The sequence below is a fragment of the Microcoleus sp. T3_B1 genome, assembly GCF_036700445.1.
In the GTDB taxonomy this organism is placed as follows: Bacteria; Cyanobacteriota; Cyanobacteriia; order Cyanobacteriales; family Microcoleaceae; genus Microcoleus.
Window position 1 is genome coordinate 55,985 of record NZ_JAUBOX010000017.1, and the last position, 57,671, is coordinate 113,655.

The 57,671-nt window shown below is 46.0% G+C and carries 41 protein-coding genes and 2 pseudogenes (1 of these 43 cut by a window edge); 18 read left to right on the forward strand and 25 right to left on the reverse strand.

The annotated features are described in order from the left end of the window. The 9 genes and pseudogenes from QT990_RS11950 to QT990_RS11990 all read left to right on the forward strand — a co-directional run. Window positions 1-209, forward strand: a pseudogene (locus tag QT990_RS11950) (ABC transporter ATP-binding protein); its annotated part reaches 826 nt to the left of the window's first position; the annotation flags it as partial. Between the two features lie 1,894 nt (window positions 210-2,103). Next, window positions 2,104-2,904, forward strand: coding sequence for an ABC transporter permease (locus QT990_RS11955; RefSeq protein WP_333142566.1), 801 nt, complete (start codon window positions 2,104-2,106; stop codon window positions 2,902-2,904). Between the two features lie 174 nt (window positions 2,905-3,078). Continuing rightward, the gene (locus QT990_RS11960; protein WP_333142565.1) at window positions 3,079-3,981 is read left to right on the forward strand and encodes an Rpn family recombination-promoting nuclease/putative transposase; all 903 of its coding nucleotides are present in this window, start codon (window positions 3,079-3,081) and stop codon (window positions 3,979-3,981) included. Between the two features lie 44 nt (window positions 3,982-4,025). After that, window positions 4,026-6,134 carry a Gldg family protein gene (locus tag QT990_RS11965; protein ID WP_333409910.1) on the forward strand — a complete coding sequence of 703 codons (2,109 nt, stop codon included), beginning with the start codon at window positions 4,026-4,028 and terminating at the stop codon, window positions 6,132-6,134. Window positions 6,135-6,181: 47 nt separating this feature from the next. After that, window positions 6,182-6,997, forward strand: a complete 816-nt coding sequence (locus tag QT990_RS11970) for a DUF4340 domain-containing protein (protein ID WP_333409909.1) — start codon at window positions 6,182-6,184, stop codon at window positions 6,995-6,997. A 274-nt stretch (window positions 6,998-7,271) separates the two neighbouring features. Further along, window positions 7,272-8,402 (forward strand): ABC transporter ATP-binding protein, encoded by a 1,131-nt coding sequence (locus QT990_RS11975; RefSeq protein WP_333142562.1) that lies wholly within the window; start codon window positions 7,272-7,274, stop codon window positions 8,400-8,402. A 186-nt stretch (window positions 8,403-8,588) separates the two neighbouring features. Next, window positions 8,589-9,719, forward strand: a complete 1,131-nt coding sequence (locus tag QT990_RS11980; protein WP_333142561.1) for a spermidine/putrescine ABC transporter substrate-binding protein — start codon at window positions 8,589-8,591, stop codon at window positions 9,717-9,719. Window positions 9,720-9,950: 231 nt separating this feature from the next. Next, window positions 9,951-10,862: an ABC transporter permease gene (locus QT990_RS11985; protein ID WP_333142560.1), complete on the forward strand. Its 912-nt coding sequence runs from the start codon at window positions 9,951-9,953 to the stop codon at window positions 10,860-10,862. Between the two features lie 118 nt (window positions 10,863-10,980). Beyond that, a complete protein-coding gene (locus QT990_RS11990) occupies window positions 10,981-11,826 on the forward strand; it encodes an ABC transporter permease (RefSeq protein ID WP_333142559.1) in 846 nt (281 codons plus the stop codon). A gap of 142 nt (window positions 11,827-11,968) precedes the next feature. Here the strand turns inward: QT990_RS11990 and QT990_RS11995 are convergent, their stop codons facing one another. Continuing rightward, window positions 11,969-12,787: a fatty acid desaturase gene (locus tag QT990_RS11995; RefSeq protein WP_333465279.1), complete on the reverse strand. Its 819-nt coding sequence runs from the start codon at window positions 12,785-12,787 to the stop codon at window positions 11,969-11,971. 357 nt (window positions 12,788-13,144) lie between these two features. Then, complete coding sequence (locus QT990_RS12000) at window positions 13,145-13,957, reverse strand: acyl-CoA desaturase (protein WP_333142557.1); 813 nt, start codon at window positions 13,955-13,957, stop codon at window positions 13,145-13,147. 80 nt (window positions 13,958-14,037) lie between these two features. Between QT990_RS12000 and QT990_RS12005 the strand changes: the two genes are divergently transcribed. Beyond that, window positions 14,038-15,285, forward strand: a complete 1,248-nt coding sequence (locus QT990_RS12005) for a methionine gamma-lyase family protein (RefSeq protein WP_333142556.1) — start codon at window positions 14,038-14,040, stop codon at window positions 15,283-15,285. On the opposite strand, the gene QT990_RS12010 is transcribed toward QT990_RS12005, so the two are convergent. The 6 genes from QT990_RS12010 to QT990_RS12035 form a co-directional block, all read right to left on the reverse strand. Next, the gene (locus tag QT990_RS12010) at window positions 15,275-16,012 is read right to left on the reverse strand and encodes a DevA family ABC transporter ATP-binding protein (RefSeq protein WP_333142555.1); all 738 of its coding nucleotides are present in this window, start codon (window positions 16,010-16,012) and stop codon (window positions 15,275-15,277) included. The genes QT990_RS12005 and QT990_RS12010 overlap by 11 nt on opposite strands. A gap of 223 nt (window positions 16,013-16,235) precedes the next feature. Beyond that, on the reverse strand, window positions 16,236-17,390 hold the full coding sequence (gene devC, locus QT990_RS12015; protein WP_333142553.1) for an ABC transporter permease DevC: 1,155 nt from the start codon (window positions 17,388-17,390) through the stop codon (window positions 16,236-16,238). Window positions 17,391-17,431: 41 nt separating this feature from the next. Continuing rightward, window positions 17,432-17,767 carry a DUF2834 domain-containing protein gene (locus QT990_RS12020; protein ID WP_333142552.1) on the reverse strand — a complete coding sequence of 112 codons (336 nt, stop codon included), beginning with the start codon at window positions 17,765-17,767 and terminating at the stop codon, window positions 17,432-17,434. A 46-nt stretch (window positions 17,768-17,813) separates the two neighbouring features. Then, the gene (locus tag QT990_RS12025; RefSeq protein WP_333142551.1) at window positions 17,814-18,446 is read right to left on the reverse strand and encodes a Vat family streptogramin A O-acetyltransferase; all 633 of its coding nucleotides are present in this window, start codon (window positions 18,444-18,446) and stop codon (window positions 17,814-17,816) included. Between the two features lie 34 nt (window positions 18,447-18,480). Next, window positions 18,481-19,986, reverse strand: coding sequence for an efflux RND transporter periplasmic adaptor subunit (locus tag QT990_RS12030; RefSeq protein ID WP_333142550.1), 1,506 nt, complete (start codon window positions 19,984-19,986; stop codon window positions 18,481-18,483). Window positions 19,987-19,995: 9 nt separating this feature from the next. Beyond that, entirely contained in the window at window positions 19,996-20,577 is a 582-nt protein-coding gene (locus tag QT990_RS12035) for a TetR/AcrR family transcriptional regulator (protein WP_333142549.1), read from the reverse strand. A 322-nt stretch (window positions 20,578-20,899) separates the two neighbouring features. On the opposite strand from QT990_RS12035, the gene QT990_RS12040 reads away from it, so the two are divergent. The 4 genes from QT990_RS12040 (at window position 20,900) to QT990_RS12055 (ending at window position 22,745) form a co-directional block, all read left to right on the forward strand. Then, window positions 20,900-21,361 (forward strand): GNAT family N-acetyltransferase, encoded by a 462-nt coding sequence (locus tag QT990_RS12040; protein ID WP_333142548.1) that lies wholly within the window; start codon window positions 20,900-20,902, stop codon window positions 21,359-21,361. 49 nt (window positions 21,362-21,410) lie between these two features. After that, window positions 21,411-21,782 carry a DUF2237 domain-containing protein gene (locus QT990_RS12045; RefSeq protein WP_333109180.1) on the forward strand — a complete coding sequence of 124 codons (372 nt, stop codon included), beginning with the start codon at window positions 21,411-21,413 and terminating at the stop codon, window positions 21,780-21,782. Between the two features lie 220 nt (window positions 21,783-22,002). Then, the gene (locus QT990_RS12050; RefSeq protein ID WP_333109179.1) at window positions 22,003-22,422 is read left to right on the forward strand and encodes a XisH family protein; all 420 of its coding nucleotides are present in this window, start codon (window positions 22,003-22,005) and stop codon (window positions 22,420-22,422) included. Continuing rightward, entirely contained in the window at window positions 22,410-22,745 is a 336-nt protein-coding gene (locus tag QT990_RS12055; protein WP_333142547.1) for a XisI protein, read from the forward strand. The genes QT990_RS12050 and QT990_RS12055 overlap by 13 nt, the downstream gene beginning before the upstream one ends. A gap of 69 nt (window positions 22,746-22,814) precedes the next feature. Here the strand turns inward: QT990_RS12055 and QT990_RS12060 are convergent, their stop codons facing one another. From QT990_RS12060 to QT990_RS12075, 4 genes are all read right to left on the reverse strand, one after another. Further along, the gene (locus QT990_RS12060; protein WP_333142546.1) at window positions 22,815-23,957 is read right to left on the reverse strand and encodes a leucine-rich repeat protein; all 1,143 of its coding nucleotides are present in this window, start codon (window positions 23,955-23,957) and stop codon (window positions 22,815-22,817) included. A gap of 48 nt (window positions 23,958-24,005) precedes the next feature. Further along, complete coding sequence (locus tag QT990_RS12065) at window positions 24,006-25,928, reverse strand: leucine-rich repeat domain-containing protein (RefSeq protein ID WP_333142545.1); 1,923 nt, start codon at window positions 25,926-25,928, stop codon at window positions 24,006-24,008. 188 nt (window positions 25,929-26,116) lie between these two features. After that, on the reverse strand, window positions 26,117-27,151 hold the full coding sequence (locus tag QT990_RS12070) for a M28 family peptidase (protein WP_333465280.1): 1,035 nt from the start codon (window positions 27,149-27,151) through the stop codon (window positions 26,117-26,119). Window positions 27,152-27,249: 98 nt separating this feature from the next. Beyond that, window positions 27,250-28,452: a Coenzyme F420 hydrogenase/dehydrogenase, beta subunit C-terminal domain gene (locus QT990_RS12075; protein WP_333142543.1), complete on the reverse strand. Its 1,203-nt coding sequence runs from the start codon at window positions 28,450-28,452 to the stop codon at window positions 27,250-27,252. Window positions 28,453-28,979: 527 nt separating this feature from the next. On the opposite strand from QT990_RS12075, the gene QT990_RS12080 reads away from it, so the two are divergent. After that, window positions 28,980-29,531, forward strand: coding sequence for a hypothetical protein (locus QT990_RS12080; protein ID WP_333465281.1), 552 nt, complete (start codon window positions 28,980-28,982; stop codon window positions 29,529-29,531). Window positions 29,532-30,355: 824 nt separating this feature from the next. Here the strand turns inward: QT990_RS12080 and QT990_RS12085 are convergent. The 11 genes from QT990_RS12085 to psbZ form a co-directional block, all read right to left on the reverse strand. Continuing rightward, window positions 30,356-31,822: a DEAD/DEAH box helicase gene (locus QT990_RS12085; RefSeq protein ID WP_333109100.1), complete on the reverse strand. Its 1,467-nt coding sequence runs from the start codon at window positions 31,820-31,822 to the stop codon at window positions 30,356-30,358. Window positions 31,823-32,994: 1,172 nt separating this feature from the next. Then, window positions 32,995-34,317, reverse strand: a complete 1,323-nt coding sequence (gene rimO / locus QT990_RS12090; protein WP_333145557.1) for a 30S ribosomal protein S12 methylthiotransferase RimO — start codon at window positions 34,315-34,317, stop codon at window positions 32,995-32,997. Window positions 34,318-34,588: 271 nt separating this feature from the next. Beyond that, a complete protein-coding gene (locus QT990_RS12095) occupies window positions 34,589-35,212 on the reverse strand; it encodes a Uma2 family endonuclease (RefSeq protein ID WP_333145554.1) in 624 nt (207 codons plus the stop codon). 240 nt (window positions 35,213-35,452) lie between these two features. Next, a complete protein-coding gene (locus tag QT990_RS12100; protein WP_333145549.1) occupies window positions 35,453-36,091 on the reverse strand; it encodes a Uma2 family endonuclease in 639 nt (212 codons plus the stop codon). Between the two features lie 346 nt (window positions 36,092-36,437). Beyond that, window positions 36,438-37,463 carry a D-alanine--D-alanine ligase gene (locus QT990_RS12105; protein ID WP_333145545.1) on the reverse strand — a complete coding sequence of 342 codons (1,026 nt, stop codon included), beginning with the start codon at window positions 37,461-37,463 and terminating at the stop codon, window positions 36,438-36,440. A 2-nt stretch (window positions 37,464-37,465) separates the two neighbouring features. Beyond that, complete coding sequence (locus QT990_RS12110) at window positions 37,466-38,860, reverse strand: ATP-grasp domain-containing protein (protein ID WP_333145542.1); 1,395 nt, start codon at window positions 38,858-38,860, stop codon at window positions 37,466-37,468. A 368-nt stretch (window positions 38,861-39,228) separates the two neighbouring features. Then, window positions 39,229-40,032, reverse strand: coding sequence for a class I SAM-dependent methyltransferase (locus QT990_RS12115; protein ID WP_333145539.1), 804 nt, complete (start codon window positions 40,030-40,032; stop codon window positions 39,229-39,231). Between the two features lie 2 nt (window positions 40,033-40,034). Continuing rightward, window positions 40,035-41,273, reverse strand: a complete 1,239-nt coding sequence (locus QT990_RS12120) for a sedoheptulose 7-phosphate cyclase (protein WP_333145536.1) — start codon at window positions 41,271-41,273, stop codon at window positions 40,035-40,037. 675 nt (window positions 41,274-41,948) lie between these two features. After that, on the reverse strand, window positions 41,949-42,110 hold the full coding sequence (locus tag QT990_RS12125) for a hypothetical protein (RefSeq protein WP_333145533.1): 162 nt from the start codon (window positions 42,108-42,110) through the stop codon (window positions 41,949-41,951). A gap of 225 nt (window positions 42,111-42,335) precedes the next feature. Further along, on the reverse strand, window positions 42,336-42,929 hold the full coding sequence (gene ribH, locus QT990_RS12130; RefSeq protein ID WP_333145530.1) for a 6,7-dimethyl-8-ribityllumazine synthase: 594 nt from the start codon (window positions 42,927-42,929) through the stop codon (window positions 42,336-42,338). Between the two features lie 220 nt (window positions 42,930-43,149). Beyond that, window positions 43,150-43,341 (reverse strand): photosystem II reaction center protein PsbZ, encoded by a 192-nt coding sequence (gene psbZ, locus QT990_RS12135; RefSeq protein WP_190735314.1) that lies wholly within the window; start codon window positions 43,339-43,341, stop codon window positions 43,150-43,152. A 325-nt stretch (window positions 43,342-43,666) separates the two neighbouring features. On the opposite strand from psbZ, the gene QT990_RS12140 reads away from it, so the two are divergent. The 3 genes and pseudogenes from QT990_RS12140 (at window position 43,667) to QT990_RS12150 (ending at window position 49,376) form a co-directional block, all read left to right on the forward strand. Then, window positions 43,667-46,585, forward strand: coding sequence for a CBS domain-containing protein (locus QT990_RS12140; RefSeq protein WP_333145524.1), 2,919 nt, complete (start codon window positions 43,667-43,669; stop codon window positions 46,583-46,585). A 309-nt stretch (window positions 46,586-46,894) separates the two neighbouring features. Beyond that, on the forward strand, window positions 46,895-47,176 hold the full coding sequence (locus QT990_RS12145) for a DUF2127 domain-containing protein (RefSeq protein ID WP_333145561.1): 282 nt from the start codon (window positions 46,895-46,897) through the stop codon (window positions 47,174-47,176). An 834-nt stretch (window positions 47,177-48,010) separates the two neighbouring features. After that, window positions 48,011-49,376: pseudogene (locus QT990_RS12150) on the forward strand (IS4 family transposase). 189 nt (window positions 49,377-49,565) lie between these two features. On the opposite strand, the gene QT990_RS12155 reads toward QT990_RS12150, so the two are convergent. Next, window positions 49,566-52,841, reverse strand: coding sequence for a DUF4347 domain-containing protein (locus tag QT990_RS12155; RefSeq protein WP_333145522.1), 3,276 nt, complete (start codon window positions 52,839-52,841; stop codon window positions 49,566-49,568). A 1,044-nt stretch (window positions 52,842-53,885) separates the two neighbouring features. Further along, the gene (locus tag QT990_RS12160; protein ID WP_333305230.1) at window positions 53,886-57,542 is read right to left on the reverse strand and encodes a DUF4347 domain-containing protein; all 3,657 of its coding nucleotides are present in this window, start codon (window positions 57,540-57,542) and stop codon (window positions 53,886-53,888) included. Between the last annotated feature and the right edge of the window lie 129 nt (window positions 57,543-57,671).

The following is a 57,671-nucleotide window of genomic DNA, read 5'->3' on the forward strand; positions in this document are numbered from 1 at the left end:
AACCGGAAAGAGAACCCGGACGAGAAATTGCTACAGCTATCGTCGCCTCTGGATTTGGACTGTGCGAAATGCGCCGGTCTCGCGCTACTCTCGAAGATGTCTTTTTAAGGCTGACAGCGGCTGAAAAGAAACCCGAAGAAAATCTGGTTCACAGCGAACCGGAGGTCGATCGAAATCTGCAAGAAGCGGCAGAAATTCAAGACTCGATCGCCGATTCTCATCAATCGGAATCACAACCGACGATCATCCCGGACAATCTGCCCGTTTCAAATAAACCAGAGTCTCTCTATGATTCTCATTCAGCATCGGAACCAGTTGCAGAAACTGAAGAGTTGCTTGATGATTCTCATTCAGCATCGGAACCGGTTGCAGAAACCGTAGAGCCGATAGAACTTTCTCCACCAGAATTAGAATCAGTTGCAGAAACCGTAGATTTGAGTGAACATCCTCAACCCGAATTAGAACCAGTTGCAGAAACCGTAGATTTGAGTGAACATCCTCAACCCGAATTAGAACCAGTTGCAGAAACCGCAGAGTTGATTGAACATCCTCAACCAGAATCAGAACCAGTTGCAGAAACCGTAGATTTGAGTGAAGCGAAGCATCTCAGTTTGGGTGTCACAGGAACCCGAGGATCTTACTCGCTACAGATATCTAAACAAGCAAGCAGGATGCTCACTTTTGTAAAAAATGTTTTTTATAAAAGTGAGAGACTCCCGATAGAACCTTCTCCACCAGAACCGATTGTCGAAAATGTAGAAGTTTCAGAAACCGTAGAGTCGCTCGACTATTCTCAACCAGAATCAGAACCAGTTGTCGAAAGGCAAGAGTCGAGCGAGCATCATGAACCAGAACCGATTGTCGAAAATCTAGAAGTTTCAGAAACCTTAGAGTCGATCGAGCATCATCAACCAGAATCCGAACCAGTTGTCGAAACAGTAGAGTCGATCGAGCATCCTCAACCAGAACCGATAGTCGAAAATCTGCTCATTCCAGAAACACCAGAGTCGATCGAGCATTCTCAACCAGAACCAGAACCAGTTGTCGAAACACCAGAGTCGATCGAACATCATCAACCAGAAGCGATTGTCGAAAATCTAGAAGTTTCACAAACAGTAGAGTCGATCGAGCATAATGAACCAGAACCGATTGTCCAAAGGCAAGAGTCGATCGACTATTCTCAACCCGAATCCGAACCAATTACAGAAACACCGGAGGAAATAAGCGATTTAGAATCTGAAATGCAACCAGTGGCAGATTTTCTGGAAACTGTAGAAAGGCAAGAGTCGATCGAACATCCTCAACCAGAACCGGTTGTCGAAAATCTACTCATTCTAGAAACAATACAGTCGATCGAGCATTCTCAACCAGAACCGATTGTCGAAAATCTGCTGATTGTCGAAACAATAGAGTCGCTAGAACATCCTCAACCAGAACCGATTGTCGAAAATCAGCTCATTATAGAAACAGTAGAGTCGATCGAGCATTCTCCACCAGAACCGATTGTCGAAAATCTACTTATTGTAGAAACAGTAGAGTCGATCGAACTTTCTCAGCCAGCACCCGAACCGATTTTAGATGCGCCAAAGTCGATCGAGCATTCTCCACCAGAACCGATTGTCGAAAATCTACTTATTGTAGAAACAGTAGAGTCGAGCCAACCTTCTCAACCCGAACCCGAACCGATTTTAGATGCGCCAAAGTCGATCGAGTATTCTCCACCAGAACCGATTGTCGAAAATCTACTTATTGTAGAAACAGTAGAGTCGAGCCAACCTTCTCAACCAGAACCGATTGTCGAAAATCTACTTATTGTAGAAACAGTAGAGTCGATCGAACTTTCTCAGCCAGAACCCGAACCGATTTTAGATGCGCCAAAGTCGATCGAACGTTCTCAACCAGAATCCCAACCTGTTGTAAAAAATCGGCCAATTAAAAAAAAGCCACAACCGAGTAGCGATTCTCGGCCCGAACAGTCGCCTATGACCAAAAAGCGACAAATAGAAAGAAAAAAACAGGATAGCGACGACAGCCAAACACCACCTGCAGGGGACTCAGAATGAACCACTTACCAATGCCCAATTACCCATTCCCAATTCCTAAATGTTAGTAATGATTAGTAATATTGTCGCAATTTACCGCAAAGAACTACAAAGCTATTTTGCATCGCCATTAGCCTATGCCATCGCAGCAGTCTTTTGGCTAATCACCGGCTACTTTTTAATAGCCATCCTCCTAGCCCCCGACGGGTTAATTCCCCAAATCGGCCAGCGAGACCAAATGGGAATTACCGAACCTCCCATCGACGTTGCTTACGAATTCCTGCAACTCTTTCTGCGAATAATGGGTTCCCTTTCCTTGTTCGTACTACCTGCACTCTCAATGGGACTTTACGCAGAAGAACGCAAACGGGGCACCTTAGAACTATTAGCCACATCGCCCTTAACAAACTGGGCAGTTGCTACCGGCAAACTCCTGGGAGTTTTAACATTTTATACCACAATGTTGCTGCCCCTGCTGTTCTGCGAGGCGATCGTCCTCAGTTCCTCAACCCCACCCGTACTCCCCGGAGTTCTTCTGCTAGGACACGCCGGCTTAATCTTACTAGCAGCAGGAGTATTATCCCTCGGAATGTTTATTTCCTCCCTCACCGACAGCACAATTTTATCAGCCATCCTCACCTTCGCTCTAGTATTATTTCTCTGGGTGATCGATGCAGCCGCCGTCGCTATCGGTGGCGCCTTCGGAACAGCATTAGGACATTTGTCGCTCCTAACAAATTATACCAATCTTGTCAAGGGAGTTTTCGATACCAGCAGTTTAATTATGTTTGCCAGTTACATCATTTTAGGAGTATTTCTGACCGCCCAATCTATCGATGCCTTGCGATATCAGCGTTCTTAAAAACATCAGGGAAGGCTTCGGGGAATAAAGAGGAAAGATGGGGAAAGTAGGAGATTTGGAGAATTGCACATTAAAGGACACACCACCAATGCCCAATGCCCTGTTTGCCCAATGCCCCATTCCCCATTCCCCATCCCCAATTAATGTTAGTTATTCCACTAATTTCTTGAAATAATGAGATTTATCAATCCCAAAATCGACTTTGCGTTCAAAAAAATATTCGGTTCCAGCGACAGCAAAGACATCCTGATTAATTTTTTAAACGCCATCCTTTATGAAGCACAGCCGATTATCGAAGACTTAGAAATAATCGACTCCCAACCAGAACCTCAAACTCTCCCAACCCAAGACACCCACCTAGATGTCAAAGCCACAATTAACGGCGGCAGAATCGCCCTAGTTGAAATTCAACTGATCAACGTGCCTTCCTTTGGGAACAGAGTTTTGTACAACGCTGCCAAAAGCTACAGCCAGCAATTAACAGGAAAAGAACGCTACGAAAGACTAAAAACAGTAATTTCCTTGAAAATTGCCGACTTTGAAATGTTTGAAAATCAGCCAGAATTTTTGTCACGGTTTGTTTTTCAAGAAAAAGAGCAACAGTTTGAGTGTCCAGATACTGCAATAGAATTAGTATTTATCGAACTGCCAAAATTTACCAAGGAATTAGCAGAATTAGCAACAACAGCAGAGCAATGGATTTACTTTCTCGAAAAAGCCAGCACTCTGGAGACAGTACCAGAAACACTCAGTGCAGTTCCCGAAATTCAGAAAGCTTTTAAAATTGCCAGCGAGGAAAATTTCAATCAGGAAGAATTAAATGAATTGCAGAAGCAAGAACTGTGGATTCAAGACCAGCAGATTGCCATAGATGTAGCAAGAGAACAGGTTACAAAAACCGCTCAACTCTCGTTAATATTGCGTCAGCTAGTGAAGCGCTTAGGCACAATACAACCGGAAACTGAAAACAGCATCCGTCAATTAGGCGTAGAGCAATTAGAAGAACTAGGAGATGCCGTGATCGATTTCAACAAGCCGTCAGATTTAACAGCATGGTTGCAGGCTAATGCGATATAGAATAACATCCTCGACCCGGAAATTTTTCCCTCAATATTTACGTTATGAAAATTAGCAAAACAAATTGGAAATACGTTTTTTTGCTGGGCCCCCTCCTCATCGCAGCGGGGGTAACAGCAGCACTTGTATCCGGAGTATGGGAACCATTGACAGTCGGTTTAGTTATTGCCGGAGCAGTGACGATCGCACTTTGGCTGCTATATTTGAGTTACGAACAAAGCTTTTGGGGGCAGCGTTCCACTCAAGCCAGCACCAACGCCCTGATTGCTACCCTGGCCGTCTTTGTGATTCTCGGAGTAATTAACTTCATAGCCGTTCGCTATCCCGTCCGCATCGACTTAACCGAAAGCCAACAATTTACCCTTGCCCCGCAGACTCAACAAATACTGCGAAACCTGCAACAAACAGTCAAAGTTTGGGTATTTGACCCCATCCAAAACCCCCAAATTAAAGAATTGCTGCAAAGCTACAAACGCGAGGGAGGCGAAAAGTTCCAATTCGAGTTTGTTGACCCGCAGACGCAACCGGGAAAAGCGCGGGAATTTAGCATTACCAGCATCGGAGAAGTTTACCTGCAATCCGGGGACAAAAAACAAGTTCTGCAAAAAGGTGGCACTGCTTTTGGTAGCGACCCAAATCAAGGTCTTTCAGAGATAAAACTTACCAATGGCTTAGAAGAAATCCTGAGCACTCGCGTTGCTACAGTTTACTTTTTGCAAGGCAAAGGAGCCCGCCCGCTACAGGAAGGTCAAGGCGGAATTCAGCAAGCTGAAAAAGCTTTGAAAGATAAATACTACAACGCCCAAACGCTGAATTTGACCGAACGCAAAGAAGTGCCAGAAGATGCAGATGCTTTAATCGTTCCCGGGCCGGACAAACCGTTTTCCGATACAGAAATTAAAGCACTAAAAGCTTATCTCGATCGCGGCGGCAGTTTATTGTTAATGGTAGACCCGGCAATTGATACGGGATTGGACAAATTGCTGCAAGAATGGGGCGTCAAACTAGACAGCCGTTTGGCCATCGATGCTTCGGGCACTGGTCAAAGATTTGGCCTGGGCCCCACGGTTCCTACAGTCAGGCGCTACGGCGAACATCCGATTACTCAAAGTTTTGGCAACGGTATTTCATTTTATCCGTTTGCGCGTGCTTTGGAAACCTCGCCAGTAGAAGGGATAGAGGAAAAACCGCTGATTTGGACGAGTCAGGAAAGTTGGGCCGAAAGCGATTTGACGACTAAGAAATTGGAGTTTGATCAAAAGACCGATCGACAAGGACCGCTATTATTAGGTGTAGCTTTAGTTCGATCGTCCACTGACAGCACTCCCTTAAAGCCCTCCCCTTCACCAACACCAACTTCGCCCTCGCCTTCACCCCAAGCATCGCCGACAACTTCCCCATCGCCGACAACATCGCCATCACCGATAGATTCACCATCGCCGATAGATTCACCATCGCCAACAACTTCACCCTCACCGACAGATTCACCATCGCCAACAACTTCACCCTCACCGACAGATTCACCATCGCCAACAACTTCACCCTCACCGACAACTTCACCATCACCGACAACTTCGCCATCGCCGACAACTTCCCCATCACCGACAACTTCACCATCACCGACAACTTCGCCATCACCGACAGATTCACCATCACCGACAACATCACCGTCGCCGACAACTTCACCAACAGCTTCCCCAATCAGCTATTCGGTGATTGTCTCGCAAGAAGCTACGCCGCCAGCATTACCCACGACTTCGCCAACACCCACAGCATCTCCCACAGCATCTCCCACAGCATCTCCAGAAAGTTCGCCAACACCCACAACCTCTCCCACAGCATCTCCCAGCCCAACGGCAACTCCTTCTGCGCCTTCAACTCCTAGAAAAACATCGCGAATGGTAGTAATTGGCACATCTCAATTTGTGACTAACGGTTGGTTTGACCAACAACTCAATAGCGACGTGTTTCTCAATTCAGTCAGTTGGTTGAGTAAACCAGACCAGCAAAGCTTTTCTATCAGTCCGAAAAAAGCTACCAACCGCCGCATTAACATGACGGCCATCCAAGTAGGATTGCTGGTTTTAGCTTGGCTAATGTGGCCTTTACTCGGACTGGGAATTGGTGGCGCTATTTGGTGGAAGAGAAGATAAGTTAGTTGACAGTTGACAGTTGTCAGTTGACAGTTGACAGTTGACAGTTGACAGTTGTCAGTTGTCAGTTGACAGTTTGCAGTTGTCAGTTGACTGTTGTCAGTTGTCAGTTGTCAGTTGTTATTAATAACAAACTCCCCAATTCCCAATGCCCAATTCCCAATGCCCAATTCCCAATGCCCAATTCCCAATGCCCAATTCCCAATGCCCAATTCTCAGTTATTATGAAATTGCAGAAAAATACATTAGTATTGATAGCCGTCGCGCTTAGCATGACTGGGTTGGTTGCTTTGTTCGAGATGCAAGTGTCTCCGAAACAGGAAGCCGCTAAGGAAGAAAAACAGAAAATTTTTGCTTTTAAGTCCGATCGCGTACAATTCTTTACAGTCAAAACTCCCGAAAAAATATTGACTTTTGAGCGAGTTTATGCTACAAAAGGAGGCAAGTCTAGTTGGGAAATGAAATTGCCCGTGCAAGCACACGCAAGTCAGGCATCGGTGGATTTTTTGCTAGACAGGCTGGCAACAGGAAAGAGCGATCGCACGATTAATATTACTGCAGCTCAACTGCCCGAATTCGGTCTCGACCAACCCCAAGCTACAGTCACAGTAAAACTGGACAACCAGGAAACTCACCGCCTAGTTTTAGGCAAAACAGACTTTAGCGGCCGCTTCTTGTACGCTCAAGCCAATCCGCCGGAAGCGCCCCCTCAAAATTCCGCCCAAAATTTGCCCGTGCTGCTAGTGCCTTTTGACTTTAAAAATGCCGTCCAGCGACCTTTGTCAGAGTGGAAAAAAGCAGAAGCACCCAAAACAGAGAAACCGCAAAAACCCTCTCCCACGCCAAGTCCTGAGAATAAATAGATAGATGACCCATCGCTCTGAGATGTTGCACCCTTCTCAATAAGGCTTTTATGAACAGGCTTTTCGGCCTGTTCCACAAAGAGTAAATTTTTTTGTGGAACAGGCCGAAAAGCCTGTTGCTGACGCCTGTTGCTGACAATGGTGCGCTCTGGGATAGAATTTAAAGAACAAATCCCAAAACCTGTTACATCCAACATTCCTCACCTAAAATACAGAAAAGTCTAAACTTAAACTGTATTTAAGTAGCGTGCATTACCCCCAGGAAAGGGCGAATATGTTTCAGACAGCACTCAACCAAGGTACGACAGCAACGGATACAGCGCTTGACGTTGAACTCCGCAAGGTCTTTAAGGTATTTAACGGCGAAACCGCAGTCCGTGGAGTTGACCTCAACATCCGCCAAGGAGAATTTTTTAGCATCCTCGGGCCTAGCGGCTGCGGCAAGACTACGACGCTGCGCTTAATCGCTGGGTTCGAGACTCCCTCGGCGGGCGAATTGATGATTCGCGGCCAGTCGATGACCAACACTCCAGCTTACCGCCGTCCGGTAAATACTGTGTTTCAAAGCTATGCTTTGTTCGGACACATGAATGTCTGGGACAATATCGCTTTTGGATTGCGGATCAAAAAGCTGGGGAAAGCAGAAATTGAAGAACGGGTACGGGAAGTTTTGCAATTGGTGAAAATGGAATCTTTCGCCAACAGGTTTCCCGGTCAAATGTCGGGCGGCCAGCAGCAGCGGGTGGCTTTGGCGAGAGCTCTGGTAAATCGACCGGCGGTTTTGCTGCTAGATGAGCCCCTGGGTGCTCTGGATTTGAAGTTGCGGAAGCAGATGCAGTTGGAACTGTCGAATTTACATCAAGAATTGGGTTTGACTTTTGTGATGGTGACTCACGACCAAGAAGAGGCGATGAGTCTGTCTGACCGGATTGCGGTGATGCACGAGGGCAGGATTGAGCAAATTGGCTCTCCTGAAGAAATTTATGAGTGTCCCCAGACGGCTTTTGTGGCGGATTTTATTGGCGATACGAATTTGTTTGCGGGTACGGTAGAATCGATAGACCGATCGACTATCACAGTTCGCACATCAGCCAATCTGAAAATTATCGTTCAGCAGTCGGATATGTGGAGTGGTGTCACAGGCGACTCTGTTGTGGTCAGCGTCCGGCCGGAAAAAGTATATTTGAATCTCTACCAGCCGGAAGTGTCGGTCAACTGTTTTGAAGGGCGGCTCAAAAATACTATGTACATGGGCACGCACGTTCATTACGTGGTTGAGTTGTCGTCGGGCGATAAAATTACTGTGCGCCAGCCAAATACCGGCGGCTCTTTCCCAGATCCGCACACGCCGATTTACGCTTACTGGGGAACTACTGATTGTCTGGCTTTGACCGATCGGAATTAATCAGTTGGCAGTTGGTAGTTGGTATTAGTCATTAGTCATTAGTCATTAGTCATTGGTTATTTGTTGGTGGTGGGTTCTCCTAACAAATAACATAGGACAATTCCCAATTCCCAATTACCAATTCCCTAATCTTCAATCTTCAATCTCCAAATCTAAAATCTAAAATCTAAAATCTAAAATCGAACTGTGCCTCCGACTAACTTACCAATTTCCAGGATTTTCCCGGCTAATTCTACACGCCGTCAGTTCCTAAAAAATTCGGCGGCGACAATTTCCGGGTTAGCTGTTTCGAGTTGCGGCTGGCGACTTGCAGACGTACAATCTGCTCCTCCCGTCAAAGGTGATGCCGACCAACTTTTCATCTATACTTGGGCAGGCTATACCGATAACGCTTTGCTCGATCGCTTTGCCGAAAAAACAGGCATTCGCGTGGTTGCAGACGTATTTGACTCCAATGAGGCGATGCTGGCTAGGGTTCAAGCTGGCGGTGGCCGCGCCTACAGCATCATTTACCCGTCTGACTACATGGTGATTCAGATGACGGAACTGGGGCTGTTGAGCCAATTAGACCACTCGATTTTGGGCGGACTCGATCGACTAAAAAAACAGTTCCAAAACCCTGTTTATGACCCAGGAAACCGCTACAGCGTCCCTTTGAGTTGGGGAACCACAGGCTTAATTTACAACAGCGAACAGCTCAAAGAAGCTCCTGAAGATTGGGAGTATTTGTGGCAGCACAAACAGGAGTTAGCAAGGCGAATGACGCTGGCAAATGATGTTCGAGAAGTGATGGGCGCTGCGTTGCGGATGTTGGGCTATTCTCTCAATTCTACGAACCAAGAGCAAGTGAAACAAGCTTACGAAAAGTTGGTGGAACTCAAACCGGCGATCGCATCTTTTACCACTGATGCTTGGCGGCCGCAAATGCTGACGGGGGATTTGAAGGTAGCTATGTGTTATTCTTCTGATGCTAATGAGGTAATCCCAGATAATGACAAATTGCGCTATGTTGTGCCAAAAAGCGGTTCTTCTCTGTGGACTGACACTTTAGTAATTCCTAAAGGTGCTCCCAATCCCGAAGCAGCTTATAAGTGGATTAACTTTATGCTGCAAGCGGATGTCGCTGCTTCTTTAGTAGAACGGCTCAGTTTCTCAACTCCTTCGGAAGATGCTTTTAGTTTGCTGACGCCGGAAGTCCGCGAAAATGAAATTCTTTTCCCTTCGGAGGCAACTTTGAAAAATTGCGAAGGTGTTGCTCCGGTAGGAAAATTTATAGACGTGTACGATCGCTATTGGACTAAATTAACCAGCGGCTAATCTTATTTTTGCCATAAATTTCATGTGGATTTCGATTTACCGTGGGGTGGGGGCGGGTTTATGAGATTGTTTATTTTAGGCATAGATTGTTGGTGAAACCCGCCCCTACATTACATTTCGATTTACCGTGGGGTGGGGGCGGGTTTAGAAGATTGTTTATTTTACGCATAGATTGTTGTTGGTGAAACCCGCCCCTACAAATCAAAACTCAAAACTCAACACTATTTATTTATGGCTGTTTCAACTAGAACTCCCCCTCCTATTCCTCCCAATTCTTCTTTGAAGGCTGAAACTGTTTCCCCGTGGTCGGCGTGGGCTGGGCCACTGGCATTGCTAGGCCCTTCTGGCTTGTTGCTGCTTTTATTATTAGTCATACCAACTTTGGTGATTTTTCAGCTTAGTTTGGTGCCGAATATTAAACCTGGAGATTTGGTGAATCCTTCGGGAATCGGCAATTACCTGCGAGTGTTTGAGCCGCTGAATTTGCAGGTGATTGGTCGATCGCTCTTTTTCGCAACGGGGACTACTATTCTGTGTTTGCTGCTGGGATTTCCTGTGGCTTACTGGATCGCCCTCAATGTGTCGAAAAAGTGGCGGAATTTAACTTTGTTAGGCTTTGTGTTGCCGCTGTGGACTTCTTCGCTGTTGCGATCGTATGCTTGGATTACAATTCTGCGTCCTACGGGCGTTCTCAACTCGCTGCTGGCACTTGTAGGCATTCCTCCTCTAGAATTGCTTAATCAAAGTTCCGCAGTTTTAATCGGCATGGCTTACAGCTATTTACCTTATATTGTGACAATTCTCTACGCTTCTTTGGAAAAGTTAGACCGCAGGTTGCTAGAAGCATCTCAGGATTTGGGCGCGAATCCAGTGGAAACTTTCTGGAAAGTGACAGTACCTCAGACGATGCCGGGAATTGCTGCGGGTTCTTTGCTAGTATTTATTAGCAGTTTGGGCGATTTTGTCGATCCAGAGTTGCTCGGTGGAGCTTCGAGCATGACGGCGGCTCGTTTAATTTACAATCAGTTTTTGGGGGCGACTCAAAATTGGGGTCTGGGTTCGGCTCTGAGTATGGTATTAATCTTTGCAGTGAGTATCGGAATTGCCCTTTTGCTCAAATATGGCGATCGTAATACAATTTAGGATGTTGAAGGAAGAAGGAAGAAGGAAGAAGGAAGAAGGAAGAAGGAAGAAGGAAGAAGGAAGAAAACAATCCTAATCTCTTACAAATTACCAATTACCGATTACCGATTACCGAGAAATGGAAAATACCCCCGAAAATCCACAGGAGGAAATACAACCCGATATGTACTTAAAACCTAAATTTAAGATTTCTTGGCAGGTGATATTTGCCGTTGTGATGTTTTTTTATATGTACCTGCCCATCCTGGTACTCACCTTTTACAGCTTTAACAAATCGCGTTTTAGCGCAGGTTGGGAAGGATTTACTTTAGATTGGTACGTTAAATTATTTAGCGATACGCGGATTTTAGTTGCCCTGAGAAACAGTTTAACAGTGGCTGTTTGTGCAGTTGCAATCTCGGCTGTACTAGGCACTTTGATGGCAGTTGGTTTAGCCCGCTACCGCTTTCCTGGCAAGAATTTATATCAGGGAGTTTCCTACTTGCCGATTATTATTCCAGATATTGCGACCGCAGTTGCTACTCTGGTATTTTTAGCGGCGCTGGCTATTCCTCTGAGTTTGTGGACAATTGTCGCCGCTCACGTTGTGTTTTGTCTGGCTTACATCGCTCTAGCTGTTTCTACTAGATTGGCAGATTTAAACCCGTATTTAGAAGAGGCTGCCTTGGATTTAGGTGCAACGCCTGTTGAAGCTTTTATTCAGGTTTTGCTCCCTCAATTAATACCCGGAATTGTTTCGGGTTGTCTGCTGTCTTTTGTCCTCAGCATGGACGATTTTTTGATTGCGAGTTTTACCGCAGGTAGCGGGACTACAACTCTGCCGATGGAAATTTTTAGCCGGATTCGGACTGGGGTAAAACCTGATATTAATGCTCTCAGCGTGCTGTTGATAGTAGGTTCGGGAGGATTGGCATTTTTAGCGGAATATTTGCGCGGTCGGGGCGAGCAAAAACGGGTTCATTAGTCATTAGTCATTAGTCATTAGTCATTGGTGATTGGTTATTAGTCATCAAAAAACCCGGTTTCTTAAAGAAACCGGGTTTTTGAAGCGGTAAGGTGCGAAGTACAAACCCTATAGAGGTTCTGCGTCAAGGACTGAATTGCTGCTATTTTGCTGCTGGTAATTTCACCTTAGTAGCCAAACCTAGTGCTTCCAAAACTTGAATTGTCATCCAAGTGAAGTCAATTTCCCACTTTTCCATCCCGTGACGCGCAGAGTATTGATAAGCATGGTGGTTGTTGTGCCAGCCTTCGCCGTAAGTCAGGACAGCCACCCACCAACAGTTAGTAGAACTATCGTTTGTTTCGTAGGTGCGGTAGCCAAATTTGTGAGTGGCGCTGTTAACAAACCAGGTGCAGTGATACACCAAAACTAAGCGTACAAAAATTACCCACACTACAAACGGCCAGCCTGCTGCTAAGTAAAGCAAGACGCCAAAGACGATTTGCATCGGGAGAAAGTAGTTTTGCAAAAATTGGTAAAATGGATCGCTCGAAATGTCTTTTGTGCAGCGGGCAATTTCAGCGTGAGCTGGACCTTTATATAGCATCCAGCCGATGTGACTCCACCAAAAACCCTTTTGGGCATTGTGAGGGTCGAGCGCATTTTGGTCAGAGTTGGTGTGGTGCAATCGGTGCAGCCCAACCCAATCAATTATTCCTCCTTGACAGGCAAGGGCTCCGCAAAATGCTAGAAAATATTCTACGAATTTTGGTGTCTGAAAACTGCGGTGGGTGAGCATACGATGCCATCCGAGAGTTATTCCCAAACCGCCAGTTATCCAGTGCATGAATACTGTTACACCAACTGCTGTCCAATTGAAGTTACTGGGTAGCAGTGCGAACAAAGCACCGATATGAAGTCCTGCTAAACTAATAACGTGCTTCCAATTGTATTGGAGTTTTTCTTGCGTTGCAATTGTCATTCTCTTTTTGATTTCTGATGAGATGCCGAGCTAGATTCACGCATAATAGTTGGGATTGAGCAGTGAACTTTTTTGCTGCACTCTTGCCCAAACTAATAAAGAATCAATGATAGATTTGGGATTAGGATTGAAAAAGATTTACGGTTGTATTTTGAAAATAAAAAATTTGGCTGCCAAACAAAATTTTTTGTTCCCGATTATATTATAACTGATTCTGGTTTTGGTTGGGTCGATCGCACCAGGGGAGTCGATCTCTGTTCAACCCAACCTCTACCATCGCAAAAACAGGATGAGGCATTGGTCACCAGCCATTAGTCCAGAACTGATGACCTACAACCAATGACTAATTGCCGATGGCTATTTTTCGGCTAATTTCACTTTGGTTGCCAAACCCAGCGATTGCAGCAATTGAATTGTCATCCAGGTGAAGTCGATTTCCCACCATTGGAGACCGTGGCGAGCCGAGTATTGAAAGGCGTGGTGGTTGTTGTGCCAGCCTTCGCCGTAGGTAAGCAGAGCCACCCACCAGCAGTTGGTCGATCGATCGCCCGACTCGTAGGTGCGGTAGCCGAATTTGTGGGTAGCGCTGTTAACCAGCCAAGTGCAGTGGAACACCACCACGATCCGCAGAAACACACCCCAAACCACGAAAGACCAGCCGCCTAATAAATAAAGCAACACACCGAAGACAACTTGGATGGGGATAAAATATGCTTGGAGAAACTTGTATACTGGGTCGTCGCCGATGTCTTTAGTAAAGCGGGGGATTTCCACTCTGATCGGGAGATCCGAGAGCATCCAGCCCATGTGGCTCCACCAGAAGCCTTGATTGGAATCGTGGGGATCTGTTTCGGTGTCGGAATGTATGTGGTGTAACCGGTGCATTCCTACCCAGTCGATCGGACCACCTTCACAGGAAAGGGTACCGCAAATAACTAGAAAATACTCTAGCCATTTCGGTGTTTGAAAACTACGGTGGGTGACGAGGCGGTGAAATCCGAGAGTAATTCCTAAACCACCTGTTACCCAATGCAGGAATACTGCTAGCCCGACAGCAGACCAGCTAAAATTACCCGGCAGCAAAGCAAATAAAGCACCGATGTGCAGAAAGGCCATAAAGCCTACGACAGGCCAATCAGGAGAAGTTTTTTTGGAAGTTGCAATCGTCATGAATATATTATGTTTACAAACTAGGGGCCGCATCTACGCCATAATGGACAGCGCGCACGCAAAGGGTGAGCGAGGTATAGATGAATAGCGTTTCACGGCTACAGGAAGCAGAACAGGCACTCTTTCAGATTTTTTCTGGTATTGACACTACAGTCAAGCAAAATCTTCAACGAGTCTTAAAAGCTTTTCGCAGCCACCGGGTTGGAGTCCACCATTTTGCAGGGGTTACGGGTTACGGCCACGATGATTTGGGTCGGGAGACTTTGGACGGGTTATTTGCCGAAGTGGTAGGGGCCCAGGCCGCGGCTGTCCGGGTACAGTTTGTTTCGGGTACTCACGCGATCGCCTGTGCTCTTTTTGGCATCCTGCGTCCTGGTGACGAAATGTTGGCAGTGGCTGGTTCTCCCTACGATACTTTAGAAGAAGTGATCGGCTTGCGGGGGCAAGGTCAAGGTTCACTTGTTGAGTTTGGCATTAGTTACCGTGAGTTGCCTCTAACTCGCGAAGGAAGTTTGGATTGGCAGGCATTGAGCTCTACTATTTCAGCAAAGACTCGCCTGGTTTTTATCCAGCGCTCTTGCGGCTATTCTTGGCGGTCGAGTTTGTCTATTTCTGAGATTGAAAAAATCGTCGCCATAGTCAAACATCAGAATCCTAGCACAATTTGCTTTGTTGATAATTGTTACGGGGAGTTTGTTGATGATTGCGAACCTACTGCTGTGGGTGCGGATCTGATGGCTGGTTCTTTAATCAAAAATCCGGGGGGTACGATCGTCCCTGCTGGAGGTTACGTCGCTGGGAGGGCTGATTTAGTGGAGGCGGCAACTTGTCGCTTGACGGCGCCGGGAATCGGCAGCAGTGGCGGCGCAACTTTTGATTTGAATCGGTTGCTGTTTCAGGGTTTGTTTATGGCTCCCGGTTTTGTGGGGGAGGCGATGAAGGGAAATCATTTGACGGCTTATGTTTTTTATAAGTTGGGTTATCGAGTGAATCCTATGCCTTTGGCTAGAAGACGAGATGTGATTCAGGCGATCGAATTCGGTTCTGCTGATAAGTTAATTGCTTTTTGTCGGGCTGTTCAGCAAAATTCCCCCGTCGGTTCCTATTTAGATCCGGTGCCTGCTCCGATGCACGGGTATGAAAGTCAGTTAGTGATGGCTGGGGGTACTTTTATTGATGGGAGTACGTCGGAATTTTCGGCTGACGGGCCTCTGCGGGAGCCTTACGTGGCTTTTTGTCAGGGGGGGACTAATTGGACTCATGTATCTATCGCCTTGGAGGATGCGATCGAGGCTGTGGGCCCAGCAAATAAAGTGACTAATCACTAATTACCAGACTCGGATTTGTTGCCAAACGACCGTCTTCCATGTAGATAATTCGATCGGCAATATCGAGAATGCGGTTATCGTGCGTTACTAGCAAAATCGTGCAGCCTTGTTCTTTTGCTAGTTTTTGCATAATTTCTACGACATCTCGCCCGGATTTTTTGTCTAAAGCGGCGGTTGGTTCGTCCGCTAAAACTATTTTAGGGCGGCTAACTAACGCGCGGGCGATCGCAACTCTTTGTTTTTGCCCTCCCGACAAATTTTCGGGGTAATAATTAGCCCGCTCTCCCAAACCAACTGCTTCTAACATTGCTATTGACAAAGCATCCATATTCTGATTTAGCATTTCTTTGTGCAGTTCCAAAGACATTCGCACGTTTTGCTTGGCTGTCAAGAATGTCATCAAGTTATGTGCTTGAAAAATATAGCCAATTTGCTTTCTGAGTTTAGTTAACTGAGTTTTGCTAGCTCCGTGTATTTCTTGCCCAAGAATTTTGAGACTGCCTTCTTGAGCAGAACGCAGCCCGCCTAACATTGTCAATAAAGTTGTTTTGCCGGAACCAGAGGGTCCCGTCATAATGACTATTTCTCCGGGGTTAATGTCGAGATTTATGTCAAATAAGGCTTGTTTTTTGAGAGAGCCTTGACCGAAGTAATGGTTGAGGTTTTGGACTGAAATTACTGGTTCGGTTGCGGTAGTTGGGTTAGCGGGAAAATTTAGGGTTTGCATGGTGATTTTCGGGAGTTTTTTTTGACATGACATATTGCACTATTATCAAGAAGCTTTTTATGGGCGGGCTAGAAGCCCACCCCACAAGAAAATATCAGTTGTGTGGAACAGGCATCTTGCCTGTTCTTAAAAATATCAGTTGTGTGGAACAGGCATCTTGCCTGTTCTTAAAAATATCAGTTTGACCGACCGATGCAGGCAGATTGACGCTGATGAACGCAGATTAGAATATGTCTGCGGGGTCGGCTGATTGGAGTTTGCGGAGGGCGAGGGCGCCGGAACCAGTACACATCACGATCGTCAAACTTAACACTACAACCGCTCGATTTGTGGTCATAGAAATTGGCAGTAAAGTGGCAGATTGTGCTAGCGAATACAGTCCGTTGGCTAAAACAAGTCCCGGCATAAAACCTAATACAGCTAATAGCAGAGCTTCCTGAATTAAAACTCCGACTAAATAGCGATCGCTATATCCCATTGCTTTTAAAGTCGCATATTCCGCTAGGTGATCGGAAACGTCAGAGTAAAGAATTTGGTAAACAATAATCAGACCAACAACGAATCCGATAATTGTACCGAATCCGAAAATAAAGCCGATCGGAGTAGCATTTGCCCAATAAGCTTTTTCAATTTCTGCAAATTCTGCTAGGGTTAAAACTTTGACATCATCGGGCAATATAGCTTTGAGCATTGACTGGGTTTTTTTGACATCGGCATCGGGTTGTAGGTTGATTAAGCCGACATCAACTTGATCGGGTGTGCGATCGGGAAATAAGTTCATGAAGGTAGAATCGCTGGCAATGACATTGCCGTCAGCCACGAAGGAAGTACCGAGAGTAAAGACTCCTCCTACTTGAATATTGCGTTTATTGAGTTCTGTTTCGAGGGTAGATTGTTTGTGAAAAATATTGGCAATCTCGCCGTATTCAGGTCGAGAAGATTGGTCAAACAACACATGATTAAACATTTGAATTTGAGGTAATTTTTGATTGACATCAGGCAAATTAAATGTTATGTTGCCGGGGTCGATTCCAAAAATTAAAATCGATCGAGTAGTGCGGGTTGTGGGATTTCGCCACTGTCCCATACCAATATATAAGGAAGTAACGGATTTTACTCCTTCTACTCCTTGTGCTTGGTAAAGTCGCTCTCGGTTAAAATCTTTTACCGCAGCAAAAGTTTCAAATTGAGGATTGATTAAAACTAAATCTGTCTGTAAACTTAGGTGCGGCTTAACGGCAGAATCGAATAGTGCATCTTGAAATCCCAGTTGCACAAAAATCAGAATATCTGCAAAGGCAATTCCTGCTATAGCAACAGCGAGGCGGGTTTTTTCTCTAGTTACTTGCAACCACGCAAGGGGTGTTTTGCGAAACATAAGTTTTGGGAATTGGGAAATGGGAATTGTGAATTGGGAATTTATTGTTGGTTATTTAAAGCTGTTTCTTCAAGTTTGCGTTGCCGCATTAGAAGAAATAAAGGCAAACCCAGGGAAACACCAACCAGTAAGTTAGTGGCAATATAAATCCCCAAGTTTTTCATTTTCAGACGCGAACCTTCGCTAAATACAAAAAACCAAAAAACCACGGAAGAGACGATTACATCCATGCCAAAAAAGCCGGAAATTTGATTTGCAAACAATTGTCCGAAGAAAGCGTTAATATTCAACCCTTTTTCTAAGAGAAACGGGACAAACTGGGAATACGGTAAAGCAGTGCCCAGAATACAGAGAACTAAGTATGCAATTTGAAGCATTGGGAAACCTCCAGTTTGTTAATTGTAAATCGCTATATTTGCGAGTTTACTCAGCATTACTGAGCGCTTTAATATCAGATTGCATAATTAAGTTAATGTTGCGAGAAATCTTGTCAATTTCCCAATCCCACCACCGAATTTCTAATAGTTGTGCAACTTCAGCATCGCTGAAACGCTGTTTGATTGAACGTGCGGGGTTTCCACCGACAATGGTGTAAGCGGGAACATCTTTTACTACAACTGCTTTGGCGGCAACGATTGCACCGTCGCCGATTTTGACTCCCGGCATAATCACCGACTCATAGCCGATCCAAACGTCATTACCGATCGCAGTATCGCCTTTACTTGGCAGTTCGATTAATAGATTCATGGCTGTTTCCCAACCATTCCCAAAGACGGGAAAAGGATAGGTAGAAATGCCGTCTAATTTGTGATTTGCACCGCTCATAATGAATTTGACGTTAGTGGCGATCGCACAAAATTTACCAATAATTAATTTGTCACTTCCGTAATTGTAAAGTACATTTTTTTCAAAGTTTTCTGGCTCGATTGGATCGTCATAATATGAGTAATCGCCGACGATAATATTGGGGGATTTTATGAAGTTTTTGATAAAGCAAACCCTGCGCTGGTCTGCCATCGGATAAGGTCGGTTCGGATCGGGGCCAAATTCTACCATAACTTTCAATCCTCCAAGGTTTTTAGTAAAGACTTTAGTTTTGTTTAATTGCTACTTGTACCTGCAAATTGGTCAATCCCGCAACTTGTTTGCTAGCTTCAGGATTCAGGTGAATTTTTACTTCCACTACTCGGCTGTCCAAGTTTTCTCCCGGTTGGTTACTAAACACATTTTGTTTACTTACTTTTAACGCAATCTCTTTGACAGTTCCCTGCAACTCTCCTGAGAATGCTTGGCTAATAACCGCTGCTTTTTGTCCTAGCTTAATTTTGCTGATGTCGGTTTGATAAATTTCTGCAACGACTACCATTTGGTCAGTTTTTCCTAAGTCTGTAATGCCGTCATCGCTGATTTTTTCCCCAGCACGAGTATGAATTTTCAGGATTTTTCCAGCATTGGGCGCGCGGATGGAAGCTTGATTTAACTCGGTTTGGGCGCGCTTCACTTGGGCGATCGCACTTTCGATCTCAGCTTCGGCTGCTTGCACGTCCACGGGGCGGACTTCGGCTATTTTGTCAAGAGTTGCTTGAGCTTCTTCTAGTTGTTCGATGCCAGTTTCTTGAAGGCGCTTGAGTGTTGCTTGAGCTTCGTTAAGCTGCTGGATTGATGTACTGTTAATTCGAGTTAGGTTTGCTTCTGCTTCGTTAAGTTGCTGTTTGGCTGTATTGTTAATTCGATCCAGGTTTGCTTCTGCTTCTTCAAGTTGCTGCTTTGCCGTATTATTGATTCGGCTGAGATTAGCTTGTGCTTCTTTAATTTGCTGGCGACTTGTTTCTAATGCCAGCCGCTTAGTATCTCTTACGGATTGAGAAATTGCACCTTCACCCGCGAGTTGCTGATGTCGGGAATCTTCAGTTTTAGCATTATTAAACTCGGCTTGCAATTTGTCGATCGCTGCTATTTGTGCTGTTTTTTCTCCTTGCCATTGTGCCGCTATGCGGCTAATTGTTGCCTGTTGTGCTTTCCTCTCCCCTTGCCACTGAGCCGTGATTCGGCTGATAGTTGCCTGCTGTGCGATTCTGTCGCCTTGCCATTGTGCTTGCAGGCGATCGACTGTTGCTTGTTGTGCAGTTTTGTTGCCTTGCAGTTCCGCTTCTAGCTTGCCAATTGTGGCAGATTGTGCTGCAAGTTCTCCCGACTTTGCACCAGCTTTTACTTGTGCTAAACGGGCTTGAGCAACTTTGACTTTTTCTTGAGTTTCATCTAAAACAGATTGCAGCCGATCGCGCGCATCCAAAATCGCGATTAGTTGTCCTGCTTTGACTCGATCGCCCTCTTTGACTAAAAGCTGGGAAATGCGATCGCCATCTAAAGTTTGCGATACTCCCAAGCGAACCACTTCTCCTTGCGGTTCCAATCTTCCTAATGCCGTTATTTTCCTCGGTGGTGGTATTTCTGCTGGCAAAGGTTCCGTATTTTTAGCCAACGGTGCAAACTGAGAAATCCCGTAAAAAGCTGTACCGCTGGTAATGATGCTGGCAGCAATTGCCATTCCGATTACTAATCTATTTTTAGGTTCTATCCAAGATTGAAAATTCATACTTGTCCTCTACTTGCAGCTATTTTTGTCTAAATAAGCGAGCAACATCTCTTTTAATAAAGTCCATTGTTCTGCAACAGATATTCTTTCACCTTGATAAAACCTTCTTACCAGCAAACCGTCACCATAACAGATAATAAATCTAGCGATTGCTGGATCGGAGATACCTAAGTAGCAACTGAGTGCCTCTTCGTAACGCTTTCCCGATTCCTGAAGTGCTTGATTGCTCTCAATCTCTTGACGAGTTTTTTGTTGGCAAAACTCAAATATCATTAACAGACTTTTCAGGATGTAATCTTCATTTTTGCTGAAGTAATCCATCAGTTTTTCAAGTTTTTCTGCTAAAGTTGGCGGATTTCCCAGTTCGGAAATTGCTTCTTCTTTTGTATCTTCATAGCTCAAGTATTCAATTAACTGCTCGAACAAACTTTCTTTACTCGGGAAGTAGTGATAAAGGGTTCCTGTAGAAACTCCGATTTCTGACCCAATTTCCCGCATAGTTACTGATGAGTAACCTTTTTCGGCAAATATGTCAAAGCATTTGTTTAGTAGTTCTTTACGGTATCGATCGCGGTCAACTATTTTTGGCATGGGTGAATAGATTTTAGATTTTAGATTACCTAAAGTCTAAAATTTATTGGTTCGATAATCCTATATCGAACGGTCGATATAGTATAAGCGACTACACAATTGATTTTTTGCTGTCGGTGAACGGGTCGATATTTATATCGAACAATCGTTATATTTACTACAACACAGAGTAAGAGAGTTTGTCAAGGGGTGGGAGAGAAATTTTTTGCCGATCGCCCTGCAAGAAATGAGACAAAATGGTAGAAGCCAACATCCCTCCGTGTTGCGAAGCGGTTAAAAATCCCAAATTAATATAAAAGAAGCGATCGCAGTGAGAAAATTTATGAGAGTACGAACCTACGAAATCGGTGATACCCAACAAATTGTAAAACTGTTTTACGACACCGTACACGAAGTAAACATCCGCGATTACACACAAGCACAAGTAGATGCTTGGGCGCCAGCAGATATGGATATCGAACGTTGGACTAAAAGTTTAAGCATTAAATTTACTTTCGTAGCAGAAGAGGGTGAGAAAATTGCAGGTTTTGGGGAATTAGAAGCAAGCGGCCATATCGATCGCTTTTACTGTCATCAAGATTTTCAAAGACAAGGAGTTGGCAGGCTAATTTTAAAACAAATTGAGTCAAAAGCCAAAGACTTAGGAATTAACAAGTTATTTACCGAAGCCAGCATTACAGCTCGACCTTTTTTTGAAACCCAGGGATTTATTGTGATTACAAAACAAGAAGTAGAACGCAGAGGACAAAAATTCATCAACTTTGCGATGGAAAAAAATATATAAACAACGATTTGTGTAAAATTAGATCGAAGAGTTTTACTCAGGAGTTGCGATGGTGACGGAAGCTACAAATGTGCTGGGCGGAAAGTTAGAGAATTGCTGCACTTCGCCAATGACAGGATATTATCGGGACGGCAAATGCAATACAGGTGGTGGCGACTTTGGGGCTCACACTGTTTGTGCTCAACTGACAGAAGAGTTTTTGCAATTCACTAAGTCGAATGGAAATGATTTGAGCACTCCGGTTCCCGAATTTAATTTCCCCGGTTTGAAGCCTGGGGATTGCTGGTGTTTGTGCGCTTCTCGGTGGAAGGAAGCAATGGATGCAGGAGTTGCGCCGCCTGTGGTTTTGGCCGCCACTCACGCCTTGACTTTGGAATACGTTTCTTTGGATGAATTGAAGCAGCACGCTGCTGATTTGTAGGAGGATGTTGGTGTGCGATCCTCTTCGTTGGCGTAGCCCCCGTAGGGGCGGGCTTTCCTTCGGATCGCAACGCTTTCGCTAACGGGCGATCGCGCTCTTATACAAACTGTAGGGTGCGTCAGTTGGCGTTATTTTTTCAATACTTCAGGCGTTTTTCACTGACCCACCCTACAAGTTGACTCCAATCAGTTAAAATAGGTTTAGAGGTGAGGTATAACCAGTGTCAGCTAAGGATCTATTTCATAATGCTGTGAAGCGAGGTCTTGAAAAATCTGAGTGGGTGGTTACTCACGATCCTCTCAGGCTAGAATTTGCAGAGAATGAGAGAGTCGAAATCGATTTGGGAGCTGAACGACTCATCGGTGCGGAAAAATCAGGAAAAAAAATTGCAGTAGAAGTCAAGAGTTTTTTAAGCGCTTCAGCTCTCTCTGATTTTCATACTGCGTTGGGACAATTTTTAAATTACCGTTTAGTCTTAGAAAAGCTCGAACCAGATCGCACTTTATATTTGGCAGTTCCCATCGCGACTTACGAATCTTTTTTCAGTCGGGAGTTACCTCAAGCGTCGGTTCGACAACACCAAGTCAAGCTTATTGTGTATAACCCTGTTCAGGAGGCAATAGTCAAATGGATCGACTAGAGCATTACCGTCAGTGCATTCAAAAACTCCTCATTGAAGATAGCAAGATAGCACCAATTAACGGAGAAATTGAGGTAGAAACAATTTTTGATAAAGAAAAAGATCGCTATCTAGCCGTCGATTTAGGATGGGACGGACACCGCCGCGTGTATAACTGTGTGTTTCATTTGGATATTAAAAATGGCAAAATCTGGATTCAGCGAAATCAAACTGACAGGCAGATTGCTGAGGAATTGGTAGAAATGGGAGTACCCAAAGAGGATATTGTGCTAGGACTTCAGCCAACTTATGCACGGGAACATACAGGCTTTGGAGTTGCATAGTAATATAAAAGGCGCCTTCAATCGTAACGTAAGTATTTAAGTGCGATCGGGTGTAATTCTACTAAATTTTTATGGTTCAGTTTGTGGTTCCCACTGACAGATAGACTCTGGCTTGAGTGGGCAAGTTTTCGGAGCGATCGGATTTCCGCTGAGGTAGAGTTCAGTCAGTTTAGTGAAAGATGCTAGCGGTTCGATGTCGCCAATTTGATTGTTTTCGAGTGAGAGCAAAGTCAGCTTAGTCAAGGATGCTAGCGGTTTGATATCAACGATTTGATTGTTGTTGAGCCAGAGAATCTCCAGTTTAGTCAAGAATTCTACCGGTTTGAGATCAGCGATCTCATTCTTGTTAAGTGATAGCCCTTCCAGGTTAGTCAAGGATGCTAGCGGTTTGATATCAACGATTTGATTCGAGCTGAGGTTAATCCCTTCCAGGTTAGTCAAGGATGCTAGTGATTTGATGTCACTAATCTGATTGCTGCTGAGGTCGATAAAAGTCAGTTTCATCAAAGATGCTAGCGGTTTGATGTCACTAATTTTATTGCCAGCGAGATCGATCCCAGCCAGGTTAGTCAAAGATGCTAGTGGCTTGATGTCGTCAATCTGATTGCTGCGGAGGAAAAGCCCTTTCAGGTTAGTCAAGGATGCTAGCGGTTTGATGTCATCGATCTGATTTTCGATGAGGACGATTTCAGTCAGGTTAGTCAAGGATGCTAGCGGTTTGATGTCGCGGATCTGATTGTTCCCGATGTTGAGCACTTTCAGGTTAACCAAGGATGCTAGCGGTTTGATGTCAACGATCTGATTGCTGCTGAGGTTGAGCAAAGTCAGGTTAGTCAAGGATGCTAGCGGTTTGATGTCGCTGATAGAACAGTTGATGAGCCGGAGAACGTTCAGGTTAGTTAAGGATGCTAGCGGTTTGAGGTCGCTGATTCCTTGCTTCGTAAAGCTAATTCCTGTGATACTAGAAAGTTGGCGATCGCCCTCATCGCACTCAGTAGTTCCTGCTATTTTTAACAGCATATCAACAGTATGTTTAGCTTCTGGACTCAAAGAATCTTTTTCGCGACACCATTGAGCAAATGTTTTGTTTCCCGATCGCGTTTCTGCTGCCTTCGCAGACAGTCCATTTCCAGATAATGCTAGAAGCACACAACAAGTAAGTGCGATCGACTTTGGTAACTTCATGTGTTTGTGTGCAACTATAAGTGTCATAATCTTGTACCTCTAATTTCCCCAACAGTAAAGTTTGAGCATTTAATTTCAGGGTTCCCACTTACAGATAGACTCTGGCTTTAGTGGGCAAGTTTTGGGAGCGATCGGATTTCCGCTGAGGCCGAGCCAAGTCAGTTTAGTCAAGGATTCTAGCGGTTTGATGTCGCTGATTTGATTGTTATTGAGCCAGAGCCAAGTCAGGTGAGTCAAAGATTCTAGCGGTTTGATGTCGCTGATTTGATTGTTGTCGAGCGTGAGTACATTCAGCTTAGTCAAGGATTCTAGCGGTTTGATGTCACTGATTTGATTGTTGTTGAGTTCGAGCCCATTCAGGTTAGTCAAGGATTGCAAGAGTTTGATGTCGCTGATTTGATTGTTGTTGAGTTCGAGCGAAGTCAGTTTAGTCAAGGATTGCAAAAGTTTGATGTCGCTGATTTGATTGTTGTTGAGACGGAGCCGAGTCAGGTTAGTCAAGGATTCTAGCGGTTTGATGTCGCTGATTTGATTGTTGTTGAGTTCGAGCGAAGTCAGTTTAGTCAAGGATTCTAGCGGTTTGATGTCGCTGATTTGATTGTTGTTAAGTTCGAGCGAAGTCAGTTTAGTCAAGGATTCTAGCGGTTTGATGTCGCTGATTTGATTGTTGCCGAGGAAGAGCCAAGTCAGGTTAGTCAAGGATTCTAGCGGTTTGATGTCGCTGATTTGATTGTTATTGAGCCAGAGCCGAGTCAGGTTAGTCAAGGATTCTAGCGGTTTGATGTCGTTGATTTGATGGCCGCGGAGCCAGAGCGAAGTCAGGTTAGTCAAGGATTCTAGCGGTTTGATGTCGCTGATTTGATTGTAGTCGAGGTCGAGTTGCGTGAGACTCGAAAGTTTCTGATTAGCCACATCGCACTCAGTAGTCCCTGCTTTCTGCAACAGCACCTCAACAGTATGTTTAGCTTCAGGAGTCAAATCAGCTTTTTGGCGACACCAATCAGCAAATGTTCGTCCACTATTTTTCGGTTGCGTCTCGGAGGCCTTCGCGGAAAGTCTATGTCCCCAGTCACAAATAGAGTCTGGCTTCATAGGGCAAGTTTTGGGAGGGATCGGATTTCCCCTGAGTTTGAGCGCAGTCAGTTTAGTCAAGGATTCTAGGGGTTTGATGTCGCTGATTTGATTGTCGCTGAGGTTGAGCACAGTCAGGTTGGTCAAAGATTCTAGCGGTTTAATGTCGCTGATTCGATTCAAGCTGAGGTCGAGTTCAGTCAGTTTAGTCAAGGATTCTAGCGGTTTGATGTCGCTGATTCGATTGTAGTCGAGACGGATTTCAGTCAGTTTAGTCAAGGATTCTAGCGGTTTGATGTCGTTGATTTGATTGAATCCGAGGTGGAGCGAAGTCAGTTTAGTCAAGGATTCTAGCGGTTTGATGTCGCTGATTTGATTGTTGAAGAGGTAGAGCAGACTCAGGTTAGTCAAAGGTTGCAAGGGTTGGATGTCGTTGATTTGATTGAATCCGAGGTGGAGCCAAGTCAGGTTAGTCAAAGATTCTAGCGGTTTGATGTCGCTGATTTGATTGTTGAAGAGGTCGAGTCCAGTCAAGTTAGTCAAGGATTCTAGCGGTTTGATGTCGCTGATTTGATTGTCGCCGAGGAGAAGCGCAGTCAGGTTAGTCAAGGATTCCAAGGGTTGGATGTCGCTGATTTGATTGTTTCTGAGATCGAGTCCCGCGAGACTCGAAAGTTTCTGATTAGCCGGATCGCACTCGGTAGCCCCTGCTTTCTTCAACAGCACCTCAACTGTATATTTAGCTTCACGGCTCAAAGAAGCTTTTTGGCGACACCAATCGGCAAATGTTCGTACACTGTTTCCCGGTTGCGTCTGTGCGGCCAACTCCGAAGGTCTATTTCCACATGATGCTAGGGCGATCGCACAACAAGTAACTGCGATCGCCTTTGGTAAATTCATGTGTTTCTGTGCAAATATAAGTGTCATAATCTTGTAACTCTAATTTTCTGAACTGTATACAACAAAGACACGGCAATACCGTGTCCCTGCAAAAAATCTATTAAAAACTCTCTGAATTACCTCACTCAGGCAACTTATACTAATTAGTAGCTGCGTCTTTTTGCATGATATTCTGTGCCGAGCGAGGATATTTCCCCGCTGGGCACCCTACGCAACTAATTAATATCAACTCCCACCAAATCAGCCACAACTTTTTCCAATCCAGCTATCACCTTCGTCGTCCGTTCCCAGTCAACCTTATCGGGTGTATCTTGCGCCGTGTGATAGTAAGGATAGCGATAGGGAGCAGTATCTGTAACCATCAGCCCTGGATAACCATGTTGCCAAAAAGACCATTGATCAGACCAACCAACACCAGGAATGCCACCCGGAATTGCTGCACCTTCCGAGGGAAAATCAGCATGGCGGCGGAAAGATGCGATCGCCTCTCTAACCAGTTTACTTGAGGATGTATTGCCAATAAATCCGATAAAATTTCCCGACGTAGGATAAAAAAGGTTTAATGGTGCTGGATATTTCTGACTGTTTTTGGCATCTGAGTAATAACCAATTGTTTCTAAACTGAGCATCGAAACAATTTTTTCATTACGCTCTCTGCATCTTTTGGCATAAACCAAACTCCCCATATCAGCAGTCCAGAAAAAAGGCGGTTCCTCATTCACAAACTCAACAAAACGCACAGTCTTTTCCGGCTTTTTACCTGCAAACATTCTCGCTAAAGCCAGAACTCCCGCCGCCCCAGTTGCGTTATCATTTGCCCCTGGACTCCCCACCACAGAATCATAATGTGCCCCAATTACAACGATTTCATCTGCCTTTTTTCCCCCTGGAATCTCCACTTCTATGTTATAATAAAAATTATCATCAATTTTATATTCTTGTCGTTCAACTTTATAGCCAGCCTTTTGAAATGATGCTTCGAGAAAGTCAGCGGCTTCTCCAAGTTTTTGATATTGTATAAAGTTGCGCTCTCCGATTTCACCAGCGAGCTTTTCCACATCGCGCTGTAAAGCATCTCGGAGCGAGATTTCCTGTGCTGTTAAAGGGGGAATTGTCCCGCTGTAGCTTTTCCCTGGCATTGCAATCATACTCAACCATATCCCACTAATTAGAGTAATTAAGATCGTACTAAGGATAGCCAGTCTAGTTAACGTTCCGCGATTCCATAATTCGATCTTTCCCAATTGCATTTGTTTTCTATCCTTGGCTATGCTTGAGTAGTAGGGTGCGTCAGTTAGCGTTATTTTTTCAATAATCCAACAGCTTTTGACTGACGCACCCTACAAGTTTACACATCGGGCAACTTATACTGCGCGACAATCCGCTTAGCATATTCCGGCACATGAGCCTCTAATTTCTCAGGATAATTCCGCTTCACGTACAGATAATTACGAGTGAAATGAGAATCAATTGAAAAACGGGCATATTCCAAACCCTTCGGCCCAATTCTCTCAATAAACACGCCCATTAACTTCGCCGCCCACATCGGCAAAGTCACTCCTTTTTCATAAGCTGGAATACTTTGCTGAACCGCCTCTTTTCGGTTTCCCTTAGACATCACCGGCTGAGTGTTAAGCTGATCCGTTACCAAATCTAACATCTCTTGCCCCGTGTCATTTCGCACCACAATCCACTGCCAGCCAAAAGGTGCGCCCATGTAGCCCACCACTAAATCTGCTAAAGAATTCACATAATCAAAACAGCTCAAACAAGAAGGAGCAAAAACATCCTTCAATTCCTTAGTATTCAAGCCAAAAAACGGCACTTTCTCTTCCGAACCATCTTCGTGTTTGAAGTGAACGTTAAAGTCTTGCATAAACTCGTAAGAAACCACAGTTTCCGGAGAACGGCTAGTCGTATCTAGGAATTTCTGCAAGCCCGCGCGGCTGACATTATCCACGCAGGGAGTCCCCAAAACGTAGAGCTTTTCTAAACCGAGTTTTTTCTCGACTGTTCGCAAAGCTTGAATTTGACAGCCGACGCCAATTACTAACAGCCGCTTCATCCCCGATTTTTCGATTTGTTCTAATACTGAAAGATTGGGAGAGAGAGTGGGTTTGTTGACTTTTGCTGCGAGAATCTCTTCACGATTCCTAGCAATTATCGGCATCGGTTGAAAGCGGTCTTCTTTAGTATTTTGGACGCAAACAACGCCTTCTACAATTCCTTTTTCGAGCATTTCAATGGCAATTGTGCTGACGATCCCCGTCCACTGAGCACCCTCGATCGGCTCTTTTTTCCGAGCCGCCATCATGTTTTGACTGACTCCAAAATACCAATCGTCGGGATTGTCGAGATTGCGCGATCGCCCGTGAATCTCTTCTTCTAATTCCGCGATGTGCTGTGTTAAGAAAGCACAAGATTCCTTGACATAATGGATGTAATATGTATCGCACAAACCGCACTCGCTGCAAAGTTCTTTAGCGGGGCGGCGGCTACCCGGTTTGAGGGCCTTGGATTTTTGGTGTTTAGTAGAATCTGTTGCGGTCATCTAAATTACTTATTTTATGCAGATATGGCTTTTGTTAGGATATCACAGCAATTTCGGTTGTTACCTCCTTTATTCTTTAGACCTCTTGCAAAAATCCTTTCATCAATTGATGGGACGGGCAAGATGCCCGTCCCACAAGAGTTATTTCTTCTTGTGGGGCGGGCATCTTGCCCGTCCTAATTATTTTTGCAAGAGGTCTTTTCTGTCATTCCTCGCAGGCGGACGCAAGCTTGTGCGGGAGCAAATTCGGTTCGCCCGAAATTGGCGGTTTTCAAAGCTTAAAAAATATTAGTCAGGACTTACCTAGGTTGCGCTAAAAACCCGGTTTCTTCCTGAATACCTCACTGTTAAACCTAAGATTTATGGTAAAAACCGGGTTTCTTTGTGTAGTTTGGGTAAAAAAATTCGGTTTCAGAGCATCGCCGTGCGTCTAGGAGTGTTTGTGTAAGTCCTATTAGTATCAATCCGGATCTAGCGGGCGATCGCGCGAATACATTGCCAAATAAAGCTATAAAAAAATGGTAAAAATGTTTGTGACAACAGCCGTCGTTGGCATCATGATGAATCTCGCAATTTCGAGCTTAGGATTTGCTGCTTTAGTTCGTCCTGTCCCCGCTACGAATCAAACTGTTGCGACTCTAGAAAGAATGCTCAGCGCGACACAAAAGCCGGCGGCGCTGAACTATTCGCGCCTGGGGATTGGCGAGGTTCGGTTGGGGATGTCTGTAGAAGAGGCAAAACGTAAGTTGGGAAAACCACAGCGCGACGAAACTAAACCTGCTGGGCCTGGGATCGGCGGCAAGATTCGCACGCTAAGCTACTCAGGATTGACGGTAGCAGCATGGAAGGGCAAAGTTTATTTAATTTCTACTACCAATCCCAAGTTTCTGACAATTGATGGTGTGAAGCTAGGAGATAACAGCCAAAAAGTCGTTAAAACTTACGGTTACGGGTCGCAATCCGTGCAGGGTGGAGTGACTCGGTTGACTTACAGCAATGACCAAAAGGCTTCTAATTTGATTGTGGAAATTAAGGGCGATCGCGTGCAAAAAATTATTGTGAGCACGCAGCTAAACTGAAATATTAAATAACAGTGCAAAAGTCCCGGTTCACAAGTTTGTAGTAAGGACTTTATTCCTTATTTATGAGGATTTTTAGCCTTTCTGTGAGTTGACTGGAGGGCTTTTTCCTCATGTACGCGCGTGCGTAGCTATCCCGTAGGGAATCGCCCGCGTCTCCTTAATCCTCTTTATCATCATCCGACAATTGTGTAATTTCCTCAGCAATTAGTGTCTGAAAATCCTCTCCGCAGTGAACGTTGAGATGGATTGCAGAGAGGAAGGAACTCTGCTAGAATTTCCGCTTTTTGTCGATCGCTCAAATCAGGTAACTGAAGTTGATCGATTAATATCAAATCCGCCCTTCATCGGAATTATTCATCTCTCTGTTCTCTTCCTCTGCGTTCTCTGCGTACTCTGCGGTTTAATCATTCCAATCCAACCGGAATTGATATAAAGTAATAACATTTTGACACTCAGTGCCCAATTCTTCAATTAACGTACTCAGCCTAGAATTAGTTACAGAAATTGTCCGATCGCTAACTTCCATCTTTACTTAGGATCGCGAATTAAATAACTTACAATTTTAATTGTTATTGTGGGATGGGCGTCCCGCCCGTCCAAAAAGGACGGGCGGGACGCCCATCCCACAAACTTGTGGAAGTTATTTAATTCTCATTCCTTATCCAATTCTCAGTCCGCTAGGAGTGGACGAAAGTTTGTTCGCGGTTTCAACCGGCGAGGGAGCTCGGATTTGGGATCGCACCCATAAAAAAAAGTAGAGGTGCGATCGATCGCATCTCTACAGTAATTCTAAATAAGGTGCACCGAGTGCACCCTACCAATTAGCGGTTCTGGGGAACAGGAGCACTCGGTGCTCCAGAAAAAGTCGCCTCACCAGTCTTAGCCCGCTTTTTGATCAAGATAGGCTTGACGCTGTTTTCTCCACCAATCGGGGGATCTTCTTGTTGAGCGTAATCAGCGCCCATCCAAGCAGGACGGCTTTGATCGAAAGCCATTTGCAAAGCAGCAGCGGCGATCGCGTGGGAGTCGTACTCCTCGGATAACTGAGACACCAGAGGCAAGAAAGATGCCATCCGTTCGCCAGCCAAAGCTTCGCGAACTTTACCCTGCATCTTTTCCAACTGACGAGCTTCAATTTGCGCCCGTGTCGGAATGTTTCGCACCGTCAAGCTCGATCGCACGTGGCGTTCAATCAAGCGCAGTTTGCGGCGATCGACCGGTTGAATCAGCGTAATCGCCGTTCCTTCGCGACCAGCCCGGCCCGTGCGTCCGATCCGGTGAACGTAGCTTTCCACACTGTCGGGCAAATCGTAGTTAATAACGTGAGTCAAGTGATCCACGTCCAAACCCCGTGCCGCAATATCAGTCGCCACTACCCAGCGCACCTGACATTGGCGGAACCGATGCAGCAAGCGTTCCCGCTGTGCCTGATTCAAATTACCGTGATACTCATCAACGCTGTGACCTGCTGCTTGCAGTTGGCTGGTGAGTTCTGCAGCCGACTGCCGAGTCCGCACAAATATCAGTGCAGATTCCGGGTCTTCCATTTCTAGGATTGGCTGTAGAGCTCTTGCCTTCGACCAGCCACGGGGAATCATGTACACGCCTTGGCTGATGCGCTTTGGCGTTGCTTTTGGCTGTTCTACGGTGACGTTGACTGGGTTACGCAAATGCCGCGCCACCAGTTTCCGAATGGAAGGTTCCATCGTCGCCGAGAAAAATGCCGTTTGACGTTCTTGTGGTGCTGCATCCAAGATTTTTTCCACATCTTGAATAAAGCCCATGCTCAGCATTTCGTCAGCTTCATCCAAAACCAGCCATTTTACCTTGTCTAGTTTCAGGCTGCCGCGGCTGAGCATATCCAATATGCGTCCGGGTGTACCGACAACGACGTGAACGCCGCGCTTCAAACGCTGCATTTGACGATCGATCGATTGACCGCCGTACACTGTCAGAACTTGCAGAGAGCGACCCACTTTTACCGGGCCGTCGCTGCTGATGCCGCTCAAATCGCGGATGGCTTCAGTTACTTGCATCGCCAATTCGCGAGTCGGCGTCAGCACCAGTGCTTGCACCGCAGTTACATCTAAATCAATCCGCTCCAAGATGGGCAACGAGAATGCTGCCGTTTTGCCTGTCCCTGTTTGGGCTTGACCCACAACGTCGCGACCTGCTAACAGGTGCGGAATTGCTTGTACTTGGATGGGAGTAGGTTCTGTAAAGCCTAGTGTTTCCAGATGGAGAACGAGTTCTTCCGAAAGACCTAAGCCTTCAAACAATAAATTCATTAATGCTCCTAATAACGAGTCTTAGCCTTCTAAGTTGCCCAACTCGGATGCGGATTTCTGCTCGGCGGCAGGAACTCATAAGAGTTCTTTATGGTGCTGCGCCTGCGCGCACCTTCTTAAATAGCAATCGAGTATAGGGCAGCTCCGTCGATGGTGACTAAATTTACCAATTCGACAGCCGTCTTTGATTTTGTGACATCACCGATACCAACCGCCAGCGGTCGGCTTATGGGCTTCCAACATTCTTAAAATAGGACATTGGACTTCCTTTGAGGTACTTGCAAGCTTTCCCTCTTAGGCATTTTATAGTGAGGATCATGCCAGCCCCACTTCACTACAACATAGTAGTAATAGGTTTGTTGGTTCAGGCGCTATCCCGCAATCCGTCGCCTGCGGGATTGAGCAGGGGATGCAGCGACCGTTACCGCCTATCCATCTCAACACTCTTTCGGGATACCGTTGTGGTGTAGGGCGGACGGCGAAGCAATCTCAAATTCTCCCCGCTTATTTCTGGCTTGTTACTATCATAACTCTTTACATTCAGAAACAAAACATTAAATTCGTTAAAATTTTCCGATCGTTCTGTAGAGATAACCGCACCCCGAGGGGGAGCGTCGATTGCCAGATAGGGGCTAAAAAAGTTTAGAACCCTTTGCTACCTATCTTTGCACAATATTGTACAAACCGTTACTTTTGCTGCACAATCCGCTAATCATTTTTGGCTGGTGTCTGGTTTTTGTTCGCCACACCGTCTCAGGCGACAGTTCCAGCAACACTTACACTTGACCCCGCCTAGCACCGGATACAGTGCCACGTGAACTCATGAGGGTCGATCCCACAATTTTAGACAAAAGATCGAGCTCCCAGATCAGTCTGTGCAGTCAATCTAAAATCTAAAATCTAAAATCTAAAATCGACTTGACCCCGCCCAGCACCGGATACAGTGCCACGTCAACTCATGAGGGTCGATCCCACAATTTTAGACAAAAGATCGAGCTCCCAGATCAGTCTGTGCAGTCAATCTAAAATCTAAAATCTAAAATCTAAAATCGACTTGACCCCGCCTAGCACCGGATACAGTGCCACGTGAACTCATGAGGGTCGATCCCACAATTTTAGACAAAAGATCGAGCTCCCAGATCAGTCTGTGCAGTCAATCTAAAATCTAAAATCTAAAATCTAAAATCGACTTGACCGTAGAGGTCGTAGACATCTGCACCAGTAATTTTCACAGATACGATCGATCCCAGTCGCGCTTCTCCTGTCACATAGACGAGTCCATCTACTTCTGGGGAAAACCGAGCGGATCTACCAATCAACTCACCTGTCTCTGGTTGTTCTTGTTCTATCAGGACATCAACTACCTGACCGACAGATTCTTGATTCTTCTTCAATGATATAGGTTGTTGTGCCGCCATTACCGCATTGCGCCGCATTTCCATTATTTCTGCTGGTATTTGCTGGGGCAAGCTGAAGGCTGGGGTTCCTTCTTCTGGCGAAAATACAAAAACTCCTACGTGATCGAATTCGTGGCGCTTGACAAATTCCAGCAAGTGTGCTGCGTGTTCCTCGGTTTCGCCGGGAAAGCCGACAATAAAAGTTGTCCGCATCACGGCGCCGGGAAGTGCTGCTTTGAGTCGATCGACTATGGCATCATTGATCCCAGCTTGAAAAGGCCGATTCATCGCCCGCAGAATTTCCGGGTGCGAGTGTTGCAGGGGTAAATCCAAATACGGCAAAACGTTGGGCGTTTCGCGGATTGCCTCGACAACTTGCGGAGTCAAACCTGTAGGATAGGCGTAGTGCATCCGAATCCAAGGCACATCTACTTCACCCAAAGCGCGCAGTAGTTCGGCTAGTTTCGGTTCGCCATAAATATCTTTGCCGTAGTTGGTGGTAATTTGAGAAATTAAGATAATTTCCTTTACCCCTTCCGAGGCTAATTGCTTAGCTTCCGCGACGATAGATTCGATCGTCCGCGATCGTTGATTTCCGCGCAAGTGCGGGATAATGCAAAATGCACAGCGGTAGTCGCAGCCTTCTGCTATACGCAGATACGCGACACCTTCCGATGTCGTGCGGTAGCGCGGAGTAGTTTCGTCAGCGATGTAAGTAGGTTCTGAAGAGACGAGGGAAACTCGATCGCCCTTTTCCACCTGCTGCATAACATTGACGATTTTATGATAGTCGCCAGTGCCGACAATTGCGACTGCTTCCGGCAATTCATCCAGCAATTCCTGCTGAAAATGCTGTGCCATGCAGCCGGTGATGACTACTTTTTTATTAGCTTCTGCCAATTCTACCAAGGTGCGGACTGACTCTTCTCGCGCCGCTTGGATAAAACTACAAGTATTGACTACAACATAATCAGCTAATTCTTCATTAGAATCGACTTGATAGCCCGCTTGAGCCAGCAAGCCGATCATGTGTTCGGTATCGATGCGATTTTTTTCGCAGCCGAGGTGAGTAAATGCGATCGTTGGCTTCGTTGCCATGCAGTAATAGTTAGTGTTGCGCTATTTTTGAGAACGTTTTATGGTATCACACAATTAAAAAAATTGCAATGTGTATGTGGAATATCTGGACTGTTGTGGTGTCCGCAGGTGTTGTGTGATATTTGTGCGATCGTGAACGAGGTGAGGATTTTTACGGTTTGTGCGATCGTACTTTCCCGCTTTTTCGCTGCCAGATTTTGACCCAATTGTCAGGTTTTGGTGTCGTCGGAAGGCTTCGACAATCTTACGCCCTTTGCATAATTTCGACTTGCTAGTTCGGCAAGCCAGCCAGAAAAATCTTCTCTGCTGTTAAGTTCAATTCTGAAAAAGCCAACGACTCAATCCTTTCGCTTCCCCTAAACTGTTTTACCTGATACTCCCCATCTACTAGCTGGTAAATCGAGAGAGTGGGTTGTTTGGGATTGCCGATAAACTTGCGACCGCCTAAACCAAGATAGTCTACAATCCAGTATTCGGGAATGCCCATTTCTTCATAGTCGGAAGCTTTGAAAAAATAATCATCCCGCCAGTTCGTACTGACCACCTCTACAGCTAGTCGCACCGAAGAGCCCATCGTGATGACTGATTCTTTTTTCCAGCGCGGTTCGCTTGCAAGTGCGGTTCGGTCTAGGACAATTACATCTGGCTGGTAGCCAGATTCGTTACGCGCAAGCTTGAGCAAGCAATCACTAGGGATAGAGTAAGGCAATTGCAGTCGCCTGATTTCAAAATTGATTTCACCGGAAATGAAACCTGTAACGTCGGAATGGTCGCCAGTTCCTAAAGGCATTTCAACAATTACTCCATTGTGTAGTTCGTACTTATGGACAGAGTTCTCTGGATACCAAGCAACGAACTCATCAAACGTGATTGTTTTCGATATGGTTTGGATCATGTTGCGGTTTCCTCTGTCTGGTGATTAGTATGCGGAAAGCTCAAATATTACACAAGGATTACAGGCAACGTTGCCTCTAATCCTTGACAAATTAAACTGTAGCTGATATAATTTAGATAGCCCGTCCTTACAAAACAGCACTTGGTACAAAACTTGGTACAAAACGCCGATTTGTCACAAAATTGGTGTCCTTTTGTACCCATTTGATATCCTTTTGATACCCGATCGCCCCCACTCCTTCTAGCTCGGCTCGGTTAAGGGCAGACCGCCTCGAAAAATCAACTCGGCAGTCAACCTCAACTCTGGGAAAGCCAGCGATTCAACTCGGTCATCTCCCCGAAACTGGCTGATTTGATACTCGCCGTCAACCAACTGGCAAACCGAGAGCGTGGGTTGCTTGGGAGTGCCGATGAACTTGCGGCCGCCCAAACCAAGGTAGTCCACAATCCAGTATTCGGGGATGCCCATTTCTTCGTAGTCAGCGAATTTGAGATGGTAATCGTCCCGCCAGTTGGTACTGACGACCTCTACAGCCAGTCGCACCGAAGACCCCATCGTGATGATGGATTCCGTATCCCAGCGCGGTTCTCTCTGGCGCAGAGCTGCTTCGTCTAGGACAACTGCGTCTGGCAGGTAGCCCGCCTCGTTGCGGACGGGTTTGAGCAGGCAGTCGCCGGGGATAAAGCAAGGCAATTTCAGTCGCCTGATTTCTGCGCTGATTTCGTCCCTGGTTAAACCTATAACGCGGGAATGGCGGCCGGTTCCTAAAGGCATTTCAACAATTACTCCATTATGTAGTTCGTACTTATGGACAGAGTTCTCTGGATACCAAGCAACGAACTCATCAAACGTGATTGTTTTGGATATGGTTTGGATCATGTTGTGGTTTCCTCTGTCTGGTGATTAGTATGCGGAAAGCTAAAAGATGGCACAAGGATTGTCGGCACTTTACCGACAATCCTTGACATAGGAAGTGAAGTTTGGTATAATTTTGCGTCCATAATATCAAAATACCGATCGCGCCGATCGACTGAATCTAAAAGTATCCACAGAAGTTCTTGATACGATCATTATTTCACAAATTTTGTGATGTTTTAGCTAAGCTGTTCTGCCTTTAAATTGTATGTCAAAAAAATTTAAAGTCTTGTGGGGTGGGCGTCCCGCCCGCCCTGAATATACAGTTTAAATGCGCGACAGCTTACTCCGATCGCAAACTCAGCCTGAGTCATCTCTGCAAGGCATTTTGCAACATACTTTCAAAAAAAGTATCCAGAGAAGTTCCTGATGCTTTCGTCATTGCAGAAAGCACACTTTTCTGAGCAAAAGAACAGTATAGCCCCGCTTCCAAAAACCAAGGTTTTCCCTGCGGATCGATGCGAAAATCAAAGAGACTATAATCGCGACAACCCAAAGCGATGTGGCATTTTCTGGCCATATCCCAAACTCTCTCCGTAATCGGATCGCTGGTGTCAACTATCCACGACTTGGTACTATCCTTAGAAGTCAAGATCAAGTTGCCATCGTCATTTTGTTTCAGCTTATCGGCATAACTCCGAATCGGCATTGTGTCAGCATTTAGAGCATACTCTTCTAGTGGTAAACAGACTAATTCGCCTGCTTTGATGATAATTCCACAGCGAACTTCTCTACCCAATTCAATGAATTTTTCAACGAGCACTTCCTCGGAATGAGTCAATGCTGTCTGCAAAGCTGCATCATAGTCAGCAGCATCTTGAACGAAGGTTACTCCAATGGAATTATCGCCATTTAGTGGTTTGAGGACGGCTGGGAAATCAATCAAGGTTCGATCGCCCGCGCGGACAACTTCTCCCAACGGTACACTTACCCCAGCGGCCGCTACTACTGCCTTAGTCTTGGCTTTATCAGCCACCAGCGCCATCAACTCTGCCGGATTACCCACATAAGGAATACTCAGCATATCGAACAAGCTGCGGTATTGAGTCATGCCGGGGATGCAAAACATCTGCGGTACCATTACGTCAATCTTTAGCTGTGTCAGCACCTCTACAGCGCCCGCTAGAGACATGGGATTAGCGGCTGCGATCGCACCTCGATCGAGAGAGGTGGGAAAACGCCATTGGCCATCGGGAGAAATATAGGCAATATGAAATTCATAGAGTGCTGAATTAGCAGCATTTTTCAGACAATCTTCTGCATAAAGCCGCGATAAATTACAGTAAAAATCGCTAACTGCCGAGCCGACTAAATGCAAAACCCGTACTACTGACATCCTCAATCTCCCCCTATTTCCACAAGTTTGCCAATATTAAAATCAATCCGAATCCACTCTTTCGGGTTCTGTAAATTTCCCCATAACAACAAGGGAATTTGCCAATGATGCACCATCAAAAAGGGCAGTGGATCGTCCCACTCGAAGATGGCATCTTTGCCTTGGGCGATAATTTGTAACCGCTCAGAAACTAGCTTTGGCGACCACAAATGAGTCACCAATCGCCAAATTTCATGGTAAATCCAGTAAGTCGGGCGACTTGATGCCAAAGGCTGCACAGTCTGTGGTAAAGGGTCGAGTTCCAAATAAGCTTTTGCCACATCAGGATGGTTGTAAAACATCGTGATGGCTGAATGGGTGCGCGGGTTGCATTCGATCGCGTAAATCTCTCCATCATCCGCCGCCTGAATGAAATCAAAGGAAACTTGTCCCGTCAGATTTAGACTCTTGGCAAACTGACGAATCCAATTTTCGATATCCGGGCGATCGACATTCTGGTAATTCACCTGAAACGCCGACGATTCACAGCAACAATGCAACTGAAGATGACCATCACGAATTGTACTGTGAGTGCAGAATTCTTGCCCGGGAATATACTCTTGCATAATCCAAGGTTTACTCTCGGAAATTGGTAATGAGTTGACAAATGTGGCAGTTTTTGCAGGGTTTTCGCAGGGTAATTTAGTTAAGTTTAACCTGCGGACAGAATCGTAGGGAATACTTTTGATAATATATGGACGCTGTGCGTCACTAAAATCAAAATCGATTACTTGCTGGGGATTAGTAATGCGATAAGACTTCGGAACTCGCAGCCCCAATGCTTCCGAGGCTTTTGCAAACTGATATTTATCATCCAAACGTTGCAGAGTTTCGACATCTACGTGCATTACCGTACAGTGGGGAGAAAGTACCCTTTTGACTTCGGCATCGTAGTAACTGGCGACTGGACTACAGACTGGAACGTAAACATTAACTTTCTCTTGTTGGACAATTTTCAAGAGTGCTTGGGGGTATTCCTCTGTCTGCGGATTTGGTACTGTGTAAAAGCGATCGACTGCCCAAGAGTAACGATGACCTGTCAGCCAGTATTTCTCGGTTTCTACCAAAATTACCCGATGACCGGCCTTATGGAACGATCGGGCTAGCTGCAATGCTTTGGTCATCTTGCCGCCGCTAATCAAAATCGTTTGGGGAGAGTCCGCGATCGATCGAGACTGAAACGGTTTGATGATGATGGATCTCAGTAGGGCGATCGCAGTTAAAGCAATATTCAGGGGCAGTACCAATAGCAGCAAAATTAAGGTTGCTATAGTTTTAACGGCTGTCTGGAAGCGCCTATTCCCAGTGTTTGTTTCCTGTTCAGATGGCATCGCTGCCACAGAAACTGTTTCGAGCATAATTTCCTAGTAAGTAGACACTCTAATTAGCGGTGGTTTTTGAATGATTAAACCGCAGATGACGCTGTTGGCGCCGAGTCTCCAGAAGAGACAGATCAATCATGCGGATGAGGCGCGGATTTGATATTACGCACGGGTGGTTAGGATCGTCAATTAAATAATTTCCCTTTTTTCTTGTGGGATGGGCGTCCCGCCCGCCCAGAAAGGACGGGCGTCCCGCCCATCCCACAACAGTCATGAAAAGTGGATTTTATTTAATTCTCATCCCTTAGAAACCGGGTTTTTTGACGATCGGACTTCGTTACAGCCCGCCCAATAGGGCAAAAAACCCGGTTTATGCAGGTTTTGATGCGTCTAGGACTGTTCTACTAAACGCGCCGAATTAAGGTCAATCCATCTCTCAGCGGCACTAACACCTGCTCTACGCGCGGATCGTCAACTAGAGCCTGGTTAAATTTGGCGATCGCAACTCCGTTATCAGTAGCAGTACCCGACACATAGGGCTGTCCCTGCATCAGAGTATTGTCTGCACAGATCAAGCCATTGGGAGCCAACAGCCCAGTGGTGAGCAATAAATCGAGATAATCTGTGTATCCAGCTTTATCAGCATCGATAAACACCAAATCGAAGACTTCCCCGTCTTGGGCCAATTGTTTCATGGTTTCTAGAGCCGGTGCCACCTTCACTGAGATTTTGTGACCGGCAGTAGATTCGTGAAAACACTTCTGGGCAAATTCAGCTACATAAGCATCTACTTCGCAGGCTACCACCACTCCATCCACCGGCAGTGCTTCCGCCATCGCTAGTGCTGAGTACCCGGTAAACATCCCTATTTCCAGTACGCGCTGTGCTTTGGTGAGATGGACGAGAAACTTCAGCATTTGGCCTTCCACATGGCCCGAAAGCATTTCCTGTTCCAAGTGGCGCACTGTCTCGCCGTCAGAGAATCGCTTACTCCAATCTTCTGATTGGGTGCGCTTTACTAACGCGGCTAAGGCGGGAGATTCCGGCGTGGTACAAAGGTTCAGGTACGGATCGAGACCATTTGCTAGTTCGTAGGCTTGTTGTAATTGGGCCTTGAAAGCTCGATCGAGATTATCGATTTTTTCTACTTGCGAGGCGAGACTTTCGAGTAAAGAGGCTAAAATCCCGACTGGGGTAACGGGTCTCATCTTTATACCCCGGCTGTGGAACGAGTTCCAACTTTCTGCAATACCACATACATATCCTCGCCATCGCCATGACGCGGGTAGCCCTGACAGATTTCTCGATGCACGGCTAGGGTTTCATCCAACTCAGTTCGAGTCAAATCGTTCATGAAAAAGCAGTCACCAATGGGGCATGGAGCCGCAGCGCGTTGAAGGCCGTCGCGGGTACGACTGATCGATGTTGTCGCTTTCCAGAGCAGTTCTGATGTCAGATAAGGGCTGTCTATCGCTAGTCCGAGGCGGCTCATTAATCTTAAGATGCGATCGCGGTCGGCGATCGAAATGTAGCCCCGCTGCCCAGCAATAGTCGCCGAAAAAGCCATATCGATGGCGACACTGTGGCCGTGGAACATCGGAATTTCCGGTGTTAGTTCCAGCGTCGGACTCCAGGTGTGACCATAGGCAATCACCCGATCCAAATCTAGCTCGTGGAGGTTTGGTACTTCTAATGCCAGCATTGACTGAATCGCGTTGTAGGTTAAGCGATGGGCCACTTCGCGCAGTTCAGATGTGCCGTCTAAATAACCAAAATGGCTATGCAGTAATGCTTCGCCGTAGTTTTCTAACAACTCGAAGATTTCTTTGTTGCCTACTACGGCGATCTTAATTAACTCTGCCATGCCGTTTCGTATTTGGTCGATCGGCAGAGTTTTCAGAAAGGAGAAATCTAAAATTACTTTCTGCGAAGCGTGGTAAGCACCGAGGCGGTTTTTCAGCTTACCGTGGTTCACAGCTACTTTGATCGCCACACTGGCATCAATTAGCCCAATTAAGGTTGTCGGTACGCGAATGTAGTTAGTTCGACGGCGATAGGATGAGCAGGCAAAACCAGTTACGTCAGTAGTCAATCCACCACCGACCACCAAAACAGGCTCCTTCCGCACGAGTCCGAAATCCACGAAGGCATCTATGATGCTTTCAACAGTTGTTAACGTCTTATCAGGTTCCTTGATATTCACTGGAAAGACTGTTAAATCTATCTCGTGATACTTGAAATAATGCTGCATCTGTGCACCATAAAGACCATAGACTGTTTCGTCTACAACCATTAAACAGCGACCAAATTGGCGGTAACTCTCCGCAATCTCTGGATTTTCAAGCTTGAAAGCACCATCTACATATAGCAAGCTGAAATCAATTTTTTCGTACCCTTCAATATGAAAAGCACGATCGGTAGATGTAAACGTAGCTTGAATGTCACCCATAAGATTTTTGCACTTTCATGTTGATTAGTAACTGTAAGTATCTGGGCGAGCTTCAAAAGTATCAATCCTTTTGCTGGCAAACTTCCTAGGCATTAACTTGACAAATTGTCATTTAATATGAACTTAACAATCCACCTAAAAATTTACTTTCAGAGTTGTTTGTTAAGAGTAGGTTAAATACTGCTTTTCGAGTATTTATACTTAAAGCCTTTAGAGGATTGATTTGAGACCGCCTCAATGCTTACACAAAATTCAACATAACGAATTTCTCATCTTTATGCAACCATATTCAGTAAAAATCGATATTTCTTTTAATATAATATTATCCAGAGACAAATCGGGAAAACCCGAAATTACAGCCTCCTCACCTATTAAAACGACTCGTTGCGATCGATCGTTGAAATCACTTTATCTTTTTTGATCGGGTTCGCTGTGTATTTCCAGTTGATTAGACCTCTTGCAAAAGTCCTTTTCATAAATTTCTTGGACGGGCGGGACGCCCATCCCACAAGAAAAAATAACTCTTGTGGGATGGGCCCCAGAGCCCGTCCTAGTTATTTTTGCAAGAGGTCTATTATCAACCAAATTCAATATCCAATCAGCCGATTTATGCCTAGTTAATAAAGGGAATAATGAACCCGGATTTTAGATTACCAAATTTCCTGGGAACACACATCAAGCCCGATCGCCCGACAGCACTTTAACAGCAGCAGACGCAGGTAATGAAGCGTCAGAATTTCCGTCCAAAGCATTAACTTGAGGCATCAAAGTGCTCATTTCCAATTGGCAAGATATTGGTCTAATTTGTCGATCGGCCAACAGTGGAATTGGGAGCATCTCAATGAAAGCAGCAAAGCTCGAAATTGGAATTAGGAGTCAGGAGTCAGGAGCCAGGAGAAAAGAGTCAGAAGGAAGAAGAAAGAAGTGTTTTTGCAAATATGAGATGCTCCCGTGGAATTTTTACCTTGGGGGCGGGCATAATCACCACCCCACAAGAGTCTTAAGATTTTTTCCGATACAAATCTGGATGTTTTTTGAGCTTAAAAATACTGCTAGCCCAACTTACGAGGGGATTTGATCCGACGATACATCGGGGGCGAGCGACAGATTTCCTTCGCCCGAAAGCACTTGACCAGCAGATCCAGTAGTTAATCGATGATCGTAAGAGTGTGTTCCCAAACCCTTAACTTGGCGCATCAAAGTGCCCATTTCCAAAGCACTCATCGCATAATTCCAGCCCAAATTGCTTTTAATTCCAGCCCTTTCCAAAGCTTGCTGCATCGTGTCAGTCGTCACCACCCCAAAAATCACCGGCACCCCTGTTTGAAAAGCAGCCGCAGCAATTCCCTTAGCAACCTCACCAGCCACAAAATCGAAATGAGGAGTTTGGCCCCGAATTACCGCACCCAGACAAATTACCGCATCGTAGCGGTGAGAAAGAGCAGCTTGGCGGGCCACCAAAGGAATCTCAAAACTTCCCGGAACCCAAAAAAAGTCCACCTGAGAGCCATGAGGATTAATATCAACCCCGTGGCGTTTCAAACAATCTTGACATCCCTCCAAAAGTTTGTTGACGACCAAATCGTTAAAACGACCGATGACAATCGCAAATCGCAAAGATTCGGTGTGAGTAAAAGTTCCCTCGAAAACAGTCATAGTGTTCTAGTTTAGATTTTAGGTTTTAGGTTTTAGAGTTTTGTTTGTGAGAAGGCAAAAGTCAGAAAGCAGCAGCATCTCATCTGAATCTCAAGTACAAAAACATACAGGATCGCGCGGTGTGGAAAATTCCTAGCTTCTGCCGAATGCCTTTCAATCGCTGGTGAATGCCTTCATCCTTCTATCTTTTACCTTCTTTATTAGATAGAGTTGGGTGAAATTAAACGACTAAAAAGTTCAATACACCCACTGCAATAACCAGCAAAAACCAGAGACCCGATCCGACATAAATCAGGGATTTAGACTGATTCCAGTTTTGGGGAGAGGCATAAGCAACCGGGACGCCAACGACCATCACAAAAGACAGCAGTACCAGACCCAGTAAAACCACTTGAAACAGAATTGATAACATCTTTTCTCCTTTCGATATAACCGTGCGTTGATCAGAAATAGCTTCCCAGAACCGGAAAAAATCTTCCAAATTCTAGTTTTTGACAGTTTCCCGATAGTCGATCGAGAGATTGTCGGTTGATTGATAAGAAAGAACCCGTGCAAATTCGGGCGTTGCGCGAACAGGCGTCAGCGACTTTTGAGATTTTTATCAATTTTATCATTGTTGGCTACAGCACAGAAAACTGGATTCGATACAGGCTGAAGGTTAAGTTACAGTGCGATCGCCCGGTGTCAGAGCCCGAGAAATTGCTACTCTGTGAGTGAGAGATGCGGGATTTTCGGCTATGGACTTAGTTTTGTGCCACACAACAGCAGATTTTGACGCCTTGGGGGCGGCGGTGGGACTTTGCGTGCTGCGCCCCGGTAGCAGGATCGTATTGACGGGCGGGTGTCACCCGACAGTGCGGGATTTTTTGGCGCTACACCGCGACGAGTACCCACTGATTGAACGCCGATCGGTCAATCCGCAACAAATTCGATCGATTACTATAGTTGATGCCTCCGGGCGCGATCGTTTGGGAAAAGCCGCCGAGTGGCTGGATTTGCCACACCTCAACGAAATTGCTGTTTTCGACCACCACAAGGAGGCGCATTCAGACATCCGGGCTACTGTTAGCCAAATCGAAGCAGTCGGAGCCAGCACGACATTAATTGTCGAAAAGCTCAAAAATCAAGCAGAAAAGAGCGACACACCATTCCGCCTTCTGCCTTCGGAAGCAACAGTAATGGCCCTCGGCATCCACGTCGATACAGGTTCCCTCACCTTTGAGGGCGCAACTGCGCGAGATGCAATAGCTTTGGCGTGGTTGATGGAACAGGGAGCGAGTTTGGGGGTAATAGCTGAATATGTAGAACCCGCTTTGTCTCCTCAATTGCAAGATTTGCTCAGAGAAGCGCTCAAGAATTTGCGATCGGAAACTTTGCACGGTTACAGCGTAGCCTGGGTGCTGCTATCTACTGAAGCTTACGTTCCGGGACTTTCTTCTCTGGCTTCTCGCTTGCTCGATTTAACTGAAACCGATGCTCTGCTGTTAGGTAATGTTTATAAATTTGGCGAAAACGAAAACAACCGCAACATCGATCCCGAATCGCCAGTTTCCAATCGATTAACTATTATCGGTCGATCGCGCATCGAAGGCACAAACCTCAGCGAATTGTTCAAACCCTTCGGTGGTGGAGGCCACGCCCGCGCCGCTTCCCTCGCCACCCGCGATGTTGACCCCCTGCTGACTTTAAATCAGTTAGCTGACGAACTCAAAGCTCAAATTCCCCACCCTCCGACAGCGCGCGAATTAATGTCGTCTCCAGTGCGGAGCATTCGCCCGGAAACATCGGTGGGGGAAGCTCACCGTATCCTCCTACGTTACGGACATTCCGGGCTTTGTGTGGTCGATGCGGGCGATCGACTCGCCGGCATTATCTCGCGCCGCGACATTGACATTGCCCTGCACCACGGTTTCAGTCACGCCCCGGTGAAGGGTTACATGACTTGGCAGTTAAAAACGATCGCCCCAGATACCTTGCTGCCGGAAATTGAATCTTTAATGGTGACATACGATATCGGCCGCTTGCCAGTATTGGAAAACGGTCAACTGGTAGGAATTGTGACTCGGACTGATGTGTTGCGGGAATTGCACCAGCAAAAAGCGCGAGACAGGGGAAGCAATACAGAATTGTCTTATTGTGCCGCGCCCGAATCGGTTGAGCAGTTGTTGCGATCGCGCATCAGTCCCGAATTATGGCAATTATTGTCGATCGCGGCCAATCTTGCCCAAGAGCGCGGCTGGCAACTTTATATTGTGGGTGGAGCAGTCCGGGATTTACTCTTAGCCACGGATGATACACTGGCGCTAACAGATATCGATTTGGTTGTGGATGGAAAGTGCGGTTCCGACGATTCCGGTGCTGGTGTCGAGTTAGCTTCCTCGCTGCAAAAACTTTACCCCGAATCGCGTTTGGACGTTCACGGTCAATTTCAAACCGCCGCGCTTTTGTGGCACAAAGACTCTGCTTTCGGCTCGCTGTGGGTGGATATCGCTACGGCTCGCACTGAATTTTATCCTTATCCGGCTGCAAATCCTGAAGTTGAAGCGAGTTCGATTCGCCAAGATTTGTACCGCAGGGATTTTACAATTAATGCCCTGGCTGTGCGCTTGGGTGTTCCTCGCAGCGGCGAATTGTTAGACTTTTTTTGCGGTTTGCTGGATTTGGAATCGAAGCAAATTCGAGTTTTGCACGCCAATAGTTTTATCGAAGATCCGACGCGAATTTATCGCGCTGTGCGGTTTGCGGTGCGGTTGGGATTTGAAATTGAGCCGCAGACGGAAGGATACATCCGCCACGCTTTGGCCAGCGGGATTTATTACCGAATTCAGGGGGAAAATGGCCGAGCTCCGGCTTTGGAAACTCGGCTCAAAAGCGAATTGAAATACATTTTGCAAGCTCCTTACTGGAAAGTTGCTTTGCAAATGCTGGGAGATTTGCAGGCTTTGCGCTGCATTCATCCTAGTTTGGAGTTGGATCGGGAGTTGTGGCGACAACTGCGTTTGCTCGATCGGTGTTTGAATGGAAGAAGGAAGAAGGAAGGCACGACACGGATTTTGACACGGATACACGGATTAATGATTGAGGGTGAGTCACGAGTCAGAGGGAAGAAGGAAGAGGGAATAGGGAAGAAGGAAGAAAAAGAAAAAGCAACTATTTCCAATGCCCAATTCCCGATGCCCAATTCCCCATTCCCCATTATCAATATTCCCGATTGGCAGATGCGGCTGGAAGTTTTAATCGCTTATTTAGCACCGGAATATCGCGGCAAGGTGGCTGCAAATCTTCAGTTACCCGCTGACAGCATTAAGCGGTTGGAAGTTTTGGAAGCCGGAAAGAAGCAGTTAGCAGAGAATTTGCCTAAGTGCGAGTTGCCGAGTCAATTGGTGTTGCTGTTGAGAAATTATGAATTGCCGGTGTTAATTGCGATCGCCCTACAAAGTCCGCGAAGTGCACGTCGCCAAATCTGGGAATATCTCACCAAATGGGCGAATGTTGAGCCGCCTTTAAATGGCAACGATTTGAAGGCTTTGGGTTATAAGCCAGGGCCTGGGTTTAAACGAATGTTGGATGATTTGTTGGCGGCGAAGTTGGATGGCGATTTGGGCGATCGGGCTGCTGCTATCTCTTTCTTAGCACAACGTTATCCTCAAGCTTAGTAAGGTGCGTCAGCAGCGCGTTATTTCTGATATAATAGATTAGCTAATTGCTGACGCACTCTACTAAAATTTAAGTTTTCAATCCTAAACAGGCTAACCAGGCGATCGCACATTATTGATATTTCGAGAATTAAGGTGAAGAAACATCACGCTCCTGCTTTAATCGCAATTGTCCTTTACAAAACATTTGTGGCTTCCCTCTTGACAGTAACTTCGATTGCTTTGCTTTTTGCATTAAAAAATCATCAATTTTTAGAACAATTTTCGCAATCTTATTTGTTAGAAAGCAAACTAAAAATTATTTAATTAATCTTAGACAAAGTTCTAATTCTCAAGCCTAAAAGCTTACTGCTTAGCGGACTTGTCGCAGCACTTTATGCAGTATTAACTGCTTTTGAGGCCGTTGGTTTGTGGTACGAAAAAGACTGGGCAACAATCTTAGTTTTAGTGCTGGTAAGCATCAGTATACCCCCTGAAATATATGAATTAGTTCACGGGGTCACGGTACTTAAGTTAGCGGTATTTATCACAAATGTAGCCATCTTATGGTATTTGCTCCACCATTTGCCGAAGCAGGGTAAAGGAGCTTAAAGTTTTGATTATTCAGAGGAAACTCACTTGATTTTATAAATGTCAGCATTTTCCATTTTAATTTCATAAAACGGCTGATCAGTCAAATAAAAACCTCAATCTTTACAAAAATTTTGTAATGGTAAAGATTTGATAAAGCTACGAGGGGTTATACCCCCTATGAGTTATAGTGACATATATATAGATGCACCCTGATGGCTTTCCCGTTCCACAAGAGCGGGATTTTTATTGGAAAAATATTGTATTAAGTTTTAATACAGGTGGTAGAGATAGAATTGGTGGAATATTCCAATAAAACGATCGCCAGATGCAAAAATAGCACAGAAGAAGCAAAAACGATAGTTAGGAGCGATCGAACATCCGCCCTAACTCTGCGAAATAACCCAAAGGCGGTAGCATAGTTTGGGAAACGGCATCAACTAAAGATGAACTTAGGGCCAGCAACAGCCTTCTAACAGGGCAAAGGCAGAATTAACGCGACTTTAGGCATAGGAGGGTGAGGGTTCGGCATCACTTACCATTGGTAACAAGTTAGAAAGGAGTAGATTTTGTCAATACCCCTTTGTGAATAAATATAATTGGTTAATAATGATAATCAAATAAGAGGTAAGGGTGGGAGAGTCCTGTGTAGGAGGACTCTTCCACACAAGGGCGCGATTATCATTATTAATAAGTTGTGGGCTCGATTGGCGTGGCATTGCGATCGATAACAGTGGCGGGCGATCATTTGTGACAAGTTAAGAAAAAGTGCAAATTGTCAAGGGGGTAGACCAAAAAAAGTAAAATAGGATGAAACCTTTACCGGGCAAGCAGTTGAGCCATAACTAACCAGTTATGATTCGCAAAAAACGAATCAACCGAGATCATGCAAAGCAAAAAAATCGTCCCCAAGTAGAAAATGAAGCGATCGCGAATCACTTGGAAGATTTATTAATTCCGGCAATGGCTGCCCAAAAAACTTTTTATCGGCAACTAAATTTAAGAGATAGAATTCTAACACTACCATTAATGATGGCAGCAATCCGCCAGTTTATTATGGCGATCCGTAGCAGGACTAACAGAATTAACCAGATTATTAAATAGAGAAGGATTTTTATGGTGTCAGCCACAAGAAATTAGCCAACAAGCATTATCACTCAGATTTTTAAGTTTTCCAGCAATTTTATTTGAAAAAGTATTTAAATAATTATTGCCTCATTTTCGCCCAAAATGGTTAACAAGAAAATCGAGACCATTACCAGATAGCGTACAATTTGCTTAAAAAACTTTGAAAATATCTGGATAGCTGACGGCTCAACATTAGAAGCCTTATTTCGTAAACTAGAAAGTTTATCAGATGTGCCAATTGGTCAATTAGCCGGAAAGATGGGAGTAATTATAGACCTAGTAACTCATCTTTACGAATAAATTTGGTTGGGTAAAATCCCAAACAAGCAGATACTAAGTGGGAGGAAAATTTACTAAAAACAGTTAAGCCGAAAACCTTACTATTATTGGATAGAGGCTTCTATCACTTCGCTTTTTTGTCAAAACTCATTTCTCAAAAAATTGGATTTATCACTCGAATCAAGAAAGGTGCATCTTATCAAATCGAGCGGCTATTAACCAATACTTAGGATGTCAAAGACCAGATAATTAAAATAGGTGCAGGAACAAAACAGACACCAGATTTGACTATAAGATTAGTACAGATTCGATCTAATACTTCCTGGCGTTCTTATCTGACAAGTGTCCGAGAACCTGAAATAGTGCCGCCTTATGTAGTAGCAGATTTATATCAAAGACGCTGGCGAATTGAAGACGCATTTTGGACAGTAAAAAGATGATTAAATCTCAGCTATTTAGGGACAGGTTCATTAATTAAACGGAATCAAGCTCCAAATCAGGGCTAATTGGCTATTTTATGGGGTTTTAGTAGATTTAGGAGATGCGGTTGCCGATGAATTAGGAGTACCAATTGAACGGGTTTCATTAGAAATGATTTATCGGGGAATGTATCATTTTTCTGTTGCCTATCAAAAAGGAATAGCCTCTGACATAGTTAAGTATTCTGCCGCCGATAAAAATCAAGATTTAGGGACTGTTAAGCTAGGCATGAAAACCTCATGTCAGGCTAATTATTTCTCCTTTCCCTGGAACTAAAAGAAGTCCAGAACAATTTTTTTTCAATAATAAAGGAACAAATGGAGTCATATTTTAATTGGGTCAACAGGTAAAAAATGAGTAAAATTACTCATTGACAATAGTGCTTTTAGCTTAAATTGTGAGTAATGGTTGCACCCTCAGCTTCGCCGAAGTGTCGAAACCGGGTTTCTCGCGATCGCCCTCAACCGAAAATGGGGCAATTGCGTTAAGAAACCTGGTTTTTGTGTCCTAGACTATGTAATAACTACAGAGTAATGAAATCGCCAGAGGTGAGAATACCGGGGGTAATATTGTTAAGCTTCGCCAACAATTGATTGGTGTCCGTCACCGTGATCAAAGTTTGATTGTTGCTGGAAGTAATACTGAGTTGATTAAAACTCAAACCAGAATTCAAACCAATTAAATCCTCACCCCTGCGGAAATCATTAATGATGTCGCTACCCAAACTTTGATTTAGGAAAAACACATCATTTCCCGAACCACCAGTCAAAGTATCGTCCCCAATATCCCCGGAAAGGAAATCGGCACCGCTGCCACCGCTGAGAATATCATTACCTTTGCCGCCGTACAGGGTATCGTTACCGATGTCGCCACAAAGCACATCGTTTTCATTGCCACCCAACAGCAAGTCGTTGCCCTCACCGCCATCGAGACTGTCGTTTTCTTTGCCGCCGTACAGGGTATCGTTACCGATGTCGCCAAAAATCAGGTCTGTACCTTCATTGCCAAAGGCAATATCGTTACCATTTCCAGCATTAATTGTGTCATTTCCTAAGTTGCCTAAAATGTAGTCGTCTCCATCTTCACCCAGCAAGATATCGTCATCTTTACCGCCGAAAATGCTGTCGTTACCAAGGCCACCGGCAACTGTATCATTGGCGATATCTCCCCTCAACAAGTCGTCGCCCTCACCACCGACAACAGTGTCATTATCCTTGCCAGCGTAGATGGTATCGTTGCCAGCGCCGCCAGAGATGAAATCGCTGCCTTCATTGCCGAAGATTGAGTCGTTATCTGCGCCGCCGTCAATGTTGTCATTGCCGCCCATGCCGTAGAGAGTATCGTTGCCGGCTTGTCCGTTAATTGACTCGTTGAGGACACCGCCCATGATGAAATCGGTAGTGTCGCCGCCGTTGATAGTTTGTTGGACGGGGTTGGGGGTGATGGTGGCAGGATCTAGTTGCGGAGGGTTGAGGCTATCGAGTAGGCAATCATCTAATACCGGAGTAGGAGTCGGAGTTGGTGTCGGTTCGGGTGTGGGTGTCGGCGCCGGAGTCGGTGTGGGAGTAGGAGTCGGCGCGGGTGTGGGTGTCGGAGTTGGAGTAGGAGTCGGCGTGGGAGTGGGAGTCGGAGTCGGAGTTGGAGTCGGAGTTGGAGTCGGAGTTGGAGTCGGCGCGGGTGTGGGAGTTGGAGTCGGAGTTGGAGTCGGCGTGACTGGAGGGTTAAATTCATAAGCGCCAATATCAACGATCGCACTTCCGTTATTATCACCATCTTGAGGGCGACTCACACCGCGCTGATCCGCAGCCGGCGCGCCCGCACCAGTACCGGTATCAATTGCCGGACTTCCTGTTAGCAGCGGCAGCACGAAAGCGCCGTTAATATTTTCCAAAGGGCCGAGTAAGGGGTCTGCGATCTTCACATTTGCCGTAACATTATTGTCGTTAGGATCGCCCGTCGTGAGTTTATTAGGAAATTGCAGATTATTTCCCCCGTCGATTAATTCCCGCCCGGTTTGCTGCTTAATCTTAAAACGATTACCCGCCGTGTTGCTATCAAAAATAGAATTCTTGACAGTAATTGGCTGATTACCAAAATTAGCAATACCTCCCGAATATTCCCCAGCGGTATTTTTAGCAAAAGTTGAATTGACGATGTTAGTCGAAAAGGAATCTCTGTTATTGACAATCATTCCTCCACCATTCTTAGCAGCGTTGTTGCCGGAAAATGTACTGTTAACTACGCTGATGTTTCCATTTTCACCCAACCACAAGCCGCCGCCGCTATCATCGGCTGTGTTGTTGGCAAAGGTGCAGTTTGTCACTGTCAAATCGGCATTGCCGTGGCGGACGCCGCCGCCGGAGCCTCCCGACCCCGCTGCATTTTTGACAGCTTTGTTGTTAATAAAAGTGCTATTTTCCAACACCACTTTATCTTGCAAATAACCAAACAAAAAGGCTGCGCCTCCTTCTCCGGAGCTGATATTGCCATCAAAAACGCTGTTGCGGATGACAATACTTCCGGCAACAGGGCCAGGGGTTGCATTGGGGCCCGAAGCATTAGCGCCATCGACGAAAACTGCCCCGCCAACGCCTTGGTCTGTCACGTTGCCGGTGAATTTAGAGTTTTCGATCGTCATGCTGCCCAACAGGTTATTAACAGCTCCGCCGTTGCTGCCTTTGTTGTTGGTAAATTCGCTATCTCTGATAGTCAGAACACCACCGCTTTTAGTGGCGATCGCGCCGCCCCCCCGTTCGGTATTATTCGCTAGCGAACCATCATTGCCGCTAAACTTGCTGTTAATTACAGTCATGGTGCTGCGGAAACCCCTGTAAATGCCGCCACCAAAACCGGCAACATTATTATTGACTTGGCAATTTTCTAAAGTTAAAGTGCTGCTACCTCCCGTTTGAATGCCACCACCGGCGCTAGTTGCGTCATTATTCGGATCGGTTCCAGAAACTTTGCCGTTGGCAATAATCAGGTTTTTTAGAGTAACATTTGTTGCACCTTCTGTGCGGATTACCCGCGAAGTATTGTTGCCACTGATGGTTAAATTGGCTGCACCAAGTGCATCAATTGTCAAGTTTTTGTTGATGACAAGTTGGCCGCTCGAGAGAGTAATTGTTTGGCTGGCAAGAGTGGAGGCAAATTGAATGGTATCGTCGGCTGCTGCGGAGGCGATCGCATCTCTCAATGAACCGGACCCGCTATCATTAGTGTTAGTAACGGTAATAGTCTTTAAAGTCCCTTGATAATCCGCCATTGCCTCTGGAGTCAAGGCTAGCGGTGCTTCAATATCACCCTTGGCAAACTCCAAATTCCAGTTACCACCGCGGCCAGTGCGATCGCTAGATGCTGCAATATCAGCCCCGGTTAACTCGCCCAGGCGATCGACAAAATCGCTTCCCGAACCCGCCGCAACATCGCAACCATAAAGCACAATATCTGCTTGGTCGCTTAGCGCATTTCGCCACCCTTGCAACTGGCTTTCATATTGTGATAAATTATCCGAAGTCAGCGTTGCAGAACCTAGCTGCAAGCTGCCCGAATTGCCGTGAGAAAAAACGTGAACTTGGTCTACAGTTTCCCCCGCAGCAGAAATTGTTTGCAGTTTCGCAGTAATTTGCTCGACTCCGTTACCATTTTTATCTAAAATGATGATCTCTGCACCGGGAAGCACGCCACCCGCAAGAGTTTGATAGTCATCTAAGTCGGGATCAATGAAGACAATAGATTTAGAACCAGCATTGAGGAGAACAGATTGTGAATCGATGTTAGTGGCAAAAGTTGAACTCATTTCGCATACCCATGAGAATGTTTACTATTTGCTGGTAGATTCACCTTGAAAGCAGAAGGCTAGAGATGCAGAAGGCAGTAGGCAGGATTAAAACCTCGGTGATAGATAGGGGAGATTAAAATTTAGGCAAAAACTTGAATTTTATCCCTAAGTGAAATCCGAGACTTGTCTCCCTAATCAGCTTAAGCTGTGTGAAAATTGCGATTTTTTTAGCAATTAACAGCCGAAAATGTAATGTAAATAGTCCGGCACGGGGAACCTCTCTAGGTAGATTTGCCATGCACACCCTTAGCGAGATAAGTAGTGCATCAAACCATTTGAAAGCCTAAGTCAGGTAAAATTCATAAAAAATTTTCTGGGGTTCCGAATTCCTGAGAATCTCTCTAGCTATTACCTGATACATTCACATTAGGGAAAACCAGGAAAATTCCCCCTAAAAAAATGATTAATTTAACTTTTTTTATAGCTGGCAAAAAGTTCCCCAAAATCTGAAAGTTAGTGGTTGAGAAAGCTGGATTTATTCGGGCAATCCTGAGCTGGCTAGCCAGCTCATGATTGCAATAGACGGATGTGCCTCATTCTAGGTGTGGGCGATCGGGAGCATCTCATATTTGTAAAAATACTTCTTCTGGCTCCTTCCTTCTTCGGGATCCTTCCTTCTTCCTCTTTCCTTCTTCCTCTTTCCTTCTGCCTCCTGCCTCCTGCCTCCTGCCTCAAAACTCCAATTTCTAGCGGAGGGCTGCAAAGGTGAGATGCTCCCGGGCGATCGGCAATAAACAAGATTTATTACCCATCGCTGGCTGTTGAAAAGAATCAGATCGATCGCTCCTCTGCGTTGGCGTAGCCCCCGTAGGGGGGCAGGGCTGTTTCATTCTCAAGAAAACGATGATTTTGACTCTTGTAGTGCTAAGAGTGCCTACCCTCCCCATCCACGATTTGCTCATGTTTCAGAGATTGGGGCAGCCACGGGGGGCTGCCCCTACAAGAGAATGAAACAGCCCTGCGTAGGGGCGGGCGGCTTATGGCCCACCCTAGCCCAGGCCGTTAGATTGTTACCTGAGTGAAATCGCTAGCGGTAAGAATACCGGGGGTAATATTGTTAAGCTTCGCCAACAATTGATTGGTGTCCGTCACCGTAATCAAAGTTTGATTGTTGCTGGAAGTAATACTGAGTTGATTGAAACTCAAACCAGGATTCAACCCAATTAAATCCTCACCCCTGCGGAAATCATTAATGATGTCGCTACCCAAACTTTGATTTAGGAAAAACACATCATTTCCCGAACCTCCCGTCAAAGTATCGTCCCCAACATCCCCGGAAAGGAAATCGGAACCAGCACCGCCGCTGAGGATATCATTACCCTTACCGCCGTAAAGCGTATCGTTATCGGTGTCACCGAAGAGCACATCGTTTTCATTGCCGCCGAACAGCAAGTCGTTGCCCTCACCGCCATCGAGACTGTCGTTTTCTTTGCCTCCGTAAAGCGTGTCATTTCCCAATAAGCCAAAAATCAGGTCTGCACCTTCATTGCCAAAGGCAATATCGTTGCCGTTTCCAGCATTAATTGTGTCATTTCCTAAGTTGCCTAAAATGTAGTCGTCTCCATCTTCACCGAGTAAGATATCGTCATCTTTGCCGCCAAAAAGCGTGTCGTTGCCACCGCCGCCGGCAACAGTATCATTGGCGAGATCTCCCCTTAAAAAGTCGTCGCCATCTCCGCCAACCACAGTGTCATTATCTTTGCCGCCGTACATGGTGTCGTTGCCAGCGCCGCCAGAGATGAAATCGCTGCCTTCATTGCCGAAGATTGAGTCGTTATCTGCACCGCCGTCAATGTTGTCATTGCCGCCCATGCCGTAGAGAGTATCGTTGCCGACAAGTCCGTTAATTGAGTCGTTGATGCCGCCGCCCATGATGAAATCGGAACCTTCACCGCCGTTGAGAGTTTGTTGGACGGGGTTGGGGGTGATGGTGGCAGGATCTAGTTGGGGGGGGTTGAGGTCATCAAGCAGGGAACCATCCGAAGCCGGAGTAGGAGTCGGCGCGGGCGTCGGAGTTGGCGCCGGAGTCGGTGTGGGAGTAGGAGTTGGCGCGGGCGTCGGAGTTGGCGCCGGAGTCGGAGTGGGAGTGGGAGTTGGCGCCGGCGTCGGAGTTGGCGCCGGAGTTGGAGTTGGCGCGGGCGTCGGAGTTGGAGTTGGCGCGGGCGTGGGTGTGGGAGTCTCAGTTGGAATCGGTGTGGGCGTCGGAGTTGGCGCGGGCGTCGGAGTTGGCGCCGGAGTCGGTGTGGGCGTCGGAGTTGGCGCGGGCGTCGGAGTTGGCGCCGGAGTTGGTGTGGGAGTAGGAGTTGGTGTGGGAGTAGGAGTTGGCGCCGGAGTCGGTGTGGGAGTAGGAGTCGGCGCAGGCGTCGGAGTTGGCGCCGGAGTTGGTGTGGGAGTAGGAGTTGGCGCGGGCGTCGGAGTTGGCGCGGGCGTCGGTGTGGGAGTAGGAGTCGGCGCGGGCGTCGGAGTCGGCGTAGGAGTCGGTGTGGGAGTGGGAGTTGGCGCGGGCGTCGGAGTCGGCGTAGGAGTCGGCACTGGGATGACACTACCTCCCAATTCAAAAGATCCGCTGTCCACGATCGCACCTGGAATGCTGTCGCCATCTTGAGGGCGAGTCACGCCGCGCTGATCCGTAGCGGGTGCGCCGGTGGCAATCCCTTTATCAATTGCCGGACTTCCTATCAGCAACGGCCTGACTAAAGCGCCGTTGAGGTTTTGCAAAGGGCCAAGTAAGGGATCTGCGATCGTCACACTTGCCGTCGCATTGACATCACTTCCGTCATTGGGGTTTTTGGCCGGCCACTGAAAATTCCCTCCTTGATCGCTATATTGGGCGGTGACGTGTTGCTGAATGCCCCAAGGGTTTCCTCCGTTAGCCGCTGTATTGTTGGAAAGAATCGTGTTTTTGAGGGTGACATTATTGGCAGCGGCGAAGATACCTCCACCAACCCAGCCTGCAGAATTATCGGCGATCGTCGTGTTGAGAATGGTTGTGGGTGCACCAAGAGTCATTGCACCGCCGAGTTTGTTGAAATCACCAGCAGCAAACGCCGTGGAGTTGCCAGAAAACGTACTGTTAGTAATCGTAGTAGGGGCATTTCGCATCCACAGGCCGCCACCTTGATTATTGGCTTTGTTGCCAGCAAAGGTGGTGTTGGTAATGGTCAATCCCTGGTTGGTGCTGTCGCTCAAAATCGTTACCCCACCACCGTTTCCACCATTTCCACCGTTGGGTAGCGCCAGAATTTCGTTATTTTGGAAGGTGCTCTTTTCCAAAATAACCTTGTCTTGGCTGCCGGTGAACAGATAAGCTGCGCCTCCTTCACCTCGACCTTTATTGTCTTGAAATACGCTATTGGTAATCTTAATTGTGCCGGAAGCTTCGCTCGGATTGCTGGCTCGATCGGTATAAAGTGCGCCGCCGAAACCTCTTAAGAAAGAATTGGGCTGCCCTGTGGCGAAAGTGGCTGCTGTGGTGTCGTTGCCGATGAATCGGGAGTTGTCAATTGTCAGCTTACCTTGAAGGCTGTTAATTGCCCCGCCGTTAATTCCTTTGTTGTTGGTGAAGTCGCTGTTGGTGACTGTAATAGTTTTGAAACTCAAAAAGCCGATCGCACCTGCACCGCGTTCATCGTTAGCGGAGGTGGCTACGTTGCCGTTGAATTTACTGTTGGTAACAGTCAGGGTATTGTTGAAATTACCGAAAATTGCGCCACCGCCTTTATCGGCGACGTTGTTGTTGAACTGAACGTTTTCTACTGTGAGGTTTACTTCGTCGGTTGTGCCGATCGCGCCACCTCGATCCGTAGTTTTGCCGTTAGTAATAATGAGGTTTTTGACAGCAAAAGTCGTAGCAGTCACAACGTTGGCGTTGACAAAAAAGGCGCGGGATGCGTTGTTGCCACTGATGGTTAAACCGGGTGCGGCGGCGCCGTCAATGGTGATATTTTTGCCAACGGGAATATCGAGTTGACCGCTGGTGAGGGTAATGGTTTGGCTGGCTAAACCTGGGGCGAAGGTAATTATATCGCCGGCAACAGCCGTGGCGATCGCAGCCCTTAATGAACCCGGCCCGCTATCGCTATTGTTGGCTACTACGATCGTAGCTAAATCCCCTTGGTAACTTGCCATCGCCTCTGGCTGCAAGGCTAAGGGAGATTCAATTTGACCCTTAGCAAATTCTAAATTCCAGTCGCCGCTACGGCCGGTTATGTTGGTGGATGCCGCAACGTCAGCCCCGGTTAATTGACTGAATCGATCGACGAAATTAGCACCTGTACCGCTTGCTACATCGCAGCCGTACAGCATGAAGTCTGCTTCTGGGGCTAGTGAAGTTTGCCACTTTTCCAACTGGCTTTTGTATTGCTCTATGTTATCTGAACCCATAGAGGTATTGCCTAATTGTAGGCTGCCAGAACTGCCGTGAGAAATAATGTGAACCGAGTCTATCGCCCCGTTAGTAGAGGCGTATTTTTCCATCTCGGAGGTGATTTGTTCGATGCCGTTTTTGGTGCTATCGAGTATTACTACCTGCTGTCCCGGCAGCACTCCCGCTGCAATTGACTCGTAATCTTTCACGCCGGAGTCAATGAAGACTAAGGAGCGCACTGGCCGTTTTTCAAAAGCAGATTGTGAGTTAACTTGAGCGAACGTAGAACTCATATTGGAGACTCCATTTAGGGCATTATTAGTAGATACACCCCGGAGTTATCTCATCAGGCTTATTTGATTTTATCTTAACACCAAATTGAGAGATGGTGCATTTTTTAAAATATTTTTATTGATTTATTT

Excerpts from the sequence above, each read along its gene's own strand:
- QT990_RS11955 (WP_333142566.1), top strand. The coding sequence starts at position 2,104 with ATGTTAGTAATGATTAGTAATATTGTCGCAATTTACCGCAAAGAACTA.
- QT990_RS11960 (WP_333142565.1), top strand. The coding sequence starts at position 3,079 with ATGAGATTTATCAATCCCAAAATCGACTTTGCGTTCAAAAAAATATTC.
- QT990_RS11965 (WP_333409910.1), top strand. The coding sequence starts at position 4,026 with ATGAAAATTAGCAAAACAAATTGGAAATACGTTTTTTTGCTGGGCCCC.
- QT990_RS11975 (WP_333142562.1), top strand. The coding sequence starts at position 7,272 with ATGTTTCAGACAGCACTCAACCAAGGTACGACAGCAACGGATACAGCG.
- QT990_RS11985 (WP_333142560.1), top strand. The coding sequence starts at position 9,951 with ATGGCTGTTTCAACTAGAACTCCCCCTCCTATTCCTCCCAATTCTTCT.
- QT990_RS11990 (WP_333142559.1), top strand. The coding sequence starts at position 10,981 with ATGGAAAATACCCCCGAAAATCCACAGGAGGAAATACAACCCGATATG.
- QT990_RS11995 (WP_333465279.1), bottom strand. The coding sequence starts at position 12,787 with ATGACAATTGCAACGCAAGAAAAACTCCAATACAATTGGAAGCACGTT.
- QT990_RS12000 (WP_333142557.1), bottom strand. The coding sequence starts at position 13,957 with ATGACGATTGCAACTTCCAAAAAAACTTCTCCTGATTGGCCTGTCGTA.
- QT990_RS12005 (WP_333142556.1), top strand. The coding sequence starts at position 14,038 with ATGAATAGCGTTTCACGGCTACAGGAAGCAGAACAGGCACTCTTTCAG.
- QT990_RS12010 (WP_333142555.1), bottom strand. The coding sequence starts at position 16,012 with ATGCAAACCCTAAATTTTCCCGCTAACCCAACTACCGCAACCGAACCA.
- devC (WP_333142553.1), bottom strand. The coding sequence starts at position 17,390 with ATGTTTCGCAAAACACCCCTTGCGTGGTTGCAAGTAACTAGAGAAAAA.
- QT990_RS12020 (WP_333142552.1), bottom strand. The coding sequence starts at position 17,767 with ATGCTTCAAATTGCATACTTAGTTCTCTGTATTCTGGGCACTGCTTTA.
- QT990_RS12025 (WP_333142551.1), bottom strand. The coding sequence starts at position 18,446 with ATGGTAGAATTTGGCCCCGATCCGAACCGACCTTATCCGATGGCAGAC.
- QT990_RS12030 (WP_333142550.1), bottom strand. The coding sequence starts at position 19,986 with ATGAATTTTCAATCTTGGATAGAACCTAAAAATAGATTAGTAATCGGA.
- QT990_RS12035 (WP_333142549.1), bottom strand. The coding sequence starts at position 20,577 with ATGCCAAAAATAGTTGACCGCGATCGATACCGTAAAGAACTACTAAAC.
- QT990_RS12040 (WP_333142548.1), top strand. The coding sequence starts at position 20,900 with ATGAGAGTACGAACCTACGAAATCGGTGATACCCAACAAATTGTAAAA.
- QT990_RS12045 (WP_333109180.1), top strand. The coding sequence starts at position 21,411 with ATGGTGACGGAAGCTACAAATGTGCTGGGCGGAAAGTTAGAGAATTGC.
- QT990_RS12055 (WP_333142547.1), top strand. The coding sequence starts at position 22,410 with ATGGATCGACTAGAGCATTACCGTCAGTGCATTCAAAAACTCCTCATT.
- QT990_RS12060 (WP_333142546.1), bottom strand. The coding sequence starts at position 23,957 with ATGACACTTATAGTTGCACACAAACACATGAAGTTACCAAAGTCGATC.
- QT990_RS12065 (WP_333142545.1), bottom strand. The coding sequence starts at position 25,928 with ATGACACTTATATTTGCACAGAAACACATGAATTTACCAAAGGCGATC.
- QT990_RS12070 (WP_333465280.1), bottom strand. The coding sequence starts at position 27,151 with ATGCAATTGGGAAAGATCGAATTATGGAATCGCGGAACGTTAACTAGA.
- QT990_RS12075 (WP_333142543.1), bottom strand. The coding sequence starts at position 28,452 with ATGACCGCAACAGATTCTACTAAACACCAAAAATCCAAGGCCCTCAAA.
- QT990_RS12080 (WP_333465281.1), top strand. The coding sequence starts at position 28,980 with ATGTTTGTGACAACAGCCGTCGTTGGCATCATGATGAATCTCGCAATT.
- QT990_RS12085 (WP_333109100.1), bottom strand. The coding sequence starts at position 31,822 with ATGAATTTATTGTTTGAAGGCTTAGGTCTTTCGGAAGAACTCGTTCTC.
- rimO (WP_333145557.1), bottom strand. The coding sequence starts at position 34,317 with ATGGCAACGAAGCCAACGATCGCATTTACTCACCTCGGCTGCGAAAAA.
- QT990_RS12095 (WP_333145554.1), bottom strand. The coding sequence starts at position 35,212 with ATGATCCAAACCATATCGAAAACAATCACGTTTGATGAGTTCGTTGCT.
- QT990_RS12100 (WP_333145549.1), bottom strand. The coding sequence starts at position 36,091 with ATGATCCAAACCATATCCAAAACAATCACGTTTGATGAGTTCGTTGCT.
- QT990_RS12105 (WP_333145545.1), bottom strand. The coding sequence starts at position 37,463 with ATGTCAGTAGTACGGGTTTTGCATTTAGTCGGCTCGGCAGTTAGCGAT.
- QT990_RS12110 (WP_333145542.1), bottom strand. The coding sequence starts at position 38,860 with ATGCTCGAAACAGTTTCTGTGGCAGCGATGCCATCTGAACAGGAAACA.
- QT990_RS12115 (WP_333145539.1), bottom strand. The coding sequence starts at position 40,032 with ATGAGACCCGTTACCCCAGTCGGGATTTTAGCCTCTTTACTCGAAAGT.
- QT990_RS12120 (WP_333145536.1), bottom strand. The coding sequence starts at position 41,273 with ATGGGTGACATTCAAGCTACGTTTACATCTACCGATCGTGCTTTTCAT.
- QT990_RS12125 (WP_333145533.1), bottom strand. The coding sequence starts at position 42,110 with ATGCTCCCAATTCCACTGTTGGCCGATCGACAAATTAGACCAATATCT.
- ribH (WP_333145530.1), bottom strand. The coding sequence starts at position 42,929 with ATGACTGTTTTCGAGGGAACTTTTACTCACACCGAATCTTTGCGATTT.
- psbZ (WP_190735314.1), bottom strand. The coding sequence starts at position 43,341 with ATGTTATCAATTCTGTTTCAAGTGGTTTTACTGGGTCTGGTACTGCTG.
- QT990_RS12140 (WP_333145524.1), top strand. The coding sequence starts at position 43,667 with ATGGACTTAGTTTTGTGCCACACAACAGCAGATTTTGACGCCTTGGGG.
- QT990_RS12155 (WP_333145522.1), bottom strand. The coding sequence starts at position 52,841 with ATGAGTTCAACTTTTGCCACTAACATCGATTCACAATCTGTTCTCCTC.
- QT990_RS12160 (WP_333305230.1), bottom strand. The coding sequence starts at position 57,542 with ATGAGTTCTACGTTCGCTCAAGTTAACTCACAATCTGCTTTTGAAAAA.